Source organism: Pelagimonas phthalicica, assembly GCF_004364805.1.
GTDB lineage: Bacteria > Pseudomonadota > Alphaproteobacteria > Rhodobacterales > Rhodobacteraceae > Pelagimonas > Pelagimonas phthalicica.
This window is the reverse complement of sequence record NZ_SOAP01000001.1, coordinates 507,978-563,725: the sequence shown is the minus strand read 5'-3', so window position 1 is coordinate 563,725 and position 55,748 is coordinate 507,978. Positions and strand designations below refer to the sequence as shown.

Here is a 55,748-nt window from a genome sequence, read left to right as displayed (position 1 = left end):
TATGGATGCGCTGAACCTGACCGGAGATCTGCGGGCGCAGATGGCCCGGGTTGCAGGCGGGGCGGGGGCAATGGCCTCGGTCGTGTTGGTCGCGCCCAATGCCGAGGCACATCTGAAGCCGCTGCGCAAATTGTTGCCAGAGAGCGGTGGCGCGTCGCTTTTGGCAGAGGATCTGCTGGCCCTGCGCCTCTTGGCCAGCGATAGTTTTGAGCTGCGCCGGGCGCTGCTCCCGATCTTGGATCGCCTCAGTGGCGATCGTTTACCGACATCATGGAGGTTGTGAGATGCAACTGACCCCAAGAGAAAAAGACAAGCTGATGGTGGCCATGGCCGCCGAGGTGGCGCGCAAACGTTTGGCGCGAGGCGTCAAGCTGAACCACCCCGAAGCGATTGCACTGATCACCGATGCGGTGGTCGAGGGCGCGCGCGACGGGCGCTCGGTTTCGGATCTGATGCAGGCCGGGGCCGAGGTGGTGACGCGTGAGGATTGCATGGATGGCATCGCCGAGATGATCCACGAGGTGCAGGTCGAGGCGACCTTTCCGGATGGCACCAAGCTGGTGACCGTCCACGCGCCGATCCGGTGAGCAATTGAGTATTTGGACCAAGAAGAAACAGGGGATTGAGACATGATGAGATCAGCATTTGCATTGGTGGTGATGGCAGGCCCGGCACTGGCGCATGAGGGCGCACATCTGCACCCGCATGATGGTGGCATGTGGTTGGGGGTCGTGGCTGTTCTGGCTGGGCTTGGGGTGATCGCTTACAAGGTGATGCGATGATCCCGGGCGAGCTGTTTCCAGCCGAAGGCGAGCTGGAGCTGAATGCCGGGGCCGAGGTGGTGACGCTGATGGTGGCCAATACCGGGGATCGCCCGGTGCAGGTTGGGTCACATTACCACTTTGCCGAGGCCAATCCGGGCTTGGAGTTTGATCGCGAGGCCGCGCGTGGCAAGCGTTTGGATATTGCTGCCGGGACGGCTGTGCGCTTTGAGCCCGGTCAGCGGCGCGAGGTGAACCTGATCGCGATAGGCGGCGCGCGCCGGATCTTTGGGTTTAATCAGAAGGTCATGGGGGCTTTGGACTGAGCCGGTAGGATCGCGCCCGGCCCGAGGGCGGGCTGAGGCGAAAACAAAGTTAGAATTCATGTAGAACGTTGGGTCTTTTTGCAGCGTTGCTACATCGCGTCCGCCTTGGGGGGCGGGTCGGGCGCGATCCGGATCGCAAGCGATCTGGGGTGGAAGTATCCCCCGACGTGGAGGCAAACCATGCCAGCAAAAATCAAACGTTCCGACTATGCCGCCATGTTCGGCCCCACCACCGGTGACAAGCTGCGGCTGGCGGACACCGATCTGATCATTGAGGTCGAACGCGACCTGACCGCTGAAACTGTCGGCGCGGCGTTGTCTGGCGGGGCCGGGCCAAACGCCGCGATATATGGCGAAGAGGTCAAATTCGGTGGCGGCAAAGTGATCCGTGATGGGATGGGGCAGGCTCAGACCACGCGGGCTGAAGGCGCGGTTGATACGGTGATCACCAATGCGTTGATCGTGGACCACACCGGGATCTACAAGGCCGATGTGGGTTTGCGCGATGGGCGCATTCACAAGATCGGCAAGGCGGGCAACCCCGATACCCAGCCCGGCGTCGATATTATTGTCGGCCCAGGAACCGAAGCCATTGCCGGTGAGGGGCGCATCCTGACGGCGGGCGGGTTTGACAGCCATATCCATTATATCTGCCCGCAACAGATCGAGGATGCCTTGCATTCCGGGCTGACCACCATGCTGGGCGGTGGCACCGGCCCGGCCCATGGCACGCTGGCCACCACCTGTACGCCTGGCCCTTGGCACATTGGTCGGATGATGCAGGCTGCGGATGCGTTTCCGATGAACCTGGCCTTTGCGGGCAAAGGCAATGCCTCGCTTCCGGCTGCGCTTGAGGAGCAGGTGCGCGCCGGGGCCTGCGCGCTGAAACTGCATGAGGATTGGGGCACCACGCCAGGGGCAATTGATTGCTGTCTGAGCGTGGCGGATGCGATGGATGTGCAGGTGATGATCCACACCGACACGCTGAATGAATCCGGGTTTGTTGAAAACACCGTCGCGGCGATGAAAGGGCGCACCATCCATGCCTTCCACACCGAAGGGGCAGGGGGCGGCCATGCGCCCGACATCATCAAGATCTGTGGCGAAGAGCATGTACTGCCCAGTTCAACCAACCCGACGCGGCCCTTTACGGTCAACACGGTCGAAGAGCATCTCGATATGCTCATGGTCTGTCATCACCTTGATAAGGCGATCCCCGAGGATGTGGCCTTTGCCGAAAGCCGCATCCGGCGCGAAACCATTGCCGCCGAAGACATCCTGCATGACATGGGCGCGTTTTCCATCATCGCCTCGGACAGTCAGGCCATGGGCCGGGTTGGCGAGGTGCTGATCCGCACCTGGCAAACCGCTGACAAGATGAAGAAACAACGTGGACGACTGGCCGAAGAAACCGGCGATAACGACAATTTCCGCGTGCGCCGCTATATCGCGAAATACACCATCAACCCGGCCATTGCCCATGGGCTCAGCCATCAGATTGGCAGTATCGAAGAGGGCAAGCGCGCTGATCTGGTGTTGTGGAATCCGGCCTTTTTCGGGGTGAAGCCTGAAATGGTTCTGTTGGGCGGCACGATTGCTTGTGCGCAGATGGGCGACCCCAATGCGTCGATCCCGACGCCGCAGCCGGTCTATAGCCGTCCGATGTTCGGGGCCTTTGGCCGTTCGGTCGAAAACTCGGCCGTTGTCTTTGTCTCAGAAGCGGCGCAGGCCGAGGGGATTGGCGATAGCCTTGGATTGGCCAAGCAAACGGTTGCGGTGCAAAACACCCGCAAGATTGGCAAATCTGACCTCAAGCTCAACAGCGCAACCCCGGAGATGGAGGTGCATCCCGAAACCTACGAGGTGCGCGCCGATGGCGAGTTGCTGACATGCGAACCGGCCACGGAACTGCCCATGGCGCAACGCTATTTCATGTTCTAACCTGCATTGGAATTTGGTTTTGAGAGGGATTGGAACATGAAAACCGTATTGCTTGGCAGTTGCTTAGGTCTCCTGAGCGCTGGGGCCGTTTGGGCCGATTGCCCGGTGGCGGCGGATCTGGACAAGGGCATCCGCTTTACCGTCAACGCGCAGGAAAGCGAGACCATTCGCAATTATGGCGACGGGGTGCTTTTGTCGCTTTATGAGGTCGAAGGCGCGACCGGCAGTCATGTGTTGCTGGGCCAAGGCATCTATCTGCTGCAATTGATGGATATCGAAGATGGCAAACCCCTGGCCAGCACGCGCAGCACCTATGCCTATGCCATGCGGCCCTCGGAAATGCCGGTGCCCACGCCCAATGGCGGCTGGAACGCGCAATACATGTCTGAGGGGTTTGAGGCGCAAAGCGTAGAATATGTCTTTGGCGCTTTGACCAAACAGAGCTTTGGGGAGTGCAGCTATGACATGATCCCGGTTGATGCGGTGTATCAACCCGCCGGTGATCATGAAATCCTGCATTACTTCCCGGAGCTTGGGCTGTCTTATCTGGCGGGGTATTACGACAATGGCAAGCTGGAGAGATACAGCTATGTCGGAATTTCCGCAGTGGAATAAAGAGGTTGGCCAGGGGTGGACTCTTGGCTAATCAAGATCGGAAGGTAGTGGAAAATGGCTGAGGCATTGCCGGTAGCGCAGGTGCTGTTGCGCAAAGGGGACTGGGGCGAAGCGACCGAGTTCGTAACACTCGACTATGATGCGCGGTTTCTGCGCCGTAAGAAACTGGTCTGCGACAGCGGGCTGGGCTTTGTGGTGGATTTGGCCAAAACCACCTCGCTTGAGGCCGGGGATGCGTTGCAACTGGCCGATGGTCGGTTGATCGAGGTGCGGGCCGCGGCAGAGGATGTGCTGGTCGTGACCGGCTATCTGGCGCGGTTGGCCTGGCATATCGGCAATCGCCACACCCCCTGTCAGGTCGAGGACACACGGTTGGTGATCCAGCGTGACCCGGTGATCCGGCATATGCTGGAGCATCTTGATGCGCAGATTTGCGAGGCGGTGGAACCCTTTACGCCCGAGGGCGGGGCCTATGGGCATGGGCGCACCCATAGCCACGAACATGGGGCCTCTGCTCATGATCATGGGCATGACCATGGACGCAGCCACGATCACAGCGGCGAAAAGGCCCATAGCCATGCCCATTGATGGCAATCTCCTGATCCTGTCGCAATGGCTGTCTCCGGCCTTTCCGATTGGGGCCTTCACCTATTCCCACGGGCTTGAGGCCGCGATTGAAGCGGGGTGGGTGCATGATGCGGTCAGCCTGCAGAACTGGCTTGAGGATGTGTTGGAGCAAGGGACCGGGCGGGCGGATGCGATCTGGATCCGTGCGGCGATGCAGGATGGTGCGGATTTGGATGACCTGAACGCCTTGGCGCGCGCCTATGCCCCGGCAGCAGAACGATTGCGCGAGGCGGAAAAGCAAGGCGCGGCCTTTGTCAAAACCGTGAATGCGGTCTGGTTCACCAATTTTCCGGCGGTGCAATTGCCTCTGGCGGTTGGCGCAGCGGCGGCGCGCCAACGCATGGATGGCGACGCGGTTGTCTCGCTCTATCTCAATGCTTTTGTTGGCAATCTGGTCTCGGCGGCGCAGCGGCTTATGCGTTTGGGTCAGACCGAGGCGCAGCAGGTGGTCACCGCGCTGACCCCGCTTTGCCTGCGCCTGACATTGGTGTCGCGCAGTGAAGGAGTCGAGGACCTGTGGTCAAACGCCTTTCTGTCAGACATCGCGGCGATGAAACACGAAACACAACAACCGAGACTGTTCCAATCATGACGACGTTCCATGGCCCTTTGAGAATTGGTATTGGCGGCCCGGTGGGCGCTGGCAAGACCACGCTGACCGCCCGTTTGGCCGAAGCCCTGAAAGAGGACTTTTCGATTGGGGTGATCACCAACGATATTTACACGCAAGAGGATGCCGAGGCGCTGATGCGCATGCAGATCCTGCCAGCGGATCGGGTGATTGGGGTGGAAACCGGCGGCTGCCCGCATACGGCGATCCGCGAGGATGCCTCGATCAATCTGGCGGCGGTGGCGCAGATGCAGGAACGTCACCCCGAGGTGCAGATTGTGCTGATTGAAAGCGGGGGCGATAATCTGAGCGCGACCTTCAGCCCGGAGCTGGCGGATCTGACGCTTTATGTGATTGATGTGGCCGCAGGTGAGGAAATCCCGCGCAAAGGCGGCCCGGCGATCACCAAATCTGATCTGTTGATCATCAACAAAACCGATCTCGCCCCACATGTCGGGGCGTCGCTCGAGGTGATGGAACGCGACGCCACCCGCATGCGCGCAGGCCGCCCCTTTGTTTTTACAGCCCTAAGGCATGGAAACGGGGTGAGCGACGTTGTCGCGCAGATCAAGGATGTTGCGGGGCTTTAACCGCGAAATGTGATACCCTTCTGACAGGTCATTTCAGGAGGGTATGATGCAATTGGGTGCATTTTCGGTGTCGCTGGCGGTCAAGGATCTGGCGGCGTCCAAGACGTTTTATGAGAGCTTGGGGTTCCGGTCCTTTGGCGGGACGGAGGAGCACAATTACCTGATCATGAAGAATGGAGAGACCCTGATCGGGCTCTTTCAAGGTATGTTTGAGGGGCAGATGCTGACCTTTAACCCCGGTTGGGATCAATCAGCGGGCGAGGTGAACCCGTTTGATGATGTGCGAGAGATCAAGGCGCGGCTGCAAGAGGCTGGCGTTGAAATCAGTCAGGAGCAGGGCGGAGAAAGCGGACCGGCGAGTTTCGTTATCGCCGATCCAGATGGCAATGTGATCCTGGTGGATCAGCACAGATAGACTATTCAGCCGCCTCAAGCTGTTGCGTTTGCGCCAGAAGCGCTGCGATTTCCGGGCGGCAAGAGCCGCAATTTGTGCCTGCCTGCAGCGCAGCGCCAATGGCTTCGACGCTCATCAACCCTTGGGTTTCGATGGCGGTCAGGATGGTGTTCACCCCGACATTGAAACAGGAACAGAGCGTCGGGCCGGGGTCTGGCATGTGGGCGGGCGCGCGCCCGGTGAGCGCGTCAGGTGCAGCCTGACCGGGCAGGGTGGCCGCATAGTCGCGCATCAGGGCGACCGGATCGGGGGCCACAAAGAGCGCGGCCTGAAGGATGCCATCCTTGTGAAAGGCAAGGCGGGCAACGCCGCGTTTCTTGTCCTGCAGGATCTGCAAATCAGCCTCTGGCAGGCCAAACATGGCGCGCGCGGTGGCCTCCCAATCCTCGGGCACCGTGGCACCGGCGAGTTCGACGCGGAAACCTGCCTCGGTCTTGGCCTTCGCCCAGTATTCCGCTTGCGGGGTGATGTCGTTTAAGGTGATGGCAAAGCCGAACCATGCCGCCTGGAACCGTGTTGCAGACACAACCGACGCCTTGCTTTCCGGTTGGCCGGAGACCGGATCCACCTCACCGGCGACGGTGTCACAAATCCGCGCGGCCGGGGCGGTTTCGCCGGTCCAGTGGATCGGCGCGAACAGCGCACCGGTTTGCACCGCATCAGTGATGCGGGCGCGCATGACGGCGCTGCCTTGCGGGCTTTTGAGTTGCACGAGATCATTCGCTTTGATCTCAAGCTGGCGGGCATCGGTCGGGTTGATCTCGACAAAGGGTTCGGCGAGATGGGCCGACAGGCGCGGCGAACGGGCGGTGCGGGTCATGGTGTGCCACTGATCGCGCACCCGCCCGGTATTAAGCCGGAACGGGTAGCGCGGGCCGGTCCGCGCCACCGGTGGGCGATGGGTCACGGCCAGCATCTTGGCCTTGCCATCCGCGTGGAAGAATTGTCCATCCGCAAAGAAGCGACCACCTTGTTTGTGATCGGCAATTGGCCAGCGGGTGGGCGATAGGTCGTCATATGCCTCATCGCTAAGCGTCGCGAGGCCGGAAATGTCGAAATCCTTGCCCAGATCTCCCGAAATGGCCGAGAGCGCGGCGTATTCGCGAAATACATCGGCCTCGGAGGCATAGGTGAACGCCTCTTCCCAGCCCATACGGCGGCCCACCTCGGCCAGTTGCGCCCAATCGGGGCGGGTAAAGCCGGGTTCGGGCAGAACGGCCCGCTGGCGCGAGATGGTGCGATCGGTATTGGTGACGGTGCCGCTTTTCTCGGCCCAGGCCGAGGCGGGAAGCAGCACATCTGCCAGGCGCGCGGTGTCGGTCTGTCCGGTCACGTCCGAGACCACGACAAAGTCGCAGCCTGCAATCGCGTCGCGCACGGCTGAGGCGTCGGGCATGGAGACGGCGGGGTTGGTGTGAATAATCCACAATGCCTTGATCCGGCCATCACCCACGGCGCGGAACATGTCGACGGCTTTCAACCCCGCCGCCTGAGGCATGCAGGGGGACTGCCAGAACCCCTGCACCGCATCCCGGTGCTGCGCGTTTTCAATATCGAGGTGGCAGGCCAGCATATTGGCGAGCCCGCCAACTTCGCGCCCGCCCATGGCGTTGGGCTGCCCGGTGACCGATAGAGGCCCACAGCCCGGTTTGCCGATCCGACCGGTGGCCAGATGGCAGTTGAGGATGGCATTGACCTTATCCGCGCCGGCGCTGGATTGGTTCACACCCTGGCTAAAGATTGTGACGGTCTTTTCGGTGCGCAGGAACAGGTTGCAGAATTGCCGGACCAGATCGGGATCAAGCTTGGTCACCGACAGATCGCTGTTGAACGCAGCGGCGAGCGCCGCGTCAAACCCGTTCACATGGGCAAGGAATTCGGCGTCGACTGCCCCTTGCTCATAGATCTGCGCCAGCAGATGGTTGAACAGGGCCACGTCACTGCCCGCCTCAAGTGGCAGGTGCAGATCGGCCCCATCGCAGGTGGCGGTGCGGCGCGGGTCGATGACCACGATCTTGGTTCCACGTTCGGCCTTGGCGGCGATCAGGCGTTGATAGAGCACCGGATGGCACCAGGCGAGGTTGGAACCCACCAGCACCACCAGATCGGCGCTTTCAATGTCTTCGTAGGTTTGCGGCACCGTGTCGGTGCCAAAGGCACGTTTATGTCCGGCCACGGTTGAGGCCATGCAAAGCCTTGAATTCGTGTCGACATTTGCCGTGCCCATATAGCCTTTGATCAGTTTGTTGGCGAGGTAGTAATCCTCGGTTAGCAACTGACCAGAAAGGTAAAACGCGACACTATCAGGGCCATGATCGCGGATGCTGGCGGCGAATTTATCCGCCACCAGCTGCAATGCGGTGTCCCAATCGCTCTCTTGCCCATGGACTTGCGGGGCAAGCAATCGCCCGCCCAGGCCCACTGTTTCGCCCAAGGCCGAGCCCTTGGAGCAGAGCCGACCATAATTGGCCGGGTGATCCGGGTCGCCTTTGACCTCGAGCCCGTTTTCAGTCGGGGTCAGCAAAACCCCGCAGCCGGTGCCGCAATAGGGGCAGGTCGAGCGAATGGGTTGGGTCATGCTGCCTGCCTTTGATAGATGCTGGACGTGTCCAAGAGGATGCGGCCGCCTTCGACCTTGACCGGGAAAGTGTCGACCCGCCCCTCATCCGCGCCCTGGGCTTCGCCGGTTTCCAGCGAAATCACCCAGTTATAGAGCGGATCGGTGACCAGCGTGCCGTGCACGATGCCCTCGGAAAGAGGGCCTTGGCGATAAGGGCAGGCATTGACCAGGGCAAAGACCTGATCGTCGATGGTGCGAAACACCGCCAGATCCTGTCCGGGGGCCTTGATGATGCGCGCACCGCGACGGCGCACCGCGTCCAGCGGTCCAATATCGGTCCAAGTGCTCATTCTGCGGCCTCCAAGACAAGGTTTGCGATGGGTTCGTATTGGTCTGCCTTGTCGGCAGCCTCTTCGGCCCATGGATCCTTTTGGTAGATCTTCTGCGATATTTTGAAGCGTTCGATCAGGGCGTTGCGCTCTTCGACATTGTCGACGATCTGCTCTTTGACCCAATCCAAGCCAACCTTGGCGACCCATTTATAGGGGCGATCCAGGTATTTGGCGTTCTCACGATAGATCTGCATAAAGGCGGTGGCGAGATCCATGACCTCTTGCTCGGTTGCTACATCGGCGAGACGTTCGGTTTCCTTCACATCCATGCCAGCCGCACCAGCCACCCCGATCTGATACCCGGAATCGACGCAGACGACGCCGATATCCTTACAGGTGGCTTCGGCACAGTTGCGTGGGCAACCGGACACGGCCAGCTTGACCTTATGCGGTGTCCACGACCCCCACAGCGCCTTTTCCAGCTTGATGCCAAGCCCGGTGCTGTCCTGGGTGCCAAAGCGGCAATGATCCTTGCCGACGCAGGTTTTCACGGTGCGCAGGCCTTTGGCATAGGCGTGGCCCGAGACCATGCCCGCATCGTTGAGATCCTTCCAGATCGCTGGCAGGTCTTCGCCTTTGACGCCAAGCAGGTCGATCCGCTGACCGCCGGTCACATGCACGGTTGGCACGTTGTATTTGTCTGCTGCGTCCGCAATGGCGCGCAGCTCGTCCGGGGTGGTCATGCCGCCAAACATGCGTGGGACAACGGAATAGGTGCCGTCCTTTTGGATGTTGGCGTGCTTGCGTTCATTGATGAAACGGCTTTGCGGATCGTCGATATAGTCCTCGGGCCAATCGGCCAGCAGGTAATAGTTCAGAGCCGGGCGGCAGACATGGCATCCGCAAGAGGTTTTCCAGCCCAGTTCCTGCATCACCGCAGGCATGCTTTTCAGCTCTTTGGATTTGATCAGCAGGCGCACATCTTCATGGGTCAGATCGGTGCAGCCGCACATAGGTTCGGCGGTGGGCATGACAAAATCATCGCCCAAAGTGACCGCCAGAACCTGTTCGACCAGGCCTGAACAGGTCCCGCATGACGCACTGGCTTTGGTAGTGGCTTTGATCGCCCCCAAATCCGTCGCACCTGCGTTGATCGCCTTTACAATATCCCCTTTGCAAACGCCGTTGCAGCCGCAGATTTCCGCATCATCCGGCAAGGCTGCAACGGCTGAGAGAGGGTCCTCGGCGGTACCTCCCTGGTAGGCTGGGCCAAAGATCAGCGTATCGCGCATCTCGGACACATCGGTGCCGTCCTTGATCATGCCGTAGAACCAGTTGCCATCGGCCGTGTCACCATACATGACCGCACCGATTATTTTGTCCTCTTTCAGCACAAGGCGTTTGTAAACGCCGCGCGCCGGGTCGCGGAAAACGATGTCTTCGCGATCATCGCCATCGGCGAAATCACCCGCGCTGAACAGATCACAGCCGGTGACCTTGAGCTTGGTGGATACTTCGCGATTGACGAATTCTGCCTCTTCGCCTTGCAGGACCTTGGCGAGAACTTTGGCCTGATCAAAGAGCGGTGCAACGAGGCCAAAGATATCGCCGTTATGTTCGACGCATTCGCCCACGGCGTAGATGTTTTCGACCGAGGTGCGCATCTGGTCATCCACATGGATGCCACGACCCACGGCCAGACCGTTTTCCTGCGCCAAAGCGATCGAGGGGCGGATGCCCACGGCCATGCAGAGCAGATCACAGGGCAGTTCGGTGCCATCGTCCAGTTGCAGAGCTTTGACCTTGCCGTTTTCGCCCAGGATCTGCTTGGAATTGGCCGAGCATTTGACAGTGATGCCCTTGTCGACCAGCGCCTTGCGCAGCAGGTAACCGGCGGGTTCGTCCAGCTGGCGCTCCATCAGGTGGCCCATCAAGTGCACGACGGTGACGTCGACGCCACGCGCGGCCATGCCCGCCGCCGCTTCGAGGCCAAGGAGACCACCGCCAATCACGACCGCTTTTTGACCCTCGGTCAGGGCCATCATGGCTTCGGTGTCCTCAAGGTCGCGATAGGCGACCACACCGTCAAGATCATGGCCCGGCATCGGGATGATGAACGGGTTGGAGCCGGTTGCAAAGACCAGCTTGTCATAGGCGGTTTCGCTGCCGTCATCGCCGCGCACAATCTGCGCTGCGCTGTCGATCTCGGTCACTTTGACGCCGAATTTGGTGGCCACACCCTTGTCGGCATACCAAGCGTCGTCATGGGTGACGATTTCGTCAAATGTCTTTTCCCCGGAGAGAACTGGGGACAACATGATGCGGTTATAGGTGCCACGCGGTTCGGCGTTGAACAGGGTGATGTCCCAATCGCCTCCCGCGTCGGTAAGGTGGTCCAGAACACGGCCAGCGGCCATGCCTGCACCAATGATGACGAGTTTTTGTGTCATGAGTTACTCCGCAGCGATGGCTTTGGCCGGGGCCGCCTTGGGTTTCGGTTTTGCGCCATGTTCATATTCCTCAAGGAAATCGAGCACTTCCTGGCGGTAGGTGTAGTAATCGGGATGTTCCAGCAGAGCCTTGCGGGTGCGCGGACGGGGCAGATCCACATCGGTGATCTTGCCGATGGTCGCCTGCGGGCCGTTGGTCATCATGACCACGCGATCCGCCAAAAGAATGGCTTCGTCCACGTCATGGGTCACGCAGATTGCGGTGACCTTGGTACGGTCCCAGACTTCCATCAGAACCTCTTGCAGCTCCCAGCGGGTCAGGCTGTCGAGCATGCCGAAAGGTTCGTCCAGCAGCAGCAATTTCGGTGACAGAGCAAAGGCGCGGGCGATGCCGACGCGTTGCTTCATCCCGTTGGACATGGAATGCGCCGGGCGGTCCATGGCATCGGCCAGACCCACGCGTTCCAGATAGTATTCCACCACATCCTGACGTTCCGCCTGCGACGCCTTGGGATAGACCTTGTCCACGCCAATGGCGCAGTTTTCACGGGCGCTGAGCCAGGGGAAGAGGTTGGGGGATTGGAACACAACTGCGCGTTCCGGGTCCGCGCCCTCAACATGGCGGCCATCCAGTTTGATCGCACCCTTGGAGATTTCATTCAGGCCGGCGGCCATGGTCAGAACAGTGGATTTACCGCAACCCGAATGGCCGATCAGCGAGATGAATTCGCCCTTGTTGATCTTGAGGTCAAAATCCTCGACCACGGTCAGCGGGCCTTTGGGCGTTGGATAGATCTTGTGCAACTGGCTGAAGTCGAGGAAACGTTCCTCGATCATGCCTTTCTGAGCTTCGGCGATTGCCGACGGCACGCCGTGGATCGGGGTGACATCCGGCAGGATCTTGGAGCCTTCGACCTTTCCCTTGATACCGACATCCATGAGGTAACCCGTGACCTCGGCGCGCAGTTTTTTGAACGCCTCGTCATTGTTCATGGCGCTGCGATCACGCGGGCGCGGGATGTTGACCTTGAACTCGGAGCCAAGTGTTCCATCGGGGTTGAGCGCAATGATGCGGTCACCGACCAGAATGGCCTCGTCCACATCATTGGTGATCAAGACGCAGGTCTTTTTGCTTTCATCCCAGATATTGACGATCTCATCGGCCAGATTGGCGCGGGTGAGGGCATCAAGCGCTGAGAGCGGCTCGTCCAGGAGCAGCATCTCTGGGTCCATCGCCAGGGCGCGGGCCACGTTCACGCGCTGGCGCATCCCGCCAGAGAGTTCCGCTGGGCGGCGGTTGGTGGCGTGGGACAGGCCGACCATTTTGACGTAATGGGCGGTTTTCTCTTCTTTCTCGGCCTTTGACATTTTGGGAAAGACCGAGTCCAGCGCCAGCTGAACATTGCCGTTCACCGTCAGCCAAGGCATCAGCGAGTAGGATTGAAAAATCACGCCACGTTCGGGGCTGGGGTCTTTGATCGGCTTACCCTTGAAGGTCACCGAGCCGGAGGAGGGCTGATCGAGCCCGGCCATCAGATTGACCAGCGTGGTCTTGCCGGTGCCGGAGAAGCCGAGGATCACGAGGAATTCGCCTTCTTCGATGTCGAGATTGATGTCTTTGAGGACTTCGGTGCGGTGAATACCCTCACCGAAGCCTTTGTTGACGTTTTCGAACTTGAGAATGCTGTTTGTGCTGCTCATGTCGATCACCGGTTGTTGGAGAAGGTGAAGAGCGACTGCAGGGCATACATCACGCGATCAAGCAGGAAGCCGATGATGCCGATGGTCAGAACCGCAACGATGATCTTGGCGAGCGATTGGCTGGAGCCGTTCTGGAATTCATCCCAGACGAATTTGCCGAGACCGGGGTTTTGCGCCAGCATTTCAGCGGCGATGAGAACCATCCAGCCGACACCGAGGCTCAGGCGCAGACCGGTGAAGATCAGTGGCAGGGCAGAGGGCAGAACCAGCTTGGTGATCTTGGTCCAGGTGTTCATTTTCAGAACTTTGGAGACCGAGACCAGGTCTTTGTCGATGGATGCCACACCCAGCGCCGTGTTGATCAGGGTTGGCCAGAGCGAACACAGGGTGACGGTGATGGCGGAGACCAGGAAGGATTTGGCAAAGAAGCCGTCATTGGCATAGGTGGCCGAGACGATCATGGTCACGATGGGCAGCCAAGCTAGGGGCGACACCGGTTTGAAGATCTGCACCAGCGGGTTGATCGCGGCATTGGCCGAAGCTGAGAGGCCGGCCAGAATGCCGAGCGGGATGGCGACAACCGAGGCGATCAGGAAACCAAAGAACACGGTTTTGATCGAGGTCCAGATCTGCTGGTAATAGCTGGGCGCGCCGGTAAAGGGGATGTCCTTGACCTTGTCAGCCTTGCCTTGGGCAATCAGGCGCTCATTGCGCTTGGCGACGCGTTCTTCATGGGCGGCTTTCTTTTCGGCCTTGGCAACGGCGTCTTCGTGCAGGTTGACCGCTTCGGTCCAAACTTGGGCTGGTCCGGGGATCGCACCGAGTGAGGTTTGCACCTGCGGGGCCAGGGTGGCCCAAAGCATCAGAAAGGCGGTAATGGAAAGGACGGGAACGCCCAGCAAGGTCCAGATGTCTTTCATCTGGGCCTTGGGATTGTCACCAGCAGCGGCTTTGAGGATCGGGGTGATCCAGGCCAGGCCAAGAACCTGGAACCATTTGTCGGCGGCGTTGATGCGGGTGAAAATACGGGCGCGGCGCGCTTCGCGCTCGGCGTCGATATTAAGGCTATCTGGGTCGGTGGCAGTCATAGGTCTGTCCTGAAGTTTGGCCTAGATGGGGGCCTGAATGACCGGGACGGGGGTGACGCTGGTTTGCGGGGCAAACCGCGCCCCACCCACCGTCCCGTAGGGAGCTAAAAAGAAGGCCGGTGCTCTGGGGTGGTCTCGGGATGAGCAGAACACCGGCAGGGAGAGAAGGTTAACCCTCGATATCGGAGCCAATCACACGCTGGTCTGCTTTCAGACCAATGGGCAGGCTGTCGAGATAGGCATTGGGGGCCTTGCCGTCATAGGCGATACCGTCGATGATATCGGCCGCTGGGGTCGGATCCTTGTAACCATCGCTGTCCCAAGGGAAATCTGCCTCGTTGACCAGGCCCTCTTCGACGAGGAGTTTGGCGGCTTCGAGATAGATCTCAGGCTTGTAAACCGACTTGGCGACTTCATCATACCAGCTGTCAGGCTTGGCCTCTGGGATCTGGCCCCAGCGACGCATCTGGGTCAGGTACCAGACAGCATCAGAGTAGAACGGGTAAGTCGCGTTATAGCGGAAGAACACGTTGAAATCCGGAACGTCGCGCTTGTCACCTTTTTCATATTCAAAGGTGCCGGTCATGGAGTTGGCGATCACGTCGTAATCGGCACCCACATAGTTTGGACGGCTCAGGATTTCGACCGCTTCGGGGCGGTTGGCGTTGTCGTTTTCATCCAGCCACTGCGCGGCGCGGATCAGAGCCTTGACCACAGCCAGGGTGGTGTTTGGGTTCTCTTCGGCGAATTCGGCGGTGATGCCAAAGACTTTTTCCGGGTTGTTCTTCCAGAGCTCATAATCGGTGATCACAGGAACGCCGATGCCTTTGAATACGGCCTGCTGGTTCCAGGGTTCACCCACGCAGTAACCGTCGATTGTGCCCGCTTCCAAAGTGGCTGGCATTTGCGGTGGAGGTGTCACGGACAGGAACGCTTCGGCGTTGATCTGGCCGGTTACGTTTTCCGGACTGTAATAGCCAGGGTTGATACCACCGGCGGCGAGCCAGTAGCGCAGTTCGTAGTTATGGGTGGAAACCGGGAAAACCATGCCCATGTTGAAGGGCTTGCCCTTGGCCTGGTAGCTTTCGATCACCGGCTTGAGGTGGCTGGCGGAGATCGGGTGAATGATCTTGCCATCATCGTCTTTGGGCAGGCCCGGCTTGATCATTTCCCAAACATCGTTGGACAGGGTGATGCCGTTGCCGTTCAGGTCCATGGAGAAGGGGGTGATGATATGCGCTTCGGTGCCGTAGCCGATTGTGGCCGCCAGCGGCTGACCGGCCAGCATATGCGCGCCGTCCAAAGTGCCATCGATCACACCATCCAGAAGTACTTTCCAGTTGGCTTGTGCTTCGAGCGTGACGAACAGGCCTTCATCGTCAAAAAAGCCCTGCTCATAAGCAACGGCCAGCGGAGCCATGTCGGTCAGTTTGATGAAACCAAAGGTCAGCTCGTCCTTTTCCAGGTCCAGCATCTCGGCCAGGGCCGGGGTTGTCAGGGCAGTTGTCGCCGCAAGTGCGAAAAACAGCTTTTTCATCAGGATCAGTTCCTTTTTCATATATGCGTCCCGGGGCCAGGGTCTGGTCCGAAACAACAAAAGCCGCCGACAGGTTGCCTAAGGGAGGATGGCAACTGTCGAGCGGCTTTGCTCTGGATATCCCAGAAGGTTCTGGGGAATTCGGAAGGGGCAGCTCCGTTGCTGACCTGAATTCATGTTGCGCCAGACGGCGCGGGATTGGCAAAGATTCTCCTTAGATTTGCTGCAATGCAGCGTCTAGGTCAGGCTTGTTGCCTATTTTTTAGTCACGCAGGCTGGGATGGGTCAAAAATTTGGCCATCAAAGAAGCTGTCTGAGGGGAGAATCAGGCTGCCACTCTCTCCGGCGACGGTGGCCGATTCCGTGTTTCCGCCTTCGATCTTGGCTGAGGCACCGGGCAGGTTTGCGGTTGTCTGGCGCAGGGCCTGGCGGAACAGATCGGCGCGAAACACCGTGCTGGCAGCATCCATGGCCTGAACGCGATCCAAGCCGGTGCGGGCGGCCAGTTGGCCAGCGATCCACTGCGCCTGACTGCGCCACGGGAAATTTGCGCTGCCGTCGTGGAATTCGAGGAAATTGGCGCAGTGACGCTGCAACCCTTGCGGGGTTACGGTCAGCGTGCCGGTCAGGGCGCGGTCCATGATCTCGGTCGGCAGGTTGAGATAGCCACCGCGCGACAAAAGTTCTGAGGCCAACATGCGCGAACCGGGCGCGGCAAGCCAGGCACAGGCCCGCCAGATGGCGCGGATCAGGCGATGTGCGATCGCCGGGTCCGATTGCACCCAATCGCTGCGCACAGCCAAGACCTTTTCCGGGGCGCGTTTCCAGATCGCGGCACCGGGTAGCAAAAGCGCGCCTTCGCTGTGATCGACAGAAATCGACCCCCAAGGTTCGCCGACACAGAACGCATCCACTTCACCCGCTTTCAACGCGTCCGCCATGAGGGCGGGGGGGATGGTGCGGATGTCGACATTTTGCGGTGCAGGCAGGCCGAGGGCGGTTAACCAATAATAAAGCAGCTCAGCATGCATGGAGAAAGGGAAAGGCACGCCAATACGCAGACGCGATTTGGCGGCGGCGATCAGCGCACGGCCGGCCTTGGTCGGGTCATTGAACGAGAAGTCATGCCCCTGATCTTGCAACTGATGCGCCAGCTCTTTGCCGACACCAATCACATTACCATTGATCGACAGCACCATGATGGCGTCAAAATGCACCCCGGCACTGCCAAGCCCAAGGGCCGAGGCGACCGGGATCGGCGAGAGCATATGCGCCGCATCCACCTGGCCAAAGGCCAGCATGTCGCGCAGACCAGACCAGGACGGCGCGCGTTTGAGATCCAGCACCAGCCCCTCTTGGGCGGCAAACCCCATTTCCTGGGCGACGATCAGCGGGGCAGCATCCACGAGGGGGATGTAACCAACAGGCAGCACATGGGTCTTCATGAGAGCAGCCCCGCTGCCGTAACAAGGGCCTGAGCCACATCGGCCATACGTTTGTTTTGGTCCATCGCGGTTCTGCGCAGCAGCGCATAGGCCTCGTCTTCGGTGACACCGCGGGCTTTCATGATCATGCCCTTGGCGCGGTCGATGACCTTGCGCTCCTCAAGCGCGCGTTTGGTTTCCTCAAGTTCGGTGCGCATACGTTGGAACAGGCGGAAGCGGGCGATGGCGGCCTCGACAATCGGGGTCACCCGTTCGGGCATCATACCGCCAACCACATAGGCCGAGACCCCGGCCTCGATGGCGGCTGCAGACAGCCCGTCTTCGCTGCGATCGACAAACATGGCCACAGCGCGATCCTGTGGGCCCGAGGCCAACGTCAGTTCCTCAAGTGTGTCCCGCGACGGGTTTTCCACATCAATCAGGACAATATCGGGGTCATGGCGTTGGATCTGGCGGGCAAGGCCGGTGGGTTCGGAAATCACATGGATTTCGAACTCTCCGGCGTCGCGCAGGGAATCAACGATTTGAAAGGCGCGCTCGCGGTCGGCTTCGACCACGACAATGGATAGCTGGCTCGACATGAAACGGTTGGAACCTGCCTCGGCACGGGAAGTAAAGCTGCGGTGCAGCGTATTGCGATGCTTTTTGCTGCACTTGCACAGTTTGCGATCAATCGCCCAAATAATGAGCGGAAATGGAATGTTCGCTTCTGCGTGATTGCGCGCAAAAGCGAACATTTTGACTTTCTATTTTGCGAAGTTTGTGGCATTTGACGCAGGTAAGCCAATGGAGGCCGCAATGAGCGCTGCGCAAGACAAGATTTCAGACCTGTTCGTCATCGGCGGGGGCATCAACGGTGTCGGCATCGCGCGTGATGCGGCGGGGCGGGGCATGTCGGTGACCTTGGCCGAAATGAATGATCTGGCCTGGGCGACATCGTCGGCCTCGACCAAGCTGTTCCATGGTGGATTGCGCTATCTGGAATTCTTTAAGGTGCGGCTGGTGCGCGAGGCGTTGATTGAGCGCGAAACCCTGCTGCGCGCCATGCCTCATATCAGCTGGCCCATGCGCTTTGTGCTGCCTTATCACAAGGAAATGCGCTTTGATTCAGACACGCCAACATCGCGGTTGCTGACCACCTTTATGCCTTGGATGAAGGGGCGGCGCCCGGCCTGGCTGATCCGCTTGGGCCTGTTCATGTATGACCATCTGGGCGGGCGTAAGATCCTGCCGGGGACCAAGACCCTGTCCCTGAAAGGCAGCGCCGAGGGCGCGCCGATTGAGGATCGGTTTGAACTGGCATACGAATATTCCGATTGCTGGGTGCAGGATGCGCGTCTGGTCGTACTGAACGCCCGTGACGCCGAGGCGCGCGGGGCCGAGATTTTGGTGCAAACCAAGGTCACATCGGCCCGACGCGACGAGGGGATCTGGGTGATCGAAACTACAGATCAACGCAGCGGCGAGACCCGTACGCACCGCGCCCGCGCGCTGGTCAATGCTGGCGGGCCTTGGGTTGGGCAGGTCTTGCAGGAAACCCTGCGCCTGAATTCGCGCGAGGGTGTTCGTCTGGTGCGTGGCAGCCATATCGTGACCAAGAAGCTTTATGATCACGACAAGTGCTACTTCTTCCAGGGCGAAGATGGTCGGATCATCTTTGCCATTCCCTATGAGCAGGATTTCACCCTGATCGGTACCACGGATGCGGAACATGCGGAGCTGGGTGAAAAGCCACGCTGCACCGATGATGAACGCGATTACCTGCTGAATTTTGCCAATAACTACCTCACCCGTGATCTCAGCGCCGAGGATGTGGTCTGGACCTATTCCGGGGTGCGCCCGCTTTATGATGACGGGGCCTCCAGCGCCACGGCGGCAACGAGGGACTATGTGCTCAAGGTTGATGACACAGGCGGCGCGCCGGTGCTGCATGTCTTTGGTGGCAAGATCACAACCTATCGCCGTTTGGCGGAAAACTCTCTGGCCAAGCTTGTTCCCTATTTCGACGGGATGGAGGGTGATTGGACCGCAGGCGTGCCTTTGCCCGGCGGTGATTTCCCGGTGGCGGAGGTCGATGCGCGCATCGCTATGCTGCAAGACAGCTATCCCTTCCTCACGCCCAAATCGGCGCAACGCCTGTTTCGCGCCTATGGCACCGAAGTTACGGACATTCTGGGCAATGCGCGCAAATCCGAAGATCTGGGGCGCGATTTTGGCGCAGGGCTGAGCGAGGCCGAGGTGATTTGGCTGATGGAGCGTGAATATGCCACCCGCGCCGAAGACATCATCTGGCGGCGCGGCAAGCTGGGGCTGCATCTGAGTACGGATCAGGTTGCGACACTTGAGGATTGGATGCAAAACCGTCACGCAGTGGATGCGGCTTAGGGGCGGGGGTTTACCTCTGCTGATGCTCCCGTAAAAGTTGGCGCAAACGTCTCACACGGAGCAGTCCGCCCATGTCCGCAACGATCCTGTCTCAGACCCAATGCACGCTGGGCGAAGGCCCGCTTTGGCACCCAAAGCTCAACTGTTTGTTCTGGTTCGATATTCTCGAACATCGCCTCTATCAGAACAAGGATGGGCAGGAACGGGTCTGGCAGTTTGACCGCGCGGTGTCGGCGGCGGGCTGGGTGGATGAGACCCGGCTTTTGATCGCCTCGGAACGCGATTTGTTTGTGTTTGACCTCGAAAGTGAGGCGCAAACCCATCTGGTTGATCTTGAGGCCGACAATCCGGTGACCCGGTCGAATGACGGGCGGGCCGATCCGCTGGGCGGCTTTTGGATTGGCACCATGGGCTATAATGCAGAGCCCGGTGCCGGCGCGATCTATCGCTTTTACAAGGGTGAGCTGCGCAAGCTGTTTGGCGAGATCAGTATTTCCAACGCTATCTGTTTTGCTCCCGATGGCAAACACGCCTATTTCACCGACACGCCCACCAAGCTGATCAAGCGCGTGGCGCTGGACGCGGATGGCTGGCCGTTCGGCGAGGCTGAGACTTGGCTGGACCTGAATGCCGAGGGCGTCGCCCCAGATGGCGCCGTAATCGATGCGGCGGGCAATTTCTGGAACGCCCAATGGGGCGCGTCGCGGGTGGCGTGTTATGATCCGGCGGGTACGTTCGTTGAGGCGGTGCCGTATCCGGCGACACAGATCAGCTGCCCGGCCTTTGGCGGGCCAGAGCTGGGCACCTTGTTTGCCACCTCGGCAGCGACGGGTCTAGGCGACGAAGATCCCTTGCGTGGGCAGGTCTTTGCCGTGCAAACTGCTGCTCAAGGTCAGCAGGAACATCAGGTCCTGCTTTAGCAGGAGCACGCCGCGTCGTGACAGACAAATACGCCCCACGTCCCGGAGAGACTGTTCTGGATGCCGAAGTCGCGCCGGACGCGCATGTTCAATTCATCGGCGTGATCCGCACCCCGTTCAAAACCCGCGATGACTGTCCGCGTCAGGGGCGGTTTGATGGGCCGGAGTGCCGGATTGAGGTTGAGGCGCGCTTTGTTCCGGCTTTGCAGGGGCTTGAACCGGGAAAACGGCTTGAGATTCTGTATTGGCTGCACCAATCGCGCCGCGATCTGCTGACGCAAAGCCCGAAATCTGATGGCAAAACGCGCGGCACATTTGCCCTGCGCTCGCCCGTGCGGCCCAATCCGATCGGCACGTCTTTGGTTGAGCTCGTGGCGGTTGATGGGGCGGTTTTGACGGTGCGTGGGCTGGATTGTCTGGATGGCACGCCGCTGTTGGATATCAAGCCGGATCGCTGCGGCTATAGCGTGCAAGCGCCGGATAAGTAGGTCGCTTTTGGAGGCAAATCCCGGATTGCAGGCGAGCCGGTTCGCGCCCCCAAGGCGGGCGCGATTACTTGAGTGAAAAACTATACTGGAACGCTAGTTCCAGTCACCTAGAACCGAAATCCGCTACATTGATAAATAGCCACCACACAGGTTCGCGCCCGGCACCGAGGGTGGGCGCGAATTAGCTTGGCAATCGGGTTCCGGCATCAAAGAACCGTGCAACCATAAGAAACGTTGAAACGAATTCGCGCCCGCCCTGGGGGGCGGGGTCGGGCGCGAACCGGATCGCAGGCGATCCGGGAACTATATCTGTATGGCAAGTACTTAAGTTTCAGGTGACTAGGCCTAGTGTTGGACCAAACTGATTGCCGCCCTCGGGATGGGGTGCGACCCTCTGGTGGGCAATGCACTTCAAGAGGTTTTCTATCTAACCTGTGATTGGCAAAAACAAATCCGCATAGTCCTGCCGCAGCAGGGCCTTTTGCACCTTGCCCATTGTGTTGCGCGGCAATTCATCTACCAGGATCAGGCGTTTGGGATGTTTGAACCGTGCCAAAGACCCGGCAATGGCGGTTTCAATGGCACTCAGATCCGGGGCCTCGCCCTTTTGCGCCACCAATATCCCCACCGGGCTTTCGCCAAAATCGGGATGGGGCACGCCAATCACAGCGCTTTCCAGAACCCCGGGTTGATCATCAAGCAGGGTCTCGATCTCTTTGGGATAGATGTTATAGCCGCCCGAAATGATCAGATCCTTGTTGCGTCCAACGATGGTGACATAGCCATCTTCGCCCTGCTGCGCCAAATCCCCGGTGATAAAGAACCCATCCGGGCGCAGCTCTTCGGCGGTTTTCTCGGGCATTTGCCAATAGCCCTGGAACACGTTCGGCCCGCGCACTTCGAGCACGCCAATCTCGCCGCGCGGCAGTTCCTGACCGGCACTATCGCAGACCTTGATCTCAACCCCCGGCAAAGGCAGGCCAACAGTGCCTGCGCGGCGGTTGCCGGTATAGGGGTTTGAGGTGTTCATATTGGTTTCGGTCATGCCATAGCGTTCTAGAATGCGGTGGCCGCTGCGCGCCTGAAACTGACGGTGCGTTTCCGCCAGCAAGGGGGCCGAACCCGAGATGAACAACCGCATTTTTGCGCAGAGCGCCTGATCAAAACGCGGATTGTCGAGTAGGCGGGTGTAAAAGGTCGGCACGCCCATCAGGCTTGTCGCGTTGGGCATGTGATCAATCAGCGCATCGGCGTCGAGCTTGGGGAAGAAGACCATCGAAGCCCCGGCGGCTAGAAGGACATTTGTCGCCACGAACAGCCCATGCGTGTGAAAGATCGGCAAGGCGTGCAGCAGCACATCCTCAGATGTGAAGTGCCAGTGATCCACCAGCATCAACGCGTTAGAGAGAAGGTTGTTCTGGCTCAGCATCGCGCCTTTGGACCGGCCCGTTGTGCCGGAGGTATAGAGAAAGGCGGCAATGTCATCGCCCGCGCGCGGTTCGGTGGCAAAATCGCCTGAACAGGCCGCCGCGGCATTTGTCAGATCGCCGCCCGTGCCAAGATCGCTGATCATCGCACCTGCGGCTTGGGCCACTGGAGTCAGGCTGTCGCGCGTGTTTGGATCACAAACCAACAGACGCGCGCCGCTGTTTTCGACAAAGTAAGACACTTCATCCGCTGTGTAGCCAGTGTTCAGCGGCAAAAAGATAACCCCGGCCTGGATACAGCCAAAGATCAGCGCCAGCGCATCGGGGGATTTTTGTACCTGGATGGCGACACGGTCCCCGGTTCTGATGCCTTTATCCCGCAGAGCCTGGGCAAATTGCGCAGCCCGTTTGGCGAACTCAGCATAGCTGATCCGGCCCCCTTCAGGCAGATGCAGAAACGGCGCGGGATTGTTGGCTTGTTTGCCCAGCAGGCTGTCATGCAAAAGATTGGCCATGTCGCGTCCTCCGTTCCTCTGCCAAGTGTTCACATCGGCAAACCGGCGTCAGGGTTTACCCTCTGCGGGCGCAGAAACAAGGCCAAGTTTCTCAAATTCCGCATATGTCGCGGCCCAGGTATCCGGGAGCTGTTCGACATAAGGCGGCAGGGACCGGCTGCCTTTGAGCGCCTCTTCCTGACAGGTGCGCAACAGGATATTCAACCGATTGGCCCCGAAAACGCCCGCTGAGCCCGCCATGCGGTGGGCCTCGGCGGCAAAAGCATCCAGACGTTTCTTATGCGGGGGCAGATCGGCAAGAAAGGCGGTCATCTCTTCGGTGAACTTGGTCAACAGGTTGCGTACTTGTGCCTTTGGGATTTCGTCCAGAAATTCGTCCAACACGGTTGTGTTCAACAGGGATTGGTCGAAGTTCAGGTCGCTGAGGGTGAATTTCTGCCCGGCGCGGCAATTGAGAAGGGCTTGGCGCAGTGCGGTTTTGGTCATCGGCTTGATCAGCACGGCATTCATGCCCGCCCCAATGAAGCGCGCGGCCTCGGTCGGCAGGGCATGGGCGGTGGTGGCAATGATCGGTGTGTCCTGATCCTGTTTGCGGATTTCGCCGGTGGCGGTCAGCCCGTCCATGCCGGGCATCGAAATATCCATCAGGATCACGTCAAACTCGCCTTGCAGGGCCTTTTCAACACCGATCAAACCGTCTTCGGCCTCGGTGACGGTATGGCCGTCCCGTTCCAGCAATTTGCGCGCCACCATGCGGTTGACGGGGTTGTCCTCGACCAAAAGCACCTGCATGGGCGCGGGCAGGGCAGTGTTTTGTTCGGCTTCAGGATCAAAGCCTGCGCCTGCGTCGCCAGCCACATCCGCAATCGGCTGCTTTTCCATCTTTTCCGCGTCATAGGCCAGCGAGAGGCGCAGCCAGAACACGCTGCCTTCGCCCAATTCGCTTTCAGCGCCCATGTCACCGCCCAAGGCTGTGACCAACCGATGCGAAATTCCAAGACCAAGGCCGGTGCCGGTATTTGAGCGGGCATAAGAGCTGTCGATGGTGACAAAATCGCCAAACACCCGGTCCAGATCCTCTTGCGAGATGCCAAGCCCAGTATCGATCACGCGGATTTCGACCTCGTCCAGGCCGTTCTGGCAATCGGCCTCGATGGTGATCTCGCCATTCTCGGTGAACTTGATGGCATTGCCCAAGAGATTGAGCAGGATCTGCCGCAACCGATCCGGATCACCATGAACCTCGTGCAGGGCAGGGTGCATGGGGGACAGGGTCAACATATTGCCACGAGCCTTGGCGCGGCCATTTTGGCCCTCGATCAATTCCTCAAGCAGTTCGACCAGATCAAAGGCCTCGTGGCGCAGGTTCATCTTACCCGCATCCAAGCGCGAGACATCCAGAACGTCATTCACATGGCGCAGCAGGATCTGGCCGGATTTCTGCATAACGCCAAGGTAATGACGGTGTTCGTCATTCATCTTGTCCGGCTCGAACAGCTCCATCGTGCCCAACATACCATTAAGCGGCGTGCGCATCTCGTGGCTCATGACGGCAAGCAGGTCGGCCTTGTGCTTTTCCCCGGCAATGGCGCGGTCTCGGGCATCGCGCATGGCCTCTTCGGCGCGCAAACGGGTGGAAATATCGCGAATAAAGCCAACAAAGATTTCACCATCGCGGCTATGGGTGCGCGCCAGGGCCAGCTCGATTGGGAACGCCTGACCGTCCTGATGCTGCGCCTCGAGTTTGACATTGTCGAGATTGACCAAGCTCGACAGGGTGCCCAGGTTTTGCTGGTTGGCGGCCTTGAACTGCATCAATTGAGTCCAAAGATTCTCTCGCAAGGGCTCTGGCAGGATCAGGTCGACAAAGTTTTGCGACAAGGCAACATCGCGCGGATAGCCAAACATCCGCTCGGCCGCGCCGTTATATTCAACGATTTCACCATCGCGATTGGTCACGACGATGGCATCCAGCGAGGTGGCGATGATCGCCTCCATCCGCTCGCTGATTTCCAGATTGGTCTGGGCATCCTGTTCGCGGATTTGGGCCAGACGGAACATGGCAAGCACCACGATGATCAGAACCGTGACCAAGGCGATGGTCAGAATGGCGATACGGGTCAGCGTTTGCGAAATGCTGGCGCGCTGGGCGTCGCGGATTTCGGAAAAGACCTTGATCCCGGACAGGGCGATCTGACGATTGGCGGTACGCGCAAGCGAAGCATCGCGGGCAAATTCCTCGAGCGAGTTTTCAAAACTGCCATCCTGCGCATCGATAATCGCCACCCATTTCGTCAAAAACTTGCCGATATAGAGGATGTTCTGTCGAATGCGTTCCTTTTCGCGCAGGGGGGCAAAGGTCGGCCCGCTTTGCAGCGTGTCCACCCGGCTGTAGAAAATATCGAAACGGGTTTTCAGATTGGCCAGATCAGGGGTTTCTGAATTGAGCGCTTTTTGCGCCGCGAGTTCCAGCGACAAGGCTTCGGATTCGCTCTGCGCCAGGAACCATTGCACATTGTCTGATGTGGCATAGGCCAGACGTTCCAACTGCCGGCGCACATCCATCACCAAAAGCAGAATGATCGTGATGAACAAAATGACGATGACGGCGGTCAAACCGCGCCGCATCTTGCCGGTTTCGCCTGTGTCGCTATCGGCCCATGTGCTCACCGGGGGATCCTGTCTGGCTTGTTTCTTTGTTTGGTCTCCGCGACCTTAGCGAAGAACCTCCAACCGGTTCAACTGCCAGACACTGCGGGAAAAATAGACTTCGGTGCGAAAATCCGAGGAGTGATCATAGGGGTAAATGATCCACAAAGGCCCCTTGTCGCGCACGGACATGGGTTTTCCGTTGCGCTGATAGGCAATCAGGGCCGAGCCGGGAACCGCATCCGTCAGCGGTATTTCGGCGTAATAGTCGTTGATGGCCCAGGCGTCGATAACCGTTCCATTCGCGCCGATATAGTCAAGCAGGTCGCCCAATTCGACGCCGACAAATTCCTGCATCCCATCTGTCCAGATCGTGGTGGTGCGCAATTCGGTGCGGGGCAGGGCCTGTAGCATTTCCAGATCGAATTCGGCCAAATCTTCGTTATTGTGGCGCGAAATCTCGCCGGACATCTGTAGGATAACAGGACCGGTCGGGATGGGCATTTCATCTGCTTGTGCCTGCACGCCACCAAAGAAAACAAGGAAAACAAAGCAGCTGCGCAAAAAACGAATCATATTTAGGTACTTTCCACCAAGAATAGGTGGCCGCAAGTGTGGTCAGTGGCTCTTTAATGTTGATAGGTGCAGGCGGATACCTGTTGCTCTCTTTCGTATAGGGTGGCAGGCTAGGGCATGGAACGTGACGGTCTGGCATGTAAGCGGCAACAGCGTCCCAAACGGGCATAACCAATGTTAACCTTCTCGTGAGAGTATAACAATAAGTGGCCAAAAGGCCTGAAGTGGAATGAACCGAATGCGCATTCTGTTAGCAGATGACCATGATCTGGTCCGCGATACCATCGCCGCCTATTTGACCGGAAATGAAGGGGATGAGGTCGTCACAGTCTCCACCTTGGATGATGCGGTTGAGGCGGCTGTCAGCGGCGGCAGTTTTGATTTGGTTCTGTTGGATTACAATATGCCGGGCATGAATGGGCTTGAAGGGCTCGCCCGCATGAAAGAAGCCAATGAGGGGCGGCCAGTGGCCATCATCTCCGGCAGCGCCTCGCGCGAGGTGGCGGATGCGGCGCTTCAGGCTGGGGCACAAGGTTTTATTCCCAAGACGCTAAGCGCGAAATCGCTGCTGACCGCGGCCCGTTTCATGGCCGCGGGTGAGGTCTATGCCCCCGTCGAATTCATGCAGCAAAAGCCCAGCGATGAGGCCGGGATGCTGACACGGCGCGAATTGGACGTGTTGCGCGGCATATGCGAGGCCAAAGCGAACAAGGAAATCGCCCGTGACCTTGATCTGCAAGAGGTGACGGTCAAGCTGCATGTCAAAACCCTGAGCCGCAAACTGGGCGCGCGCAATCGTACCCATGTGGCCATGATCGCCCGTGACAAAGGGCTGGCCTAAACGTATCTCAGAACGGAAAACCGCGCGCTTTTCTATGGCCTCCTTGTTCGAATTGGGCTAGTTTTCGAAAAATTTCGAAAACTGACGAAAGTGGAGGGGAAAATGGGCTTTGTTCTGGCCATTGATCAGGGGACGACGTCCAGCCGGGCGATTGTCTTTGATGGCGATCTCAAGATCACCGCAAGCGCGCAAGAGGAATTCACCCAGCATTTCCCGGATTCTGGCTGGGTTGAGCATGATTGCATGGACCTGTGGACCACCACCCTGGCCACCTGTAAAGCGGCCATCGCTCAGGCCGGGATCGCGGCCAACGACATTTCAGCCATCGGCATCACCAATCAGCGCGAGACCACCGTTGTTTGGGATCGCGCCACCGGTGAACCCATCCACAACGCCATCGTCTGGCAGGATCGCCGCACCTCTGACATGTGTCAAAGCCTCAAGGCGGCTGGGCATGAGGCAATGGTCACCGAGACCACCGGCCTTTTGCTTGATCCCTATTTCAGCGGCACCAAGCTGGCCTGGATCCTGGACAATGTTGATGGGGCGCGTGCGCGTGCCGAAGCAGGCGAACTGGCCTTTGGCACCGTGGATAGCTGGCTGATCTGGCACCTGACAGGCGGTGACCGTCATGTGACCGACGCCACCAATGCGGCGCGCACCTTGCTCTACGATATCCGCTCTGGCCAATGGTCGTCGCAGATTTGCGAGCTGTTGAAAATCCCGATGCAGATGCTGCCCGAGGTGCTCGACTGCGCGGCTGATTTTGGTACGGCCAAAGCCGAATTGCTGGGGGCCGAACTGCCCATTCTGGGCGTGGCGGGTGATCAACAGGCAGCTACAATCGGGCAGGCCTGTTTCGAACCGGGTATGCTGAAATCCACCTATGGCACGGGCTGTTTTGCGCTGCTCAATACCGGCGACACACCGGTTGCGTCTAAAAATCGCCTGCTGACCACCATCGCCTATCAGCTTGATGGCAAACCGACTTATGCGCTCGAAGGCTCGATCTTTATTGCCGGTGCGGTGGTGCAATGGTTGCGTGATGGGTTGCAGATAATCAACTCCGCCCCAGAAACGCAGGCCCTGGCTGAACAGGCGGATGACAATCAGGATGTGATCCTTGTCCCGGCCTTTACCGGGCTGGGCGCGCCCTATTGGAACGCGGAATGTCGCGGCGCAGTGTTTGGCCTGACCCGCGGTTCGCGCCCCGAAGAGTTTGCTCGCGCGGCGCTGGAAAGCGTCGGCTACCAGACACGCGATCTATTGGAGGCTATGCAGGCCGATTGGGGCACGTCTGGGGATACGGCCCTTCGGGTTGATGGCGGGATGAGCGCGTCGGATTGGGCAATGCAATTCCTCTCCGATATTCTGGACGCGCCGGTTGATCGCCCCGAGGTCTTGGAAACCACCGCAATGGGCGCGGCCTGGCTGGCGGGACAACGGGCTGGGATCTATCCGGACCAAGCCGGGTTCGCCAAAACCTGGGCGCTGGAAAACCGGTTTCAACCCCAGATGGAGGCCGAGACCCGTGATCGCAAATATGGCGCGTGGAAACGTGCCGTTAGCGCCGCACAGGCCTTTTGATCCTGGCAATTCACGGATTTGGCGGGCCACGCCCTCGACATGGCGGGCTCAATCAGCAATACAAAAAGGGCAAATAGCAATGCCTTATCGGCCCGCCAATAATCCGTGTCCATGAAACCAGAAGATCTTGAAATCGCCGCCTCATCGCTGTTGATCGAAGGCATGTCGCCAGAGGCGCGGGAGCTGTTGTTACAGCGCGCCCAGGCCCGCGAATTTGATCGAGGGGCCACGGTGTTCCTGCAAGGGGAGCGGGCAAGCGCGATCTATATCGTGCTGGATGGCTGGGTGAAACTCTACCGCATTGCCCGCAATGGGTCCGAGGCGGTGGTTGGCGTCTTTACCAAAGGCCGCAGCTTTGGCGAGGCGGTGGCCTTTCGCCATGACACCTATCCGGTCTCTGCCGAGGCGGTCACCAATTGCCGCGTAGCGCGCATCGAGGCCGACCATTTCCTGCATATGATCCGCTCCAACCCGGAAATGGCCGTGTCGATCCTGTCGGCCACCTTTGCCCATTTGCACAGTCTGGTCGGCCAGGTCGAAGCGCTCAAGGCGCGTACTGGCGCACAGCGCGTGGCGGAATTCCTGCTAGAGCTGTCCAAATGCGAGATGGGCAGCTGCGAAGTTGTCCTGCCCTATGACAAGGTGCTGATTGCCGGGCGTCTGGGTATGAAACCCGAAAGCCTCAGCCGCGCCTTTGGCGCGCTCAAGGCGCATGGGGTCAAGATCAAACAGAACAAGGCGGAAATCTCGGACGTCGAACAATTGCGCGCCTATGCCGAGGAAGACCCGGCAAATGCCTGGGGCCGCTAAGAAAACAAGGGGGCTGATATGGCCGGAGATCTGAACAAAGCCATCGCGTTGATTGATGCGGCCAATGCGGCTGATCCAACATTGGAGGATGGCGAGCCCGCCGCGCGTCTTTATGGCGAACGCATGAGCTCTGAGCTCGATCGCCTGTTTCCTGATGCCTCGGATGTGTTGAAAATCGCCAGCCGCGGCCAACATGTGGAACGCTGGAAATTACCGCGCAAAGACTATCCCGAAGGCCGCGCCGGTTACTTCGCTTGGCGTAAGGAACAGGGGCGCCGCCACGGCGAACGCGTCGCCGGGATCATGGCCGAGGCCGGTTATGACGAGACGGCACAAGAGCGCGTCGGTGTCTTGCTGCGCAAAGAAGGCATCAAGCGCGACGATGAGGTGCAGGCGCTCGAGGATGTGATCTGTTTCACCTTTCTGAAATGGTATTTCTCGCCCTTCGCCGACACACAAAAACCCGAAGCGTTGCCCCGTATTGTTGAACGCACGGCGGCGAAAATGTCGGTTGACGGCCGCGCCCGTGCCTTGCAGGAGTTCGACCTTCCGGAACCTTTTGCAGCCATGTTCCGAGACTGAACTGCTATCAAAGGCTGCCTGCGTTTCTTTGGGCCAAAAATATCCCGGGGTGAATTGGTCGCCTCGCGACCAAGAGGGGCAGCGCCCCTCACGCCCGACCCAGTCTCACGGCACCGGCAGAACCCCGATCACCGCTTCATGCAGGTGAAACACCGCCGCCCAGGCCAGGATCGCAATTGTCAAACGCAACCATGACGGCAAGGAACGCGGCCGCCATTTGCCCGATATCAGGGCTGCAAAAGGCATCAGCGAGGTGCGCGCAGACAAACGGCCCCAATCCGCCCCAATTATCCGCGCACGGCGGCGCTCGACCAGGCCCATGCCCAGCACGGAAAACGCCGCGAAAGTACCAAACAGAATGACATGGGCCAGATCTCCGTTCGCCCAAAGATGCACCCCCGACCACAGGGCCAGGGCCCAAAGCAAGGGCTGTCGGGTCAGCCCGACAATGCCGGGATGGTCAGGGTCAAAGCCGCTTCTGCGTCCCTCAAAGGCAAAGGGGTTGGGCGCGGCGACGCCAAAACTTGCGAGCAAGATGACGACGGGCATCACCAGATTGACCGCCCAACGCGACGCCGCAGATTGGTCCCAAAGCGGCACAAAAGGCGCGCGCCCGGCCGCCCAGATCACCCAGAGCAACAGCAAGGTCGAGCCCAATGAAAACAGCGCCGTGTAGCCCATTGTGCCAAGCCGGGTCACCAACACATCCTTGACGCCAAGTGCGGCTGGAACCCGGTGTGACCCCATGAAAAGCAGCATCGCAACGGCGAATTCAATCCATTCCATGGCGGTCTCCTGTTTTTACCCGGCCAGCACGGCCAAGCCCATGATAACACTCATATAGATCGCCAGAACAAGGGCAAATCCGCGCCCCCAGCCGGGCGCGCTTTGCAGGTTCAGATAGACCCGCAAGATGAGCTGCGCTTTGATCCAGGCCAAGGCGAGCATCGCCAAAGCAGCCCAAATGCCGCTTGCTCCGAACAGCGCCAGCAGGGTGGAGCCGAGCGACAGCGCGATAAGAGACAGCCAGGCTTGGGTAACAGGCATGGCAGACACCTAAAGCAGGTAAATGATCGGAAAGAGCAGCACCCAAACCAGATCAACCATATGCCAAAACGCGGCCCCAACCTCGGTATTGCGGGGGCTGATTTTCCAGGCAACGAGGGCGAGAATGACAATCCCAGCGATGACATGCATGGCGTGAAAACCCGTCAGCATGTAATAGAACAGAAAGAAATCATGGGTTTCAAAGGTGATCCCCAATTCCGATTTCGCGACGTATTCCAGCCATTTGACCACCAGAAACACCAGGCCCAACACCATGGCAGCACCCAGCAAACCCCGCGCCCGGCCAATTTGGCCGGTCTCACTACAACGCAGGGCCAGTGCGGCAAACCAACCCGAGGTGACCAGAACCACGGTGTTGATCCCGGCGGCGGTGGCGTTGAGATGGCCTTGCGCCTCGGCAAAGCCGACAGGGTCCGTGACCCGCACCGCCATGAAGGCCGCCAATCCAGCCCCGAAAACCAACAGCTCCGAGACAATCAGAACCCACATCATCAGATCACCGGGCAGGGCGTCGATGCCCTGCGGTGCGGTTTGCTCGCTCATCCCGCCCCCACAAGCTCGCGATAGATGCGGGGCAGGGCGACAAGAAGCTTGTCCGGGTCGGGGATCAGCGAATAGCCCGATTTGCCAAAGATGCGCGGGAACCAGCTTTTGCCATCGCGATCCACGGCAATGCCATAGACTGCGTGGCCGGCGCGGCGCGCCTCTTGCACCGCCTTGCGGCTGTCTTCGATGCCGTGGCGGCCTTCGTAATGGTCGAGGTCGTTGGGCTTGCCATCGGTAATCACCAGCAGCAGACGACGTTTGCGCGGCTGATTGCTGAGATCCTTGGAGACATGGCGCATCGCCGCCCCTAGCCGGGTGTAGAACCCCGGTTGCAGCGCACCAATCCGACCCTCGACCTGTCTGCTCATCTGCTCGTCAAAGCCTTTGGCCTCTTGCACATAAACCCGGTCGCGTTTCAGCGAGCTAAAGGCGTTGATGGCAAAATCATCGCCGCAGGCATCCAGCCCCCAGGCAAAAGCCGCCAAGGCTTCGCGTTCCACATCAATCACTCGGCGACCATCATGGCCATGTCCGGGGATCGCGCTTTCGGTTGAGCGCGAGACATCCAGCAGGATCGACACTGCCAGATCGCGTTTTTCGGCGCGGGTCTGGTTCCAGACGCGATCATCCGAGACCCCGGTGGCGATGAAATCCACATGGGCGCGCACAGCGCGTTCGGTGTTCAGCTCATCTCCATCCGGATGGCCATGGGTCGAGATGCGACCGGGGCGCAGCGCTTCGAACTGACGGCGCACGGCGCGGATACGGGCCTGCGCCCTCGGGTCCTGCGTAAAGACATCCACATCGCCCGGCTCGGCCTTTGAGGCAAGAACGCGACAGTGATTGCGCAGATAGGTCCCGGTGCGGCAATCCCATTCGGGATAGGTGGTGACCGCCGATAACATCTCGCGATCCACGTCTTCGGGGGCGAGATCGAGGTGCAGTTTTAACCGTGTCGCCGGAGCCTGTTTGATCTGCCCCAACCCGATCTCTTCCTGATCATCCGCCGCCTTTTTGGCGTCGTCGTTTTCGTCATCTTCAACCCGGCGGTTGATGTTCATGAACTCGGCCCAGCTCAGGATGGCTTCGAACTTGTGCAGAATGAAACTGTCGGGGCGTTCGACCTGATCGGCCTTGCGACGACGGGCTTTGCGGGCACGGCCCTCTTCGGTGTCGCCTTGTTCGGTCTCCCCATCGGTTTCTGGGTTGTCCACGGTCATGGATTCCGAGCGGTCAGCCGGGCGCAGATCGGGCCAGATGGCGATGGGGCGGAAGGGCAGGTAGCCGCGCGGGGCGCGCCAGTCGGACAGTTCGCCAGCCCGGATTGCAGTCAACATATCCTTCGCTCGGTCATTCAGCGGCGCATCGGACCCCAGCAGATGACAGATAATCGCCTCAACCGCAGCCTCTGCCGGAGGCAGGGTTGGCGTGCGGCGCAGCAACAAAGTCGCTTCTCGCAGATCAGCATAAAGTTTGCGATAGCCCGGTGCGATGTCCAGCGCCTTATCAATCACCTGCATTGCGGCCCCAAGCCCCGCCATATCGGCGCGCAGTGGGTCGTCTTCTTCGCTGAGGCACTCAACCTGCGCCGCCCCAGCCGCTGCAGCGGCCAGCCACAGATAAAGCGCCGCGTTTGCCTCGCGCGCCGGGAACACCGCGAGGCTTTCGGGCATGCGCAGGGCAAACCCGTCATAGCTGGCGCGCGGCACGGCCTCGGCCCAGGTGCCCAATTTGCGGCGCAGGGACAGACGGTGATGAGACACCTCATCACCAACTGGTTTAAGTTCGACCGACGGATCGCCGCCCAAACCCCGGAATAAGACTGCCAGTCGCCCGCCGACCTCGGTAAGGTCGACGCGGGCTCCTTCGTGGACGACAGGTGCGTCCAGACGACTGGCATAATTGTGCCACAGCTTCCCGACGGTTTCTTCGGGTTCCCATGGCTCAATTTCGATCGTGCTCACCACTGGCCTCACCCGAAAATAGCAGTGACAAGATCGAGGAGCCCGCGTTTCACGTCCGCGTCATCGCTGAGCGGTTCGATCATGGCGGCCAGAATGGCGCGCTCGACCGGCATGCCTTGGTTGATCAGCGTTGCCGCATAGATCACCAACCGGGTCGAGACACCCTCCTCAAGGTCCTGCCCCTTGAGGTCGCGCAGCTTATTGGCAAGACGGACAAGGGGTTTGACGCGCTCTTCGTCCAGGCCGGATTCGCGTGCGACCACGGGGATCTCATGCGCGGGGCTGGGGAAGTCGAATTCCATCGACACAAAGCGTTGCCGCGTCGAAGGTTTCAGTGTTTTCAGGATGTTTTGGTAGCCGGGGTTATAGGACGCCACCAGCATAAAGCCCGGTGCGGCCTCCAGCTCTTCGCCTGTACGATCCAACGGCAGAATGCGCCGGTCATCGGTCAGCGGATGAAGTACGACTGTTACATCTTTTCGGGCCTCAACAACCTCATCAAGGTAGCAAATCGCCCCCTCGCGCACGGCGCGGGTCAGCGGGCCGTCCACCCAGACGGTTTCACCGCCCTTGAGCAGGTAGCGCCCGATCAGATCGCTGGCAGACAGGTCATCGTGGCAGGCCACGGTGTAAAGCTTGCGGTTCAATTTGGCGGCCATATGGGCCACAAACCGGGTTTTCCCGCAGCCTGTCGGACCTTTCAGCAGGACCGGCAGATTGTTCTGGCTGGCGGCGGCGAACATTTCGCATTCATCGCCGGTGGGGAGGTAGAAGGGGGCATGTGCCGCCCCCTCCGTGATTTGAGTTCCGTCCATGACAGTCATGGCTCCTTTACTCGGCTGGGGTGCCAGAGACACCGGCTTCGATCAGTTCCTTGCGTGGGCGCAGAACCGCATAGATGAAGAGAACAGCCCCAAGCACCACGGCAATGCCGGTGCCAAAGCGCATGACATAAAAGATCCAGAGCTGGTCTTGGACATCCATGAAGCCTTCGCCATTGACGCGTTGCAGGTGCGTTTGCACTGTGCCCGCAAAGGTCAGGGTGAAGGTCATGAAGGTCATGCCACCGGCCATCAGCCAGAAGGACCCCATGTTCAGCACCTGATTATACGGGTCGCGTCCCCGCAGGATCGGCATCGCATAGGAGATGATCGCCAGGTTCAGCGCCACATAGGCCCCAAAGAAAGCCAGGTGACCATGGGCGGCGGTGATCTGCGTGCCGTGGGTGTAGAAGTTCACACCATGCAGCGTGTGCAAAAAGCCCCAGACACCCGCGCCAAAGAAGGCCAGTGTTGCGCAGCCCAAGGACCACAGCAGAGCGGCCTTGTTGGGGTGGTCACGGCGGCCTTTCCAGACCATGACAAAGGCAAAGGCCATCATGCCAAAGAAGGGAACAACTTCGAGCGAGCTGAAGATGGAGCCGATCCACTGCCAGTAACCCGGCGTGCCGATCCAGAAATAGTGGTGTCCGGTGCCAAGGATGCCTGAGAACAGGGCCAGAGCGGCCAGAACATAAAGCCACTTTTCAACAACTTCGCGGTCCACACCGGTCAGTTTCAGCATCAGGAAGGCAAGGATGGAGGCCATCACAAGCTCCCAGGTGCCCTCGACCCAGAGATGCACGATGTACCACCAGTACATTTTGTCGAGCGCCAGGTTGGCCGGGTTGTAAAAGCTGAACAGGAAGAGGATGGCAATGCCCCAAAGGCCCAAGAGCAGGATATTGGTGATCGCGGTTTTTTTGCCTTTCAGCACGGTCATCGAGATGTTGTAGAGGAAGATCAGCGCCGCAACGACGATACCGGCCTTGACCCATTTGGGCTGCTCGATGAATTCGCGCCCCTCTTTGCCGAACAGGAAGTTGCCCTGTGCGATGTCAAAGAGATAGGTGACGACGACGCCTGCCGTGCCGATCACGAGGATAAGCAGCTGAAGATAGGCGAGTTTTTCGGAGTGGATTTCACGCTCGGATTCCTCGGGTACAAGGAAATAGGCCGCGCCAAAGAACCCCAGCAGCAGCCAGACCACCAGGGAATTGGTGTGCAGCATGCGGGCAATGTTGAAGGGGATCAGCTCGGCGAGGAAGTTTCCGTCGACATAGATCCAGCCCAGAACCAGACCCACCGTTACCTGCACTGCGAACAGCGCCATGGCCACGATGAAATAGGCAAAGGCGATTTTTTGTGTTTGATATTTCATGTCCCTCTCTCCTTAGCCAGCTTCGTTGGGCGGCCAGTCTTGGGCGTTGATGGTCTGAGACCAGAGCAGGAAGTCCGCGAGGCCGCGGAATTCTTCGTCGCTGAGGTCAAAGAAAGGCATCTGGCGGCGCCCCTCGATGCCGGTCGGCATGGCTTCCATCCAGTTGCGGAGGGCTTCGTGGGCTTCTTCCGGCGTTTCCACGCCCCAGCGCTCCATTACGTTAACCAATTCCGGGGCGAAATATGCGCCTTCACCCATCAGCGTGTGACAGTTGATGCAGGCGTGTTTTTCCCAGACATGTTTGCCGAGTTTCACGCTCTCGGTGAGCGTGTCTTCGTTGGTTGAGGTCGTGACGATATAGCGGTGAGAATGGGCCGAAAGGGCCAGGAATATGATTATGAAGAACAATGACCCGCCATAGAAGATGTTGCGGGCCATGCTCTTGGTCATGACTTCGCGCATCGCGCTTATCCTTCCCTTGAGTTTTCTGGTGGTCAGAAAATCCCTCAGGGGGGCGAGTCGCTCCTTAACAATAGTCAATCGGCGGCGGGTGATTGGTTAGCTGTCTGAATTTGTTTTGTTATTTGCGTGATGCTGTGGCGCGGAGATGGCCTGGTTGTCGGGTGATCAAGCCGGTTTCTGCGCCATAAATGGCGCAGTCGCGTGCCGCGGGCGGGGGAGGGGCGCTGCCCCTCTTGGCCGCGGGGCGACCAATTCACCCCGGGATACTTCTGGCCCAAAGAAGCCTGCGGCGGGGTGTTTTTGGGGGGGCGTTGCGGGGTGTTTTTTGCGCAATGGGTAAAGGTGGCGGGCGGTGGGGGTAATGGATCGCGCGGGGTTTGCGCAACGGGGCAATTGGTCCGTTTTGGCCCGCGTTTTGGGGGGATTGCCCCGGGGTGGACATGGGGCCCCGGGGGAGCGATTGGGGGCAATCTGTCCGATTCTGGCGGAGTTTTGGGGGGATTGGGTGCGCAGAGAGGCCCGGTGCGCGGGGCGCGACGCGAAAAAGGGTTAAATTGCCTTTACTTAGGTTAAAGGCGTGGATCACAAGGGCGAGACGCGGTCCCAGTCGAGGTCAAACCGGGCGAGGTATTTGCGCAAGCGATCGGCGTCATTGGTGGAGGTCCGCTTGGCCCGTGACACGGCAAACAGCGCCCGGCCCGCCGCCGAAAGGCTGGCGGATTGGCGACAGCAGCGGATCACCTCGGCCAGTTGCACCAGATCGAACGGGTCAAGATCCTGCGCCGCCGCGCCCAGAACCGAGGCGACGAGGCGGGCATCGCTGTCTTTGGTGGAGCCATGCCAATGGCGTTGCAGCGTGGCGATTTCTTCGTCCACCATGGCGCGGGTGATGCGCCCGCGCGGGGCCAGCGTACAGAGCCGCCGGATCGACGCGCCAAAATCGCGGAAATTGCCCGGCCAGGGCGTGGCCGGATCGCTGGCAAAACGCAGATAGGCGGCGCGGGCATCGGCGTTGAACCCGGTTTGACTGCCAAGATTGCCTTCGGAGCGGGCCAGCTCGTAGGCCAGGTTGATCTCGATATCTTCGCGGCGCTCGCGCAAGGGCGGCAGGGTAAAGCGCCACATGCTGAGCCGGGCCAGCAGGTCGGGGCGGAACAAGCCATCGGCGCTGAGGCTGCGCAGGTCACGATTGGCCCCGGCGATGACCTGAAACCGGCTGGAGACCTCGTGATCGGAGCCCAAAGGGTAGAACCGCCCGGATTCAATGGCGTGCAGCAGAATGGCCTGACCTTTGAGGTCAAGCTCGTCAATCTCGTCCAGGAAAAGCACGCCGCCATCCGCCTCGCGCAGCAGCCCGCCGCGTTCCGAGCCGGCCTGACCGGTATAGCTGCGGCGCTGGCCAAACAAGGATGCCATGGCGTTAGCGCTGTTGAGCGTGGCGCAATTGATATGCACCATGCGCCCTTTGACCCGGCGGCGGTCGAGTTTGAGATTGTAGATGCGCTCGGCCAGCTCGGTCTTGCCGGTGCCGGTTTCGCCCAAGAGCAGGATCGGTTCGTCGGAATTGCCCGCCACCAACTCGATCCGGTCGATCAGGGCGTTATAGGCGGGGTTGCGCGTGTCGATCCCGCCTTTGAGCTGGTCGCCGTATTCGCGCGAGAGCTGGTCAAAGCGGTGCTGGAGCAGATTGTAACGGCTGAGATCAAGGTCGATGATGCCATAGCTGGGCTGGGGATCATCGCTGCGCGGCGGGCCGGTCTGGATCAGGCGCGCCGGGATGTGGCGGCTTTCGGCGAGCAGGAACCAGCAGATCTGCGCCACATGGGTGCCGGTGGTCAGGTGGATGTGATATTGCTCGCGATCCTCATCAAAGCCGTAATTGCGGGCGAAATCGAACAGCTTGCCATAGACCTCTTGGAAATCCCAAGGGTCGGAGAGGTTGAGCGTTTGCAGCAGAACCTCGGTATCGGGTGACAGCGCCTCGATCTCTTGTTTCACCTGATGGGCGAGGCGGTGGAAATTCTCGTCATAGAGCAGTTCCAGCCGGTCCACGTGGAAATCATCATGCATGACCAGGCTGATGCTGGGCCGCCATTTGCGTTTGCGCCCCATATCAAGCGTGGTGCCAAGGAAGCCGAGGACGACATTGCGCATGATGTGATCCAAATGGATAAGTTACGATATGTTTGTATCGTATGTGATGGGGTGGATTTTTTCAAATCCTGATTTTTGTGTTTTGTTTCAGGTGTTTGTTTGGATTTTTAGTTTTTCTTTGGGCCGGGGGTTGGCCATGGCAAAACAAGCTCACCAAAGAGAAGGAATGGAACAATGGCAAACAAATCCGTGTTTGCATCACTGAAGGGCCGGTTGCTGCCACAGGCGGACACCAGGAACGCGACAGGGGCGCCGGCCTACCGCCTGAGCGATGCGCATAAGCTGGCGCAGCTGGCTGTGACCGGCAGCTTTGGTGAGATGTTTTACCAATCCGCCGAAGCGGAGCTGGCCAAGGTTGTCGCGGCGGCGGAGAAGGTCGAGCCACGGTTTCTGGCACAGGCGGCGATCTATGCCCGTCAGTCCGGTTACATGAAGGACATGCCAGCGGTGTTGCTGGCGGTGCTGGCGCGGCGTGATCCGGCCCTGTTTCGGGCGGTGTTTGGTCGCGTGGTCGATAATGGCAAGATGCTGCGGGTCTTTGTGCAGGTGATGCGCTCGGGCCAGACCGGGCGCAAGTCTCTGGGCTCGGCCCCAAAGGCGATGGTGCAGAACTGGCTGAACACGGCCTCGGACCGGGCGCTGCTGATGGCCAATATCGGCAATGATCCGGCTCTGGCGGATGTGCTGCGTATGGTGCACCCAAAGCCTGTGAGCAAGGAGCGCGAGGCGCTGTTTGCCTGGGTGTTGGGGAAGCCCTGCGAGGTTGGGCTGTTGCCGCAGGCGCTGCAGGATTGGCTGGGCTTTCAGGCCACGGGGCGCGGTGAAGTGCCGGATGTGCCGTTTCAGATGCTGACGCAGCTGAAGCTGAGCACCGAGCATTGGGCGCAAATTGCGCGGGCCGGGTCTTGGCAGATGGTGCGGCAGAACCTGAATACGTTTCTGCGTCACGGCGTCTTTGAGGATGCCGAGATGCGGGCACATGTGGCGGCGCTGTTGCGCGACCCAAAGCGGATCCGAAAGGCGCGGGCCTTTCCGTGTCAGCTGATGGTGGCAGCGCAGAATGTTGCGGCTGAGATGCCGGGTGAGATCACCGAGGCGCTGCAGGATGCGATGGAGATCGCGGTGCAGAATGTGCCGAAGGTGGCGGGTCAGGTGGTGATCTGTCCGGATGTGTCCGGCTCGATGACCTGGCCAGTGACCGGTTATCGCAAGGGCGCGAGCTCGGTGATGCGGCATGTGGATGTGGCGGGGCTGGTGGCGGCGGCGTTTCTGCGGGCGAACCGTGGGGCGCGGGTGCTGGCCTTTGACACCAAGGTGCATGAGGGCGGGTTGCGGCCGCGCGATAGCGTGCTGACCAATGCCGAGCGCCTGGCGGCTTATGCCGGTGGAGGAACGGATTGTTCCGCGCCGCTGCGGCTGCTGAACGCGAAACGCCAGGCACCGGATCTGGTGGTGTTTGTCTCCGATAACCAATCCTGGGTGGATGCCCGGGATGGGCATCGTGGGACGGCGATGATGAAGGAATGGGAAGCGCTGAAACGGCGCAACCCAAAGGCCAAGCTGGTCTGCATCGACATCGCGCCATACGGCACCGCACAGGCCAAGACGCGCCAGGACGTGCTGAATATCGGCGGGTTCTCGGATGTGGTCTTTGACCAGATCGCGCGCTTTGCCAATGGCGCCACCGGCCCGGATTACTGGGTCGAGCAGATCGCCAAAATCGAGGTCTGACCTCATACCTCGGGGCGGGTGACCGCCCCGGGGGACAGAAAAGAAAACCGGGCGGAATGCCTGCGGGACTACATCTCCAAACTGTAACGTCTCGCAGATCCCTTGTCCGCCCGGCCTGAACAGGAATTGAAAAGAAAGGAAGATAGCCTGACGAATGCAGGTGGACCTACAGCCCAAGACGCCCGAGAGTCGGGTTCGACTCCCGCCGTTCCAAAATGGAACGTAGCTCAGTGGAAAAGCGTTTGCGAAGAGACGGGCTCCTTTGACGCTGCCTGAAATCAGAGATTTCAACGCGCCAAGGGAGTCATCTCCGAAAGGACTTCGCCAAACGCTGGAGAGCGCGGATTGGTTCACCCACACCTTGTCGTCAGGACCGAAAATACTGACATTCTGGCGAATGCCGGTGGAACTACACGTGTCGCGGGTTCGAATCCCGCCGCGCCAGCCAATCAGGCAAGTGATGGCGCGTAGCTCAGTCAGGTAGAGCAGGATCGTTTCACCCTTAGGTCGCAACGGCTGATTTGTCGCCAGATCCATTTTTCAAAAGCCTCGGCGAATGCCGAAGGAACTACATCGCATCAAACCTTCGGGTGTGCCGAGCGGGTTCGACTCCCCTCTTTCGCGGATGCCCATATGGCAAACGTCTCTGCCCATTCAGAGACGGGGCAGGCCCCCGAGTTGTTTCTTTGGTCGCGCCAAGCGTGACCGCTTTGTCGCCGAGGCCTAATTTTAAACGTGTTGAAGGAATAGCGGGCGATGCCCGTGGAACAAAGGAGCGGGTCCGATGTCGGGTCCTGACACTAGAAAATTGAAACTACCGCCGCCAAGCGTGACCAAGATGATGACACAGAAAAGCAAATTTATCAGCTACGTGCTGCGCCATAAACCCGATGCAATTGGGTTGACCCTTGATGCGCAGGGATGGGCCGATGTCCCAGCTCTTTTGCAAAAAGCGGAGGCGCATGGGACGGCCCTATCTCTTGAGGAGCTCAAGGCGATTGTCCGAAACGACCAGAAGTCGCGGTTTTCGCTGTCGCAAGATGGGCAACGTATCCGAGCAGCGCAGGGGCATTCGGTTGATGTCTGCCTTGGGCTGGAACCGGTGGAACCGCCTGACCAGTTGTACCATGGTACGGCGTTGAACAAGCTGAGCATCCTACGCGCAGAGGGGTTAAAGCCGATGAGCCGGAGACAGGTTCATCTGTCGGCGGATGAAGCCACCGCAAGGCAGGTTGGCACGCGACACGGCAAGCCGCATGTGTTGCATGTCGATGCTGCGCGGATGCAGGCAGACGGGTTCGCCTTTTATCAGGCGGATAACGGTGTCTGGCTCACCGATCATGTGCCGCCAGAGTATCTTTCTGGTTGGCCAAATTGAAATTTCAGCGGGGAATGCCCGCAGGATTACAGGTAGACGCATCCCCCATGGGGATGGGCCATTTGGTTTAGCTGACCCGAGGCCCTTGCCGGTTCAAACCCGGCCCGGAGCGCAAAACTCCGGTGGCGGAAAATTCATCCTGCGCACCCTTGTCCCCGCGCTTTGAAAGGTATCAGACGAAAGAAAAGACCATGTCGAGCGCTTTGTATTGCAAGAACTGTGACGCACAATTGACCAGACGGTTGGATGTGATCCCGCTCTCGCCGGAGGGTGTTTCGCGGTGCAATTTCGTAGAACCTGGTGAAAACCGTGTCGCCGAAGTTGCGCCGGTCCCGAAGGGCGGCAAGCTATGTGTGGACGCTGAATTTTGCACAGAGTTTCCGGCGAGCTGGCAGCCCAATTCCATTGATGCCGAGGATACTGTCTGGATCAACCCAAGTGATCTGACATCGGTTCTGCACTGGATTTCAGAGGTATCTTATCATGTGGGGCGTGATGGGGTCGACGGTAATAATGGCCCCAACAAGCTGTGCAAATGCGGAGCTTTGGTCGGAACGGAATACGCAGATAGCTATCAGTGGCATGTGTTCGTGCCCATAGCGCGGCATACCTATTGGAAAGAACAATGAGACAGTGGTTTGCGTTGATTGATTGCTTTCATAGCACGCTACTCTGGAGCCAAACCAGTGGTCACCGATCAGCGAATTAGGCCACGGAGCGATTGCGTGGGGATAAATCCTTGGCCGTGCGTGAGCGCATGGATTTTGCAGAACGAAAATGGAGCGGTCAGGTGACCGTGTTGAACGAGTAAGGCGACCTATGAGGTTGCGAGGAGATTGAGATGACACATGAAACGAAATTTGACCCGGTCACCGGGGACCACCTCAAAGAATGGGGGCATCGGCCGGGCAAGCAGTTTCCGCAGCTGTTGGAAAAGGCCAATGGGCTGCGGGCCGAGGGGTTTGGTTTGGTGAAAATCCGTCGGGAGCTTGAGGGCGATCTGGTGCCCGAGCCGGAGACCTTGGATTTGCACGCGCCGGGCGCGGTGGCGTTTCACGAGAATATCGAGGTCAGCGGGCCGGATGAGGAAGACAACCTTGTCAAAGTGCGCGAAACCATGCGGGCGCTGATGCGCACGCCGACCCTTGTGGGCGGGGCGATCATGCCGGATGCCTGCCCAGCGGGGCCGGTGGGCACGATCCCGGTTGGGGGCGTGGCCGCGGCCAGGAACGCCATTCATCCGGGCATGCATTCCGCTGATATCTGCTGTTCGGTGATGATCACGGACCTCGGCGATGCCGACCCGAAAACCGTGCTGGATGCGGCGCAATCGGTGACGCATTTTGGTCCGGGCGGGCGGCCTCAGGGCAAGCGGTTTACCGTGTCTCTGAGCCTGCTTGACGCGTTCCGGGAAAACCCGTTTCTGAACAATCCCAAGAGCTTGCGCATGGCGCAGGAGCATATGGGCACGCAAGGGGACGGCAATCATTTCCTCTTTGTCGGGCGGTCACGCGCGACAGGGCGCACGGCGATGGTGACGCATCACGGCTCGCGCGGGCCGGGGGCGGTGCTGTACAAGAACGGCATGGCGGTGGCGGAGAAGTTCCGCAAGACGCTGTCGCCGAAAACCGCCAAACAGAATGCCTGGATTCCGGCGGACACGCAGGAAGGGCAGGATTATTGGGCGGCGCTACAGCTGATCCGGAAATGGACCAAGGCCAACCATAATGCCATCCATCAGGCGACGGTGGAGGCGGCCAAAGCCTACTCCGGTGAGCGGTATTGGAACGAGCATAATTTTGTCTTCAAACGCGGAGACATTTACCTGCATGGTAAGGGGGCGACTCCGGCCTGGGGGGATTATGCGAATGACGCCAATGGCTTGACCCTGATCCCGCTCAATATGTCCGAGCCGGTTCTGGTGGTGAAGGGCAAGGATGCCGATCACGCGCTGGGCTTTAGCCCACATGGCGCGGGGCGGAACTTCTCGCGCTCCGAGCATAAGCGCCGGATGGGGCAGATGACGCCGGACCAGCTGTTGGAGGCGGAGACCGAGGGGCTGGATGTGCGGTTTTATGCCGGGGCGGTGGATGCCTCGGAGCTGCCATCGAGCTATAAGCGGGCCGAGGGTGTGGTCGATCAGATCAAGTCGCATGATCTGGCCGAGATCGTCGATTACATCGACCCTTATGGCTGCATCATGGCCGGGGATATCCCGCCGTTTTGGAAGAACCGCAAGAAAGGACGCCGGTCTGCGTGACCGGCGTCTGCCGTTTTGGGGCTATGGTTTCCAAGCCACCGCAGCGAGATCGCGGGAGGCGGTGATTTGTTGGATGGCCCCGGTTTCGAGATCCTGGATCCACAGGTCGGAATTTGGGCCATAGGTGATGCTGAGATCACCAGCGAGATAGGCCAGGCAGAGCCCGTCGGGGCTGAGAGCGACGCTGGCTTCGTTCATGCCGGAGGTGGCCAGCACTGATTGCTGCGCGGTGAGGCTGGGGCCTGAGGCCAATGTGGCTTTCCACAGGTCCAGCGTCGATCCGACAATACGGGTATGAAAGATCTCGGCGCTGTTTGGGCTGGCTGTCGGAGTGCGATCACGCGGCGTGGGGCCGCTGAGCAAGGTGATCGTGTTATTGGTCAGGTCGATATGTTTGAGCGACTGCCCGTCAGCGTCATAGACCAGCATATCTGCTGCCACGAAGGCAAAGCTGTCGGGGTAATCGGCATCGCTCGTATGCAGGGTGATTGTGCCAAGCCCGCCGGCGCTTAGGATGGCGGAGGCGATCTGGGTGTCGCCATTGCCGTCAAATTTCCCATAGGCCAGACGATCGCCCGGCCCCCAGGCGACCAAGGTGATGTCGACATCTGTGTCATCCAGCACAACCGGGTTATCGCCCTGCAGGTCTTGGTCCGCATCCATGGCCTCCATCAGTTTGAGCCGCGCATTGGCCCCGCCCGCATCAGATTCCACATAGGCGATATGCGCACCATCCGGGGAATAGACCGGGGCAGAGCTGTCATAGCGCGGCGATGAAATTGCCCCTTTGGTCAGGCGGGTGGATTTTGTGACTGTGCCACCGCTGAGCGTGAGCTGGTAAATCTCTTGCCAATTGTCGGCGATATTGCCGGGATTGACATAGTGATAGCGGGCCACCGCCAGGCTGCGATCAAAACAGTCGGCGGCAAGGGCGGGTGGTGCGAAGGCGAAGAGCAGCAGAGCGGTGCTAAGGCTGTGGCGGCGCATGTTGGAATCCTTATGCAGAGGTGGCCCGTTCCTAGGGTTTTGTTCCTAGTCAACGGGCCGCGCAAATCTCAGAGCTGGATGATCTGGCCCTTGATAGAGACATCACCGGTTTCGGGATTAACCTTGAAGGTCAGATTACCTGCGCTGTCAAAGATTTCTACCTGGCCGTTTTGACTGATATTGACCCGAGGCGAGCCGTTTGGATTGGTGATCCTGAGGCCAAAATTGGTGCCGATGGCAAAGCTCGCATCGTCGATGTCTCGCTTGGTGACAACCTGACACCCTGCCGGTCCCTGCACATTGAGATTGCCATTGGCCCCGTCAAAAATCAGTCGCGGCTGGTTATCGGCGTCGCGCAAGGAAATCCGCCCGCCATTAAAACCGTTGATGCTGGAATTTTCGCCATCAATCACCATGCTGTCGGCCCCGGTCCGGTCTTTCAAACGCAGTCGGGCCACCTGCGCCCCGCCCTTGATCGAGACTTCAGAGCCTTCGCCTGAAAGAATGATGCGCTCTTCCGTGCCGCCGGCGTTTCGGATGGTCACCTGTCCATCAAATACCTCTGTCATGACAAATCCTCCTCCGGAATGATTTTGCGTTGAAAATGACTGGGTTCAATATGCGCTAGAATAGCGCAAAACTGGTCAAAACGCAAAATCGGAGGTGGGGCCGTGGGATCGGCGGCCTCGTCAGGCCGGGGCAGGTTTTTGTTGTTTTTCGCCCCAGAAGACCGGCCAGAGCGCGTAGGAATAGAGCGCAAAGGCCAGGGTCCAGAGCAGGCCGGAGGCGATGATGCCGGGCATGTAGAGGTCGGGTGAGAGGTTTGCGGCCAGCCGCGAGAGGGCGGCGAGGGGGAGCAGCGCATAGGCCAGGGCCACGGGGCGCGGGGCGATCAGGGCGCGCCCGGAATGGCCAAGTGCGGCGCGCGACATCACCGCCAGTGTCATGCCGCCAACCCCGCCGATCCCCAGCATATGCAGGGCCGCGATCTCTGAGACCAGATCAATGGCGGCGAGACCGTAGAGCACAAAGCCCAGAGCGTTGAGCGCATAGGACAGGTGCAAGACCCAGAGGATGGGCTGGTTGCGGGTCCAAGCCCCGCGCCAGAGCGCAACGCGGATCAGGCCGGATAGCCCGGCCAAAAGCGCTGCAGCTCCGGCCATTTGCAGCGGCAGACCCGCGAGGGTGGCCAGCGCGGCCAGCAGGGCCGGGGCGATGGCCATGGCGGCCAGCGGGGCGGGGTTGCTCGGGAGGTTTTCTTCGCGCCCTTCGCGCAGCATGGCATTGCGGGTAAAGGCCGGAGTGACACGCCCGCCGAGGATCATGATCAGCGCACATAGCGCCAAAAGCCCGCCGCGCAGCCCTTGGTCAGCGGTGTCAGCGCTGAGGCCGACCCATTCCACATGGGTCAGCAAATTTCCCAGCCACAGGACCAGGATCGCCGCCAGAAGGATCAGTTGCTGGGGTTTGGGGCGTTTCAGCAGGGTTTGCAGAATGCGCCCGGCCAGGACCGGCAAAAAGGCCAGATCGACAAACGCAACCAGCAGCGCGGGCAGGTCGCCTGACAGCCACATGGCCAATCGCCCGAGCAGCCAAAGCCCTGATGTGGCGGCGAAAAAGGACAATGGCTCGGGTCCGGATTTGGTCCAATTGGGGGCGGCGGTGAGCAGGAAGCCAGCCACCGCAGCGGACCCATAGCCAAAGACCATCTCATGCGCGTGCCACATCTGCGGCAGGGCGACAGGCAGATCAAACGCGCCATAGATGGCCTGCCAAAGCGTCCAGATCGCGATGGAGAGCAGGCCAAACAGGCCTGCAAGCAGAAAGAAAACCCGATAACCGGCTGAAAGCAGGCGCTTGCAAGGGGTGAAACTCATGACGGGACTCCGGTTGCTTTTGCGGGCGCGTATCGCCTGCGATCAGGTTCCGCTTTGGCGCGCAGATTTGCTTTGACCAAAGTCAAGGAGGCGACAGGCGCGAAGCGACAATTTGGGCGGTAACGGAGGCGACGAGTCTCTGAGCAAAGCCAGCAGATGAAGCCAAGCAAGAGTGCGCGCCATGATCCCTATCACCCCCTTTCTCGTTGAAATGACACGGGGAATCTGTGGTTGGGGAGGCGTGCTGGCCAGACATTCGGGCGCGATAGGTGTCGCAACACCTGCGCCCAAGCTGATCCGCCATGGCCTGGTATCGTCCCTGCCAGCCATGGCGGTATCAGCCGCATGCCACCGGGAGCGGGCTATCGCCCTGCATCCGGCCTTTTATTTCCCCAAAAACATGCCAGCCGCGTTGATCTTTTCCGGGTCAGCTGCAGGTCGGCGCAATGCCTTCCCACGGGAGTTTCCAAGATGATTTCACGGATTGATCCGATTGACCGCAGCCTGCTTGATGATTTTCAGCGCGATTTTCCCCTGGTCGCGCGGCCTTTTGTTGAACTGGCGCGGCAGGTGGGGCTGAGCGAGGATGAGGTCCTGGAGCGATTGCGGGCCTTGCAGGCGGCGGGGCGGATTGCGCGGGTGGGGGGCACGGTGCGGCCCAACACTGCCGGTGCCTCGACCCTGGCGGCGATGGCGGTGCCCGAGGAGCGCATGGTTGAGGTCGCCGCGCGGGTGGGGCGCGAATTGGGAGTGAACCATTCCTACCAGCGCGAGAATGACTGGAACCTGTGGTTTGTCGCCACCGCGCCGGATGTGGCCCGGCTTGAAACCTGTCTGAACGGAATCCAGAGCGATACCGGGCTGGAGGTGTTGGACTTGCGCCTGCGCCGCCCGTTCAACATCGATCTGGGCTTTCGCCTGACCGGGGATCGTCGCACGACACCGCGCCGGGGCGAGCCGGACCTGACGGTTTTGCGTGAAAGTGATCGGCCGCTTTTGCATGCCATGTCGCAGGGTTTGGCGCTGGTCTCGCGGCCTTTTGCGGCTTTGGCGGATCAGTTGGGGTGGCAAGAGGATGATGTGATTGCACGGGTCCAGGCGCTGCTGGCGGCGGGGATACTGACGCGGATCGGGGTGATTGTGCGGCATCGCTCGGTCGGGTGGTCGTCTAACGCCATGGTGGTTTGGAAAGTCCCGCAGGACCGTATGATCGCCGCCGGTGAGGCCCTGGCCAATCATCCCGGTGTCACCCTGTGTTACGAGCGCGCCACGGTGCCGGGGGTTTGGGACTATAGCCTGTATTCCATGATCCATGCCCGCAGCCGGAGCGAAGCGCTGGAGATCTTGGCCAGCGCCAGTGAGATGCCGGAGCTTGCCGGGATCACGCGCGAGCCGCTGTTTTCCGTTCGCTGTTTCAAACAGACCGGGGCGATGTTGCAATCCCGTCAGGAAAGGGCCGCGTGATGCGCCGTCAACCTTTGCCAGAGGGGGCGTTGGACGCCACCGACCGGGCCTTGATCAATCTGTTGCAAGAGGGGTTTCCCCTGTCCAACCGGCCCTATGCCGAGGTTGGCGCACAACTAGGCTGTTCCGAGGAGGACGTGCTGAAACGGTTGGGGCATCTGCGCGAGATCGGCGCAATCACCCGCTTTGGCCCCTTTATCGATGCGGCGGCGATGGGCGGGGCCTTTTGCCTTTGTGCCATGGCGGTGCCTCAGGACAGATTCGAAGATGTCATGACTTTGGTCAATGCCCATAAAGAGGTCGCGCATAATTATGAGCGCGTTCACCACCTGAATATGTGGTTCGTGCTGGCCTGTGATCAGCCCGAAGGCATTGATCAGGCGGCGGATCAGATCGAGGCAGAGACCGGTATCGCGGTCAAACGGTTCCCGAAACTGAAAGAGTTCTTTATCGGCTTCAAGGTGTCCGCATGAGCATCGACGCAACTGACCGCAAGATCCTGACCGCCACCCAGGGTGGGCTGCCACTGACCGCGCAGCCCTATGCCGAAGTAGCGGGCTGGCTGGGGTTGGAAGAGGCCGAGGTCGTCGCCCGCATTAGCGCCATGATTGATAGCGGCGTGATCCGCCGCATCGCAGTGGCCCCCAACCATTATGCGTTGGGCATGGTGGCCAATGGCATGTCGGTCTGGGATGTGGAGGACGCGCGCTCGGAAGAATTGGGCGCGCAGATCGGGGCGCTGGATTTTGTCAGCCATTGCTACCTGCGCCCGCGCGCGCTGCCGGACTGGCCCTATAACCTGTTCGCCATGCTGCATGGCGCGACCCGCGCCGAGGTCGAAGCCCATCGAGAGGAGGTGAAAACCCTGCTTGGTCAAGCACTTCGCAGCTGCGACATTCTCTATTCGACGCGCATCCTGAAAAAGACCGGCATGCGCCTGAGCAAAGGAAGCACCTGATGTTTCGTCTAAGCCAATATATGCAACAGCTGAAAACCCCGACCCCGGTGCGCGTGCGGCGTGGGTCCGGAGGCGTCAAGCCGGTGGTGATCTGGAACCTGACCCGGCGCTGCAATCTGAAATGCCGCCATTGCTATACGACCTCGGCGGATGTGCAGTTTCCCGGTGAGCTGAGCCATGACCAGGCGATGGGGGTTCTGGATGATCTGAACGGGTTCAAGATCCCGGCGCTGATCCTGTCGGGGGGCGAGCCGCTGTCGCGCTTTGATTTCTTTGATCTGGCCCGCCATGCCCGTGATCTCGATTTCCGTTATCTGGCCTTGTCGACCAATGGCACCAAATTGGTTGGCGATACCGCTGAGCGCGTGGCCGATCTGAACTTTGACTATGTGGGGATCAGTATCGACGGGGTGCAGGATTTCAACGATTGGTTCCGCGGCCAAGAGGGGGCTTATGCCGAGGCTCTGGCGGGCATTCGGGCCTGCAAGGCGCGGGGCATCAAGGTGGGGCTGCGGTTCACCATCACCGAGGAAAACGCCCATATGCTGGAGGATATGCTGGATCTCTGTGACAGCGAAGGGGTCGATAAGTTTTACCTTTCCCATCTGGTCTATGCCGGGCGCGGCGACAAGCATCGCGGTGATGACACCGAACACAAACGCACCCGCCACGCGATGGATGTGCTGATCCAGCGCGGTTGGGAGGCGATCCAGAATGGCAAGCCGCTGGAGCTGGTGACTGGGAATAACGATGCGGATGCGGTCTATTTCCTGCAATGGGTGCAACAGAACTTCAGCGCCGAGCAGGCCGAACATGTGCGCGCCCATCTTGAGGCCTGGGGTGGGAATAGTTCGGGGCTTGGCGTGGCCAATATCGACCCGCTGGGCCGGGTGCATCCCGACACCTATTGGTCCGATTACACCATCGGCAATGTGAAAACCGCCCCCTTTACCAAGCTTTGGACCGGCGATGACGCGATGCTCGCCACCCTGCGCCAACGCCCGCGCCCCCTGAAAGGGCGCTGCGGGGCCTGCGCCTTTAAGGAGGTTTGCGGTGGCAATACCCGCATTCGGGCCTTGCAGGTGACAGGTGATCCCTGGGCCGAAGATCCGGCCTGTTACATGAGCAATCAAGAGGTTGGGATTGCCGATGGCATTGGTGATGGCGTGGTAGTCACCCCGTTTCGGGGCAAACGTCACGATCCCAAACACCAGTTTCTGTGATGTTTGAGGCGGTTGCAGTGGGCGCGGCGCTGACGGGCAATCCGATTGCCCTTGGCGGCGCGCGGGTTATATCCTTGCCAAACCCTTGTGCAAGGATCACCCCAATGCCGCAAAGCGCCCTTTTAGTCACCCATGGCAGCCCCTCGGATGTTGAAACGCAAGAGGCGGCGCTGGCGGCTTTGGCGGTGCGCGTGGCTTTTTATCTGCCCGGATGGCACGTCAAAAGCGCAACCTTGGCCGCGCCGGAACGGTTGGAGGAAAAGCTGGGCAGAATGGCGGCCCCGCTGATCTACCCCTATTTCATGGCGCAGGGCTATTTCACCGGGCGGGTTTTGCCAAAACGGCTGGCCCCGTTTGGTCTCTCGCCCATGACACCGTTTGGCGTTGATCCCGCCCTGTTGACCCTGGTCGAAACACGGCTGGCGCGGGAATTGGCCGCGCGTGACTGGCAGGCGGATGAAACGGCGGTTCTGGTGGCGGCGCATGGCTCAGCCGTGTCCAAGCGCAGCGCCGATGCGGCGCAGGATTTCGCAACCGCCCTGCAAGAGCGCATGGGGTTTCGCGAGATCCGCACCGGGTTTGTCGAACAAGAGCCCTTTCTGGAACCCGCCGCGCGCGACCTTGGCCAGGCGATCTGCCTGCCGTTTTTCGCGCTGGTGGCCGGGCATATGCTGGATGACGTGCCCGAGGCGCTGGAGCAGGCCGGGTTTGAGGGGGCGGTGCTGCCCTCCTTTATCGAATGGCCCGAAACGGCCGAGATCATCGCGCAGGCGCTGCGCGCGGAAAGTCAGGAGGCAGCGTGATGATGTTGCGCAAGACCACGTTCAAATTGAAACTGATCCTCTATCCGTTTGTCGCCGCCGCGGTGGCGATCAATTTGTTCCTGCTTTTCTTGATGCTGCAAGCGCTTGGCATCCCCGCTATGCCACCTTTGACCGCCCTGATCCTGGCAATTCCTTTGGGTGTGCCGGCCAATTACCTGATGGCGCATTGGGTGCAGGGGTTGATCGACGAGGCGGAGGGGCGGGCCTGAACAGGCCCTAGGATCACTCGATCTGATAAGTGTAGACGTGGTTGAGATATTTCTGATCTTCGATCTCGAAATATGTCTCACCGTCGCGCTGGAACCCCTGCGCCAGGTAAAACCCGATCGCTGGGTCGTTTTCGGCATTGGTGGTCAGCCAGAGCGAGGCAATGCCCTTGGCACGACATTCCTCCAAGGCTGCCTCAAACAGGGTTTTGCCAATGCCTTTTCCATGATGGCGCGGCTGGAGGTAAAACGTCGCGATCTCGGTGTCAGAACAGCCCGGCACCGGGGCGGGGCTGGCTGTCGCAAGCCGGACATAACCAACAATCCCTTCTGCCTCTTCCGAGACCAAGATCGACTGGCGGTCATCAGTGATCAGCTGCGCCAGCTTCTCCGCACGAAAGGTGTTCAAGGCATAATCGGCAAAGAATGCCGAGACACCGTGCTTGAGATAGGTTCCGATCCAGACCTCGATCGAAATCGCGGCGAGGCTGGACGCATCGTCAATGGTGGCACGGCGTATGGTCATGGCCCGGGTGATGGCAGGTTTTTAGCGCTTTTGAAACCACGATCTCACGGTTTCTTTGGGCTCAAAATATCCCGGGGGAGTCTTCCTTGGCAGACGGGGGCAGCGCCCCCCCCGTCAGGCCGCGCGGCGCAGGGTGTTGGCCCAGGCGGTCAGTTGCTCGATATCAGCGGGCAGTTCGCTGGCAGAATGATCGGTGAATTCCAGAAAGGCCTGCAGGTTCAAGCCATTGGTGCCCACCAGAACCGGGATGTTCAGCTCTAATGCCGCAGCGATCACCTCGCGAAAGCCGCGCCCATCCGCCTCGTGTTTGCCGAATTTGTTGATGATCAGCAGATCGGCCTTTTCAAGCCGGGTCAGGGTCGCCGCCACCGCCTGTTCCAGCGCATCCGGGTCCAATTGGCAGCCGCGCGATTTCGGGCCGAGATTTTGTGAGATGCGGATGATCTCGCCATCGGGCAAAACCCGCACATCCATATCGCATTTATGCGTGTCTGTGCGCGCGGTGTTGGTCTGGGTGGTGCCCACCACCTGCAGCCCTTGATCAATCAAGCGCGCCGCCAGCTCGGCGAGGGTGGCATTCACATCGACGCCATCGGCGGATTTCAGATAGGCGATCTGCATTCTTGGACCTCATGAAGGAAGGGCGGCCCTTATGGGACGCCCTTTTGGGGAGTGCGTCAATGGCTCATTGGTCGGACAAATGCGCCCGAATGGCTGCCCCATCGGCAAAACGGGTGCCCTGCGCAGGCGGGATCAGACCCTTGTCATCCAGATCCGAAACCACTTTTTCGTAATGTTCCAGATAGTTGGACGGCAGATCATGCGCGATGCCCTGGTGGCAGTCGATGCAGGTCTTACCCTCGTCAATGGCCTTTTGGTGGTTCTCGGCGGCGCGAGTCTCTTGCATGGTGAAATCCATGTAATCGAAGTTGTGGCAGTTGCGGCACTCTTTGGAATCGGTGCGTTTCATCCGCGCCCATTCGCGCGACGCCATGACGGCGCGGTGTTCGGCGAATTTCTCGGGTGTGTCGACCACATGGGTGATGAAGTGACCATATAGCTCCTTGGAGGCCTGGATCTTGCGGATGATCTTGGGCGTCCAGTCTTTGGGCACGTGGCAATCGGGGCAGGTGGCGCGCACGCCCGAGCCGTTATTCTGGTGAATGGTGCCTTGGTATTCGGCGTACACATTCACCTCCATCTCGTGGCAGGAGACGCAGAATTCCTCGGTATTGGTCATTTCGAGGGTCCAGTTGAAACCACCCCAAAAGACGATCCCGGCGATAAAACCGCCGATCAGGATACCGCCAAAGGAATAGACCGCCGAAGGGGTAAAGAACCTTTTGAACAGGCCGGGTTTTTGATCAGACATGGGTCAGCTCCTTCCCCGCGTTTAGTTCGACGGTACAAAGGTGTTGTCGACCAGCGCCGGGGCGTCGACCTGCGGCACGTGGCACTGGTTGCAGAACCAGCGGGTGCCGGCGACACTGTCGAGCTGTTCGCCATTGCGACCCAGATAGTGGGTCATCGAGAGGGTGGGCGCGCCGCGATCTCCGGCCTTGGTCCAGTCATGGCAGGTCAGACACTGGTTGGTGTTCAGATCGATCTGATACTGCGCGGTGGAATGCGGGATCAGCGGCGGTTGCTGGCGGTAATTGCGGGTGTAGCGGCCATGATCCTGCTGTTTGTGCACCGGATCAACCACGACCGGCTCGTCGATCTCAGCCCCGCGCAGGGATTTAACCCCGGATTGCTGGGCAATGGCGACGCCCGCAGCAAGCAGGGCCGCGATAGAGAGGGCGCTTATAAGGCTATGCTTTTTCATATCATGTCTCCTTTTTTGCCCGGGCGGGCGTGCTCAGGCCGCTTTGTCGGCTCTTGGCGCAGGGGTTGATTTGGCTCGCACACGCCCCGGGGCGGGGGTGGCGTCGAAACGGTGGGTGAATTCAAAGACCTCTGGCGCGCAGACATCGATGCAGCGGCCGCAATTGGTGCAGTCGGGGGATAGGATCAGTGGGGTATCGTCATCCTGGCCGCGCAGGGCGGGGGTGATGACGTGATTTTCGGGGCAGACAGCAAAGCAATCCATGCAATCATCGCAGGCGGCGCGGTTTTTGGCCGTGACCCGCAGCACCGAAGCTGTGCCCAGCAGGTTGTAAAACGCGCCCACAGGGCAGAGATGGCCACACCAGCCGCGCCGCGACACGGCAAAGTCGAACAGGAAGACCGCCAGCACAAAGGCCCAGGCAAAGCCGACACCAAAGATCAGGCCGCGATGCAACATGCTGATCGGATTGACAAATTCCCAGGCGATGGTGCCGGTCAACAGGGACACGGCCAAGACCATGCCCAGCACGTAATAGCGGGTTTCGCGCTTGGGCTGCCAGCCTTTGGTCATGCCAAGCTTGTCATGCAGCCAATGCGCGCCATCGGTGACCGGGTTGATTGGGCAGACCCAGGAGCAATAGACCCGCCCGCCGATCAGCGCATAGGCGACGCCAACGATCAGCGCGCCGATAAGCGCGGTCAGGGCGGGCCAGTGCCCGGCAATGATCCCCTGGGCCGCGATAAACGGATCGGTCAGCGGCAAGATGTCAAAGGTCAGGGAACCTGAAAGGTTGCCCTTGACCCACCAGATGCCCAACCACGGCCCCATGAGAAACAGGAACAGGAAGAACAGCTGAGAGGCGCGGCGCAGCAGCAGGTATTTATGCGCAGTGAGCCAGCCTTTGTCGCGGATGGCCTCGGCTCCGACGGGCAGATGGGTCTTGTCGCTCATTGGCCTGCCCCCCCGGTGCCAGGGAGTTTAATCGAAGAGGTAAAGCCGCCTTCCATGGAGGGATCAGGCATATCTCCGGGCAGGAACCCACCGGGCGCAGCGAGATTGTCGGTGCCCGAACCCGGCAGGCGGTCGGGCAGGTCGATCAGCTCATCCACCAGCGGGTTGTTTTCCTCCCATCCGAGTTTGTAATGCTCGGCGCTATGGGCCTTGGCCAGCCGCGTCGGGAGCACCTTGATGGCGCTTTCATCGGGCAGGACACAGGATTTTTCGCATTTGCCGCAGCCGGTGCAATGGTCCGAATGCACAATCGGCATAAAGATCGCATGGGCGCCCGAGCGGGTATTGGGGCTGAGTTCCAGTGTGATTGCTTTGTCGATGACCGGGCAGACCCGGTAGCAGACATCGCAGCGCAACCCGAGGGCGTTTAAACAGGCCTCTTCGTCGATCAGCACGGCGACGCCCATATCGGCATCGTCAATATTGGTCAGGTTGTGATCCAGAGCGCCGGTGGGGCAGGCGACGACACAAGGGATGTCTTCGCACATCTCGCAGGGCACGTCGCGCGCGGTAAAGAACGGGGTCCCTGTGGCCGCGCCGTCATGCCCGAGCTCGGCGAGGCTGAGCGTGTCATAGGGACAGTCGCGCACACAAAGGCCGCATCGGATACAGGCCGCCAGGAAATCGCTCTCCTCAAGCGCCCCTGGCGGACGGATGGCTTGCGCCGGGAGCGCACGGGCATCCGAAATGAATTGGGTCAGACCCATGCCCGCCAAAGCGCATCCGGCGACACCGCGCGACGCATCCCTAAGGAAGCGACGGCGATCCATCGGTTTATGCTTGGTGGCGGCGGACATGGGTGTTCTCTTTTCTCGTCAGCGCTTAGACGCGTTCAACCTTGCAGGCGCATTTCTTGAAATCGGTCTCTTTCGAGATCGGGCAGGTTGCGTCCAGGGTCAGCTTGTTGGTGAGCTGGCCTTCGTCGAACCAAGGCATGAACACGACGCCCAAAGGCATCTTGTTGCGGCCCCGGGTTTCGACGCGGGTTAGAACATCGCCCCGTCGGGTTGAGACGCTGATTTCCTGACCACGGCGCAACCCACGATCCTTGGCATCCTGTGGGTGCATGTAGAGAACTGCACTGGGGAAAGAGCGGTGCAGCTCAGGCACACGACGGGTCATGGAGCCAGAGTGCCAATGTTCCAGCACACGACCGGTGACCAGCCAGAGATCATATTCATCATCCGGGGTTTCAGCCGCTGGTTCGAATGGCGCAAAGATGATGTTGGCCTTGCCATCGGGCTTGCCGTAGAACTGCACGCCTT

57 protein-coding genes (2 of these 57 cut by a window edge) are annotated in these 55,748 nt (G+C 59.8%); 28 read left to right on the top strand and 29 right to left on the bottom strand.

Annotation, left to right across the window (positions count from 1 at the left end; all coding sequences use genetic code 11):
* The 10 genes from CLV87_RS02805 to CLV87_RS02765 all read left to right on the top strand — a co-directional run.
* Positions 1-283, top strand: the 3' portion of a protein-coding gene (locus CLV87_RS02805) for an urease accessory protein UreD (protein WP_235871815.1). The gene continues 506 nt to the left of window position 1, outside the view; the window shows 283 of its 789 coding nt (coding positions 507-789); its start codon lies beyond the left edge, outside the window; it ends in the stop codon at positions 281-283.
* A gap of 1 nt (position 284) precedes the next feature.
* Positions 285-587, top strand: a complete 303-nt coding sequence (locus CLV87_RS02800; RefSeq protein ID WP_099243545.1) for an urease subunit gamma — start codon at positions 285-287, stop codon at positions 585-587.
* A gap of 42 nt (positions 588-629) precedes the next feature.
* Entirely contained in the window at positions 630-782 is a 153-nt protein-coding gene (locus CLV87_RS23765) for a hypothetical protein (RefSeq protein ID WP_166652630.1), read from the top strand.
* A complete protein-coding gene (locus CLV87_RS02795) occupies positions 779-1,087 on the top strand; it encodes an urease subunit beta (RefSeq protein WP_099243546.1) in 309 nt (102 codons plus the stop codon). Before CLV87_RS23765 ends, CLV87_RS02795 begins: the two co-directional genes overlap by 4 nt.
* A gap of 180 nt (positions 1,088-1,267) precedes the next feature.
* Positions 1,268-3,028, top strand: a complete 1,761-nt coding sequence (ureC, locus tag CLV87_RS02790) for an urease subunit alpha (RefSeq protein ID WP_099243548.1) — start codon at positions 1,268-1,270, stop codon at positions 3,026-3,028.
* A gap of 36 nt (positions 3,029-3,064) precedes the next feature.
* Positions 3,065-3,643: a hypothetical protein gene (locus CLV87_RS02785; RefSeq protein WP_099243550.1), complete on the top strand. Its 579-nt coding sequence runs from the start codon at positions 3,065-3,067 to the stop codon at positions 3,641-3,643.
* A gap of 54 nt (positions 3,644-3,697) precedes the next feature.
* Positions 3,698-4,231, top strand: a complete 534-nt coding sequence (gene ureE, locus CLV87_RS02780; protein ID WP_099243552.1) for an urease accessory protein UreE — start codon at positions 3,698-3,700, stop codon at positions 4,229-4,231.
* Entirely contained in the window at positions 4,173-4,862 is a 690-nt protein-coding gene (locus tag CLV87_RS02775) for an urease accessory protein UreF (RefSeq protein WP_235871814.1), read from the top strand. Before ureE ends, CLV87_RS02775 begins: the two co-directional genes overlap by 59 nt.
* Positions 4,859-5,470 carry an urease accessory protein UreG gene (gene ureG / locus CLV87_RS02770; RefSeq protein ID WP_099243556.1) on the top strand — a complete coding sequence of 204 codons (612 nt, stop codon included), beginning with the start codon at positions 4,859-4,861 and terminating at the stop codon, positions 5,468-5,470. The genes CLV87_RS02775 and ureG overlap by 4 nt, the downstream gene beginning before the upstream one ends.
* A gap of 46 nt (positions 5,471-5,516) precedes the next feature.
* Positions 5,517-5,885 (top strand): VOC family protein, encoded by a 369-nt coding sequence (locus CLV87_RS02765; protein ID WP_099244845.1) that lies wholly within the window; start codon positions 5,517-5,519, stop codon positions 5,883-5,885.
* Between the two features lies 1 nt (position 5,886).
* Here the strand turns inward: CLV87_RS02765 and CLV87_RS02760 are convergent, their stop codons facing one another.
* The 8 genes from CLV87_RS02760 to CLV87_RS02725 all read right to left on the bottom strand — a co-directional run bounded on the left by CLV87_RS02760 (position 5,887) and on the right by CLV87_RS02725 (position 17,618).
* A complete protein-coding gene (locus tag CLV87_RS02760) occupies positions 5,887-8,502 on the bottom strand; it encodes a nitrate reductase (RefSeq protein WP_099243557.1) in 2,616 nt (871 codons plus the stop codon).
* Complete coding sequence (gene nirD / locus CLV87_RS02755) at positions 8,499-8,834, bottom strand: nitrite reductase small subunit NirD (protein ID WP_099243559.1); 336 nt, start codon at positions 8,832-8,834, stop codon at positions 8,499-8,501. Before nirD ends, CLV87_RS02760 begins: the two co-directional genes overlap by 4 nt.
* Positions 8,831-11,266 (bottom strand): nitrite reductase large subunit NirB, encoded by a 2,436-nt coding sequence (nirB, locus tag CLV87_RS02750; RefSeq protein ID WP_099243561.1) that lies wholly within the window; start codon positions 11,264-11,266, stop codon positions 8,831-8,833. Before nirB ends, nirD begins: the two co-directional genes overlap by 4 nt.
* 3 nt (positions 11,267-11,269) lie before the next feature.
* Positions 11,270-12,967: an ABC transporter ATP-binding protein gene (locus CLV87_RS02745; protein ID WP_099244847.1), complete on the bottom strand. Its 1,698-nt coding sequence runs from the start codon at positions 12,965-12,967 to the stop codon at positions 11,270-11,272.
* Between the two features lie 5 nt (positions 12,968-12,972).
* Positions 12,973-14,055, bottom strand: coding sequence for an ABC transporter permease (locus CLV87_RS02740; RefSeq protein ID WP_099243563.1), 1,083 nt, complete (start codon positions 14,053-14,055; stop codon positions 12,973-12,975).
* Between the two features lie 169 nt (positions 14,056-14,224).
* Complete coding sequence (locus CLV87_RS02735; RefSeq protein WP_099244850.1) at positions 14,225-15,592, bottom strand: CmpA/NrtA family ABC transporter substrate-binding protein; 1,368 nt, start codon at positions 15,590-15,592, stop codon at positions 14,225-14,227.
* 266 nt (positions 15,593-15,858) lie between these two features.
* On the bottom strand, positions 15,859-17,037 hold the full coding sequence (locus tag CLV87_RS02730; RefSeq protein ID WP_099243565.1) for an ABC transporter substrate-binding protein: 1,179 nt from the start codon (positions 17,035-17,037) through the stop codon (positions 15,859-15,861).
* Entirely contained in the window at positions 17,034-17,618 is a 585-nt protein-coding gene (locus tag CLV87_RS02725; RefSeq protein WP_099244852.1) for an ANTAR domain-containing response regulator, read from the bottom strand. Before CLV87_RS02725 ends, CLV87_RS02730 begins: the two co-directional genes overlap by 4 nt.
* 217 nt (positions 17,619-17,835) lie before the next feature.
* Here CLV87_RS02725 and glpD point away from each other — a divergent pair, with 217 nt between their 5' ends.
* The 3 genes from glpD (at position 17,836) to tsaA (ending at position 20,830) form a co-directional block, all read left to right on the top strand.
* Entirely contained in the window at positions 17,836-19,422 is a 1,587-nt protein-coding gene (gene glpD, locus CLV87_RS02720; RefSeq protein ID WP_099244854.1) for a glycerol-3-phosphate dehydrogenase, read from the top strand.
* Between the two features lie 71 nt (positions 19,423-19,493).
* Positions 19,494-20,342, top strand: a complete 849-nt coding sequence (locus CLV87_RS02715; RefSeq protein ID WP_099243567.1) for an SMP-30/gluconolactonase/LRE family protein — start codon at positions 19,494-19,496, stop codon at positions 20,340-20,342.
* Between the two features lie 17 nt (positions 20,343-20,359).
* Positions 20,360-20,830 (top strand): tRNA (N6-threonylcarbamoyladenosine(37)-N6)-methyltransferase TrmO, encoded by a 471-nt coding sequence (gene tsaA, locus CLV87_RS02710; RefSeq protein WP_099243569.1) that lies wholly within the window; start codon positions 20,360-20,362, stop codon positions 20,828-20,830.
* Positions 20,831-21,257: 427 nt separating this feature from the next.
* Here tsaA and CLV87_RS02705 read toward each other — a convergent pair whose 3' ends face one another.
* From CLV87_RS02705 to CLV87_RS02695, 3 genes are read right to left on the bottom strand one after another with little or no spacing between them, the layout of a single operon-like run.
* A complete protein-coding gene (locus CLV87_RS02705) occupies positions 21,258-22,772 on the bottom strand; it encodes a malonate--CoA ligase (protein WP_099243571.1) in 1,515 nt (504 codons plus the stop codon).
* A 48-nt stretch (positions 22,773-22,820) separates the two neighbouring features.
* Complete coding sequence (locus CLV87_RS02700; RefSeq protein ID WP_133840671.1) at positions 22,821-25,442, bottom strand: PAS domain-containing hybrid sensor histidine kinase/response regulator; 2,622 nt, start codon at positions 25,440-25,442, stop codon at positions 22,821-22,823.
* A 45-nt stretch (positions 25,443-25,487) separates the two neighbouring features.
* Complete coding sequence (locus CLV87_RS02695) at positions 25,488-25,997, bottom strand: molybdopterin-dependent oxidoreductase (protein WP_099243575.1); 510 nt, start codon at positions 25,995-25,997, stop codon at positions 25,488-25,490.
* A gap of 238 nt (positions 25,998-26,235) precedes the next feature.
* Between CLV87_RS02695 and CLV87_RS02690 the strand changes: the two genes are divergently transcribed.
* The 4 genes from CLV87_RS02690 to CLV87_RS02675 all read left to right on the top strand — a co-directional run bounded on the left by CLV87_RS02690 (position 26,236) and on the right by CLV87_RS02675 (position 29,817).
* Complete coding sequence (locus tag CLV87_RS02690; protein ID WP_099243577.1) at positions 26,236-26,838, top strand: response regulator; 603 nt, start codon at positions 26,236-26,238, stop codon at positions 26,836-26,838.
* Positions 26,839-26,940: 102 nt separating this feature from the next.
* A complete protein-coding gene (gene glpK, locus CLV87_RS02685; RefSeq protein WP_099243579.1) occupies positions 26,941-28,425 on the top strand; it encodes a glycerol kinase GlpK in 1,485 nt (494 codons plus the stop codon).
* 111 nt (positions 28,426-28,536) lie between these two features.
* Entirely contained in the window at positions 28,537-29,235 is a 699-nt protein-coding gene (locus CLV87_RS02680; protein ID WP_099243581.1) for a Crp/Fnr family transcriptional regulator, read from the top strand.
* Between the two features lie 18 nt (positions 29,236-29,253).
* Positions 29,254-29,817 carry a DUF4202 domain-containing protein gene (locus CLV87_RS02675; RefSeq protein WP_099243583.1) on the top strand — a complete coding sequence of 188 codons (564 nt, stop codon included), beginning with the start codon at positions 29,254-29,256 and terminating at the stop codon, positions 29,815-29,817.
* 105 nt (positions 29,818-29,922) lie between these two features.
* Here the strand turns inward: CLV87_RS02675 and CLV87_RS02670 are convergent, their stop codons facing one another.
* The 8 genes from CLV87_RS02670 to rtcR form a co-directional block, all read right to left on the bottom strand.
* Complete coding sequence (locus tag CLV87_RS02670) at positions 29,923-30,603, bottom strand: NnrU family protein (protein WP_099243585.1); 681 nt, start codon at positions 30,601-30,603, stop codon at positions 29,923-29,925.
* Positions 30,604-30,618: 15 nt separating this feature from the next.
* Positions 30,619-30,864 (bottom strand): cytochrome C oxidase subunit IV family protein, encoded by a 246-nt coding sequence (locus CLV87_RS02665; RefSeq protein ID WP_099243587.1) that lies wholly within the window; start codon positions 30,862-30,864, stop codon positions 30,619-30,621.
* Between the two features lie 9 nt (positions 30,865-30,873).
* Complete coding sequence (locus tag CLV87_RS02660; protein ID WP_099243589.1) at positions 30,874-31,428, bottom strand: cytochrome c oxidase subunit 3; 555 nt, start codon at positions 31,426-31,428, stop codon at positions 30,874-30,876.
* Positions 31,425-33,395 carry a nitric oxide reductase activation protein NorD gene (locus CLV87_RS02655; RefSeq protein ID WP_099243591.1) on the bottom strand — a complete coding sequence of 657 codons (1,971 nt, stop codon included), beginning with the start codon at positions 33,393-33,395 and terminating at the stop codon, positions 31,425-31,427. Before CLV87_RS02655 ends, CLV87_RS02660 begins: the two co-directional genes overlap by 4 nt.
* An 8-nt stretch (positions 33,396-33,403) precedes the next feature.
* On the bottom strand, positions 33,404-34,210 hold the full coding sequence (locus CLV87_RS02650; RefSeq protein WP_099243593.1) for a CbbQ/NirQ/NorQ/GpvN family protein: 807 nt from the start codon (positions 34,208-34,210) through the stop codon (positions 33,404-33,406).
* Positions 34,211-34,226: 16 nt separating this feature from the next.
* Positions 34,227-35,594, bottom strand: coding sequence for a cbb3-type cytochrome c oxidase subunit I (locus tag CLV87_RS02645; RefSeq protein WP_099243595.1), 1,368 nt, complete (start codon positions 35,592-35,594; stop codon positions 34,227-34,229).
* A 12-nt stretch (positions 35,595-35,606) separates the two neighbouring features.
* Complete coding sequence (locus CLV87_RS02640; RefSeq protein WP_099243597.1) at positions 35,607-36,056, bottom strand: c-type cytochrome; 450 nt, start codon at positions 36,054-36,056, stop codon at positions 35,607-35,609.
* 582 nt (positions 36,057-36,638) lie between these two features.
* Positions 36,639-38,210, bottom strand: a complete 1,572-nt coding sequence (gene rtcR / locus CLV87_RS02635) for an RNA repair transcriptional activator RtcR (RefSeq protein WP_099243601.1) — start codon at positions 38,208-38,210, stop codon at positions 36,639-36,641.
* A gap of 174 nt (positions 38,211-38,384) precedes the next feature.
* Here rtcR and CLV87_RS02630 point away from each other — a divergent pair, with 174 nt between their 5' ends.
* The 4 genes from CLV87_RS02630 to CLV87_RS02615 all read left to right on the top strand — a co-directional run bounded on the left by CLV87_RS02630 (position 38,385) and on the right by CLV87_RS02615 (position 43,579).
* On the top strand, positions 38,385-39,941 hold the full coding sequence (locus tag CLV87_RS02630; RefSeq protein WP_099243603.1) for a vWA domain-containing protein: 1,557 nt from the start codon (positions 38,385-38,387) through the stop codon (positions 39,939-39,941).
* A gap of 841 nt (positions 39,942-40,782) precedes the next feature.
* Positions 40,783-41,319, top strand: coding sequence for an RNA 2'-phosphotransferase (locus CLV87_RS02625; protein WP_208293321.1), 537 nt, complete (start codon positions 40,783-40,785; stop codon positions 41,317-41,319).
* Positions 41,320-41,510: 191 nt separating this feature from the next.
* A complete protein-coding gene (locus CLV87_RS02620) occupies positions 41,511-41,948 on the top strand; it encodes a hypothetical protein (RefSeq protein WP_133840670.1) in 438 nt (145 codons plus the stop codon).
* A 212-nt stretch (positions 41,949-42,160) separates the two neighbouring features.
* On the top strand, positions 42,161-43,579 hold the full coding sequence (locus CLV87_RS02615; protein WP_099243609.1) for an RtcB family protein: 1,419 nt from the start codon (positions 42,161-42,163) through the stop codon (positions 43,577-43,579).
* A 21-nt stretch (positions 43,580-43,600) separates the two neighbouring features.
* Here the strand turns inward: CLV87_RS02615 and CLV87_RS02610 are convergent, their stop codons facing one another.
* The 3 genes from CLV87_RS02610 to CLV87_RS02600 all read right to left on the bottom strand — a co-directional run bounded on the left by CLV87_RS02610 (position 43,601) and on the right by CLV87_RS02600 (position 46,443).
* Complete coding sequence (locus CLV87_RS02610; protein ID WP_099243611.1) at positions 43,601-44,566, bottom strand: TolB family protein; 966 nt, start codon at positions 44,564-44,566, stop codon at positions 43,601-43,603.
* 68 nt (positions 44,567-44,634) lie between these two features.
* Positions 44,635-45,135, bottom strand: a complete 501-nt coding sequence (locus tag CLV87_RS02605; RefSeq protein ID WP_099243613.1) for a hypothetical protein — start codon at positions 45,133-45,135, stop codon at positions 44,635-44,637.
* A gap of 120 nt (positions 45,136-45,255) precedes the next feature.
* On the bottom strand, positions 45,256-46,443 hold the full coding sequence (locus CLV87_RS02600; protein WP_099243615.1) for an NnrS family protein: 1,188 nt from the start codon (positions 46,441-46,443) through the stop codon (positions 45,256-45,258).
* Between the two features lie 181 nt (positions 46,444-46,624).
* On the opposite strand from CLV87_RS02600, the gene CLV87_RS02595 reads away from it, so the two are divergent.
* The 7 genes from CLV87_RS02595 to CLV87_RS02565 all read left to right on the top strand — a co-directional run bounded on the left by CLV87_RS02595 (position 46,625) and on the right by CLV87_RS02565 (position 51,121).
* A complete protein-coding gene (locus CLV87_RS02595) occupies positions 46,625-46,918 on the top strand; it encodes a hypothetical protein (RefSeq protein ID WP_133840669.1) in 294 nt (97 codons plus the stop codon).
* A complete protein-coding gene (ahbB, locus tag CLV87_RS02590) occupies positions 46,915-47,907 on the top strand; it encodes a siroheme decarboxylase subunit beta (protein WP_099243617.1) in 993 nt (330 codons plus the stop codon). The genes CLV87_RS02595 and ahbB (CLV87_RS02590) overlap by 4 nt, the downstream gene beginning before the upstream one ends.
* Positions 47,907-48,380: an Lrp/AsnC family transcriptional regulator gene (locus CLV87_RS02585; protein WP_099243619.1), complete on the top strand. Its 474-nt coding sequence runs from the start codon at positions 47,907-47,909 to the stop codon at positions 48,378-48,380. Before ahbB (CLV87_RS02590) ends, CLV87_RS02585 begins: the two co-directional genes overlap by 1 nt.
* Positions 48,377-48,865 carry a siroheme decarboxylase subunit beta gene (ahbB, locus tag CLV87_RS02580; RefSeq protein WP_099243621.1) on the top strand — a complete coding sequence of 163 codons (489 nt, stop codon included), beginning with the start codon at positions 48,377-48,379 and terminating at the stop codon, positions 48,863-48,865. The genes CLV87_RS02585 and ahbB (CLV87_RS02580) overlap by 4 nt, the downstream gene beginning before the upstream one ends.
* A complete protein-coding gene (nirJ, locus tag CLV87_RS02575; RefSeq protein ID WP_099243623.1) occupies positions 48,865-50,088 on the top strand; it encodes a heme d1 biosynthesis radical SAM protein NirJ in 1,224 nt (407 codons plus the stop codon). Before ahbB (CLV87_RS02580) ends, nirJ begins: the two co-directional genes overlap by 1 nt.
* Positions 50,089-50,192: 104 nt before the next feature.
* A complete protein-coding gene (locus CLV87_RS02570) occupies positions 50,193-50,891 on the top strand; it encodes a CbiX/SirB N-terminal domain-containing protein (protein ID WP_099244856.1) in 699 nt (232 codons plus the stop codon).
* Positions 50,891-51,121 carry a hypothetical protein gene (locus tag CLV87_RS02565; protein WP_099244858.1) on the top strand — a complete coding sequence of 77 codons (231 nt, stop codon included), beginning with the start codon at positions 50,891-50,893 and terminating at the stop codon, positions 51,119-51,121. Before CLV87_RS02570 ends, CLV87_RS02565 begins: the two co-directional genes overlap by 1 nt.
* 13 nt (positions 51,122-51,134) lie before the next feature.
* Here CLV87_RS02565 and CLV87_RS02560 read toward each other — a convergent pair whose 3' ends face one another.
* From CLV87_RS02560 to napA, 7 genes are all read right to left on the bottom strand, one after another.
* Positions 51,135-51,644: a GNAT family N-acetyltransferase gene (locus CLV87_RS02560; protein WP_099243625.1), complete on the bottom strand. Its 510-nt coding sequence runs from the start codon at positions 51,642-51,644 to the stop codon at positions 51,135-51,137.
* 114 nt (positions 51,645-51,758) lie between these two features.
* Entirely contained in the window at positions 51,759-52,265 is a 507-nt protein-coding gene (locus CLV87_RS02555; RefSeq protein ID WP_099243627.1) for a DUF2478 domain-containing protein, read from the bottom strand.
* A 64-nt stretch (positions 52,266-52,329) separates the two neighbouring features.
* Positions 52,330-53,016, bottom strand: a complete 687-nt coding sequence (locus CLV87_RS02550) for a NapC/NirT family cytochrome c (RefSeq protein ID WP_099243629.1) — start codon at positions 53,014-53,016, stop codon at positions 52,330-52,332.
* Between the two features lie 21 nt (positions 53,017-53,037).
* Positions 53,038-53,469, bottom strand: a complete 432-nt coding sequence (locus CLV87_RS02545; protein ID WP_099243631.1) for a nitrate reductase cytochrome c-type subunit — start codon at positions 53,467-53,469, stop codon at positions 53,038-53,040.
* A 33-nt stretch (positions 53,470-53,502) separates the two neighbouring features.
* A complete protein-coding gene (napH, locus tag CLV87_RS02540; RefSeq protein ID WP_099243633.1) occupies positions 53,503-54,423 on the bottom strand; it encodes a quinol dehydrogenase ferredoxin subunit NapH in 921 nt (306 codons plus the stop codon).
* Complete coding sequence (gene napG / locus CLV87_RS02535; RefSeq protein ID WP_099243635.1) at positions 54,420-55,280, bottom strand: ferredoxin-type protein NapG; 861 nt, start codon at positions 55,278-55,280, stop codon at positions 54,420-54,422. Before napG ends, napH begins: the two co-directional genes overlap by 4 nt.
* Positions 55,281-55,305: 25 nt before the next feature.
* Positions 55,306-55,748 carry the end of a nitrate reductase catalytic subunit NapA gene (napA, locus tag CLV87_RS02530; RefSeq protein ID WP_099244860.1) on the bottom strand. Its footprint extends 2,050 nt past the window's final position, so 443 of the gene's 2,493 nt are visible here — the last part of the coding sequence; its start codon lies off the right edge, out of view — the gene reads right to left on this strand; it ends in the stop codon at positions 55,306-55,308.

What these genes read in the sequence shown, in the direction of transcription:
- napH (WP_099243633.1), bottom strand. Translation starts at nt 54,423, where the DNA reads ATGAGCGACAAGACCCATCTGCCCGTCGGAGCCGAGGCCATCCGCGAC.
- CLV87_RS02695 (WP_099243575.1), bottom strand. Translation starts at nt 25,997, where the DNA reads ATGATTCGTTTTTTGCGCAGCTGCTTTGTTTTCCTTGTTTTCTTTGGT.
- glpK (WP_099243579.1), top strand. Translation starts at nt 26,941, where the DNA reads ATGGGCTTTGTTCTGGCCATTGATCAGGGGACGACGTCCAGCCGGGCG.
- CLV87_RS02650 (WP_099243593.1), bottom strand. Translation starts at nt 34,210, where the DNA reads ATGGACGGAACTCAAATCACGGAGGGGGCGGCACATGCCCCCTTCTAC.
- nirB (WP_099243561.1), bottom strand. Translation starts at nt 11,266, where the DNA reads ATGACACAAAAACTCGTCATCATTGGTGCAGGCATGGCCGCTGGCCGT.
- CLV87_RS02795 (WP_099243546.1), top strand. Translation starts at nt 779, where the DNA reads ATGATCCCGGGCGAGCTGTTTCCAGCCGAAGGCGAGCTGGAGCTGAAT.
- napG (WP_099243635.1), bottom strand. Translation starts at nt 55,280, where the DNA reads ATGTCCGCCGCCACCAAGCATAAACCGATGGATCGCCGTCGCTTCCTT.
- ureG (WP_099243556.1), top strand. Translation starts at nt 4,859, where the DNA reads ATGACGACGTTCCATGGCCCTTTGAGAATTGGTATTGGCGGCCCGGTG.
- CLV87_RS02565 (WP_099244858.1), top strand. Translation starts at nt 50,891, where the DNA reads ATGATGTTGCGCAAGACCACGTTCAAATTGAAACTGATCCTCTATCCG.
- CLV87_RS02645 (WP_099243595.1), bottom strand. Translation starts at nt 35,594, where the DNA reads ATGAAATATCAAACACAAAAAATCGCCTTTGCCTATTTCATCGTGGCC.
- CLV87_RS02640 (WP_099243597.1), bottom strand. Translation starts at nt 36,056, where the DNA reads ATGCGCGAAGTCATGACCAAGAGCATGGCCCGCAACATCTTCTATGGC.
- CLV87_RS02600 (WP_099243615.1), bottom strand. Translation starts at nt 46,443, where the DNA reads ATGAGTTTCACCCCTTGCAAGCGCCTGCTTTCAGCCGGTTATCGGGTT.
- CLV87_RS02760 (WP_099243557.1), bottom strand. Translation starts at nt 8,502, where the DNA reads ATGACCCAACCCATTCGCTCGACCTGCCCCTATTGCGGCACCGGCTGC.
- CLV87_RS02615 (WP_099243609.1), top strand. Translation starts at nt 42,161, where the DNA reads ATGACACATGAAACGAAATTTGACCCGGTCACCGGGGACCACCTCAAA.
- CLV87_RS02765 (WP_099244845.1), top strand. Translation starts at nt 5,517, where the DNA reads ATGCAATTGGGTGCATTTTCGGTGTCGCTGGCGGTCAAGGATCTGGCG.
- CLV87_RS02740 (WP_099243563.1), bottom strand. Translation starts at nt 14,055, where the DNA reads ATGACTGCCACCGACCCAGATAGCCTTAATATCGACGCCGAGCGCGAA.
- CLV87_RS23765 (WP_166652630.1), top strand. Translation starts at nt 630, where the DNA reads ATGATGAGATCAGCATTTGCATTGGTGGTGATGGCAGGCCCGGCACTG.
- CLV87_RS02670 (WP_099243585.1), bottom strand. Translation starts at nt 30,603, where the DNA reads ATGGAATGGATTGAATTCGCCGTTGCGATGCTGCTTTTCATGGGGTCA.
- CLV87_RS02545 (WP_099243631.1), bottom strand. Translation starts at nt 53,469, where the DNA reads ATGAAAAAGCATAGCCTTATAAGCGCCCTCTCTATCGCGGCCCTGCTT.
- CLV87_RS02585 (WP_099243619.1), top strand. Translation starts at nt 47,907, where the DNA reads ATGCGCCGTCAACCTTTGCCAGAGGGGGCGTTGGACGCCACCGACCGG.
- CLV87_RS02595 (WP_133840669.1), top strand. Translation starts at nt 46,625, where the DNA reads ATGATCCCTATCACCCCCTTTCTCGTTGAAATGACACGGGGAATCTGT.
- CLV87_RS02605 (WP_099243613.1), bottom strand. Translation starts at nt 45,135, where the DNA reads ATGACAGAGGTATTTGATGGACAGGTGACCATCCGAAACGCCGGCGGC.
- CLV87_RS02550 (WP_099243629.1), bottom strand. Translation starts at nt 53,016, where the DNA reads ATGTCTGATCAAAAACCCGGCCTGTTCAAAAGGTTCTTTACCCCTTCG.
- CLV87_RS02800 (WP_099243545.1), top strand. Translation starts at nt 285, where the DNA reads ATGCAACTGACCCCAAGAGAAAAAGACAAGCTGATGGTGGCCATGGCC.
- CLV87_RS02690 (WP_099243577.1), top strand. Translation starts at nt 26,236, where the DNA reads ATGCGCATTCTGTTAGCAGATGACCATGATCTGGTCCGCGATACCATC.
- CLV87_RS02745 (WP_099244847.1), bottom strand. Translation starts at nt 12,967, where the DNA reads ATGAGCAGCACAAACAGCATTCTCAAGTTCGAAAACGTCAACAAAGGC.
- CLV87_RS02775 (WP_235871814.1), top strand. Translation starts at nt 4,173, where the DNA reads ATGACCATGGACGCAGCCACGATCACAGCGGCGAAAAGGCCCATAGCC.
- CLV87_RS02665 (WP_099243587.1), bottom strand. Translation starts at nt 30,864, where the DNA reads ATGCCTGTTACCCAAGCCTGGCTGTCTCTTATCGCGCTGTCGCTCGGC.
- CLV87_RS02620 (WP_133840670.1), top strand. Translation starts at nt 41,511, where the DNA reads ATGTCGAGCGCTTTGTATTGCAAGAACTGTGACGCACAATTGACCAGA.
- CLV87_RS02570 (WP_099244856.1), top strand. Translation starts at nt 50,193, where the DNA reads ATGCCGCAAAGCGCCCTTTTAGTCACCCATGGCAGCCCCTCGGATGTT.
- CLV87_RS02610 (WP_099243611.1), bottom strand. Translation starts at nt 44,566, where the DNA reads ATGCGCCGCCACAGCCTTAGCACCGCTCTGCTGCTCTTCGCCTTCGCA.
- CLV87_RS02660 (WP_099243589.1), bottom strand. Translation starts at nt 31,428, where the DNA reads ATGAGCGAGCAAACCGCACCGCAGGGCATCGACGCCCTGCCCGGTGAT.
- CLV87_RS02675 (WP_099243583.1), top strand. Translation starts at nt 29,254, where the DNA reads ATGGCCGGAGATCTGAACAAAGCCATCGCGTTGATTGATGCGGCCAAT.
- CLV87_RS02630 (WP_099243603.1), top strand. Translation starts at nt 38,385, where the DNA reads ATGGCAAACAAATCCGTGTTTGCATCACTGAAGGGCCGGTTGCTGCCA.
- CLV87_RS02555 (WP_099243627.1), bottom strand. Translation starts at nt 52,265, where the DNA reads ATGCAGATCGCCTATCTGAAATCCGCCGATGGCGTCGATGTGAATGCC.
- nirD (WP_099243559.1), bottom strand. Translation starts at nt 8,834, where the DNA reads ATGAGCACTTGGACCGATATTGGACCGCTGGACGCGGTGCGCCGTCGC.
- CLV87_RS02715 (WP_099243567.1), top strand. Translation starts at nt 19,494, where the DNA reads ATGTCCGCAACGATCCTGTCTCAGACCCAATGCACGCTGGGCGAAGGC.
- CLV87_RS02735 (WP_099244850.1), bottom strand. Translation starts at nt 15,592, where the DNA reads ATGAAAAAGCTGTTTTTCGCACTTGCGGCGACAACTGCCCTGACAACC.
- CLV87_RS02705 (WP_099243571.1), bottom strand. Translation starts at nt 22,772, where the DNA reads ATGGCCAATCTTTTGCATGACAGCCTGCTGGGCAAACAAGCCAACAAT.
- CLV87_RS02625 (WP_208293321.1), top strand. Translation starts at nt 40,783, where the DNA reads ATGACACAGAAAAGCAAATTTATCAGCTACGTGCTGCGCCATAAACCC.
- rtcR (WP_099243601.1), bottom strand. Translation starts at nt 38,210, where the DNA reads ATGCGCAATGTCGTCCTCGGCTTCCTTGGCACCACGCTTGATATGGGG.
- ahbB (WP_099243617.1), top strand. Translation starts at nt 46,915, where the DNA reads ATGATTTCACGGATTGATCCGATTGACCGCAGCCTGCTTGATGATTTT.
- ahbB (WP_099243621.1), top strand. Translation starts at nt 48,377, where the DNA reads ATGAGCATCGACGCAACTGACCGCAAGATCCTGACCGCCACCCAGGGT.
- CLV87_RS02680 (WP_099243581.1), top strand. Translation starts at nt 28,537, where the DNA reads ATGAAACCAGAAGATCTTGAAATCGCCGCCTCATCGCTGTTGATCGAA.
- CLV87_RS02725 (WP_099244852.1), bottom strand. Translation starts at nt 17,618, where the DNA reads ATGTCGAGCCAGCTATCCATTGTCGTGGTCGAAGCCGACCGCGAGCGC.
- CLV87_RS02730 (WP_099243565.1), bottom strand. Translation starts at nt 17,037, where the DNA reads ATGAAGACCCATGTGCTGCCTGTTGGTTACATCCCCCTCGTGGATGCT.
- ureC (WP_099243548.1), top strand. Translation starts at nt 1,268, where the DNA reads ATGCCAGCAAAAATCAAACGTTCCGACTATGCCGCCATGTTCGGCCCC.
- glpD (WP_099244854.1), top strand. Translation starts at nt 17,836, where the DNA reads ATGAGCGCTGCGCAAGACAAGATTTCAGACCTGTTCGTCATCGGCGGG.
- nirJ (WP_099243623.1), top strand. Translation starts at nt 48,865, where the DNA reads ATGTTTCGTCTAAGCCAATATATGCAACAGCTGAAAACCCCGACCCCG.
- CLV87_RS02785 (WP_099243550.1), top strand. Translation starts at nt 3,065, where the DNA reads ATGAAAACCGTATTGCTTGGCAGTTGCTTAGGTCTCCTGAGCGCTGGG.
- ureE (WP_099243552.1), top strand. Translation starts at nt 3,698, where the DNA reads ATGGCTGAGGCATTGCCGGTAGCGCAGGTGCTGTTGCGCAAAGGGGAC.
- CLV87_RS02560 (WP_099243625.1), bottom strand. Translation starts at nt 51,644, where the DNA reads ATGACCATACGCCGTGCCACCATTGACGATGCGTCCAGCCTCGCCGCG.